The sequence below is a fragment of the Caballeronia sp. J97 genome, from assembly GCF_905220305.1.
Classification (GTDB): Bacteria; Pseudomonadota; Gammaproteobacteria; order Burkholderiales; family Burkholderiaceae; genus Caballeronia.
Window position 1 is genome coordinate 1 of the sequence record NZ_CAJMZL010000047.1, and the last position, 40,686, is coordinate 40,686.

Genomic DNA, 40,686 nt, shown 5'->3' on the forward strand with positions numbered 1-40,686 from the left:
GCAGGCCCAGCTCCGCAAGAGGAATTTCGAAATTTTGTTTAACCTTCCGGAACCGCCTTCCCTTCGCCTCGTTCTACATACTGCAACGCGGCACGATAAAAGCATCTGCCGAGCGACTACAATTAAAGGTTCACCGCACCAATTCACTCTAGTATCGATATGCGCTCGCGAATCGCAAAACGTATTCCCCCGGATGCAGACAAGCTCGTCGGCCTCTCCCTCGCGCTCTTCGCGTCCGGCAGCCGCGTCGAGGATCGCTTCTGGGAAGCTCGCCTTGACGCTCTCATCGTCAAACTCGTACGCAACGGCAATCAGACGACGCTCGACGCCGCCCTCGACCACCTGCAGCAAAATCATCCGGACGCCTATGGCGCGCTCGCCGATATGGCCGAGACGCACAGCGAGTCCTTCAAAGTCGACATCGACGGCGCGCCACACGAAGCATTGCTCGTTGCCGCGCCAGTGCTGGCGTGGACGCGCTACGCCATCCCGTCTGGAACGCTCAAAGGCGAGGCCGTCGACGCGCTGCGCACGCAAATGCAAGCGCACGTCCTCGCTGCGGACGCGCGCGTGGCCGTCGCGCCATACCTCTACAGCATCGATCAGTTGCCGCGGCACCACGTGGATACGTCGCGTCTCGCGCAACAGTTACTGCAAACGGTAATGAACGGCAGCGTCGCGCGCTTGAATCTCTCTGACTTGCCAGAAACTTCGCCGATCCTCGCCGATCCGCGATTCCTGCTGGCTTTAGTCGTTGTGCCCGCCGAAGCGGCATTCTTCCGCTGGCAGGAGGACGACAACGGCAACCGCGTAGAGCGTGGTCAGTGCCTCGAGCAGTGGACCGCGCAGGGCGGGCCGAGCTTCGCCGCCATCCTGCCCGGCTGTGAATTCGAGTGCCTGCTTCCCGATGCCTACTACTCGGCCTGCCGCGATGCCGACGAACAAGTTCGCCCCCATACCGTGCGCACCGCCGTCCGCTATCTCTTCGACACGCTCGGCGCCGCGCCGCAAGACTTGCGCGCGGTCATCGCGGGCTTCGGCGAACGGCGTATCGACGAATATCGCATCGGCTTTACGCGGCGCGGCAGTAACGATGTGATCTACGGAGTCGTGTGGCCACTCTACGGGCGCGAAAACGGGGAACTCGGGATGGACGAGGATCCGGTCGATCTCGAGGGCGCCAACGGCCCGGTCGAAGAAATCGTCGAGTTGTTGAAGAAAACCGGTGTCTCGGACGTGCGTCGCCATGCGGGACGCTTCGAACCGGAATTCTGCGACGACTGCGGCGTGCCGCTGTATGCCGATCCGCTCGGCGAAATCGTTCATGCTGAGATGCCTGAGGATGCTGATCCAGCGCAGCCACATTTCCATTAAAACTGACTAAAAGCAGTCATCTAGCGCAAAAAGAACCCCGCCTCGTGCGGGGTTTTGTGTATTTATGCCTATGCCGTTCGGATAGGAGGGCAAACCACCTCAAATTTGTAAATATAGCCACTGACGCCGTTCTACACCGGCGCCGAGTCCCGAAGCCGGGAGGCAACGGGTGTATTGACAAGAGGTAAAGCATGATAATCAACATTATTGGTTCCGACGCGGAGCGCCGGGCGGGCCTTAAAACATTGCTGCGCCGTGTTGCGCGCCACGCGCAATTCACCGAGGCGAAGGATTGGAGGCAAGCCCGTTCAGCCTTGAAACGCTCCACCCCCGACATGATCGTGATCGACTGGGCGCCCGAATCGCGCACCGGCGACTTGCAGATCCTGCTCGACGACGCGCCCGACGTGCCTGCGGCCATCATGGTCGACCGCTGCGGTGCTGCTCTGGTCTACGCTCTGATGAGCGTCGGCGCGATGGGCGTGATCCCGCGCGCCCTCGACCCGTTCCTGATACTGCGTGCACTGGAGATGGTGCTTGTAGGGGGACACTATATTCCGCCGGACGTCGTCGACCCGGAACTGACGCTCGAACTCACGACCCGCCGTGCTCGAGACAGCGCCCGGTTGCCGCACAGAATCCGCCATCATCCGACGCTGTCGCCCCGACAACAGCAAATCATGCGCTGCGTCCACATGGGCAGCACCAACAAGATGATCGCAAAGACTCTCGGCATCAGCGAAGGCACGGTGAAAATCCACCTTGCAAGTATCTTCCAGCAACTGGGCGCAACGAATCGCGCAGCCGCAGTCGCGATCTACAACGGCGTGCAAACCGCCCATCTCGAAATTCTGCGCAGCGGAGGCGACAAACCAATCCGCGTCGTGTCGGGTCAGCCAGGCGTGATTCCGCTGCGTCGGCCACGAACGCGCTATCCGTCGCTTCTCGACAGCGATGCTGCCGCATTGCCGATAGCAGCCGAGCCGGAATCAACGTTCTAGCAACAAACGAGGCGAACGGGGCCGTCCTTTGCGCACACGTTTTGCGTGCAGCGAGTAATATGCAAGGCATGGGGTTCTTCTACACACCGCTACCGCTTTGGCTAACCGTCGGCAGCTGGATCGTCGCCGCGGGACTGCTTGCGCTCGCGCTGATGCCGCGTCCGTTCGCTCGTCTGCAGGACGCTACCCTGCAGAACGTGTGGCTCGGCGTCATCGTCGCGATCTCGGTGCTGTGGGCGTGCAACGCATGGTTCGACGACGGGCCCGTCATCCATTTGTTGGGCGCGACGCTGATGGTCACGCTGTTCGACTGGCGGCTCGCGCTTATCGGTACGGCTGCGACCACAGGTCTCGCCGCGGTCGTCCTCGATGCGTCCTGGCTCTCGGTGGCGACCACCTATCTCCTCTTCGGCGCGTTGCCCGTGGCAGTGTCGACCTTGCTGCAGCGTCTGAGCAACGCGTGGTTACCGCGCAATCTCTTCACTTTCATCGCCGGGCACGGGTTCGTCACGGCCGCGGCCGCGGTGGCGGCGGCATGCGGTGCGACCATCCTGCTCGAGATGGCGCTCGCGAGCGGTCCTGTCATCGTGCCTCCGGCGTTCACGCGAGGCTCGCTGCTGCTGGGCGCCGGCGAAGCGCTCTTCACGGGCCTGCTCACCATTCTTATCACGGTGTATAAACCCGCGTGGATCACCACGTACGACGTGCGCCGCTATCGCCTCGATCGCGGTCCGCGCGTCTAGGTTTCTCAACACGTATCGGCCCGTTGCTGTCGGGAGCGTCGGATATCGGATTCCGGGCGATGGGTACGCGCGCAAAGTACGATAAGATTGAACTCCTTCCCCACACGGCGCATCTTACTTGCCCGTGTCTTCTTAGCGCCAGACTTGATGGAAAGTAACTACGCACCGCGCCGGCTCCTGCGGCTCGTCGGCCGGTTGGCGGTATGCGCATCGTTGGCATGCGCGGTGTCCGCTTTTGCCGATTTGCTCGACGAGCGCAACGAACTGATTCACCACTTCGTCACCGACTTCAAGGCCAACCCGCTCGTCGCGGATTGCGCCGCGCATGGCAACTTCATCGCCAGTACGTCTTCGGCATTCGATCACGTCGAGTTCCCGCCTGCCTCGTTCGATGCCGCGCATTCGGCGATCGAGCCATGGAACGATTCGTTCGACGAGAAAAAACAGCGAATCAAAGTGGACAACGTCGTGACCGTCGAAGGTCAAGGCATGCCGAAAGACGGCGAGCGCGATCCCACGCCGCTCAAATTCCGCTGCGGCTATGTCGGCAGCCAGATGCTCGCCTTCGGCTGGAACGATCCCGTGCCGCCACTGCGCCCGCGCGCCGAAGCGCACTCGACGCACAGCACGAAAGGCAAGCACGGCGCGAAGACCAAGGCGGCGAGCAAAACCGGCACGTCCAAGTCGACCAAGAAGACGACCAAGAAGCACTAGCCGATTTCTTTCGACCAACGAAGACTGAAGACACGATCTAAAAGGGCGTGGCCACCTGAAGCGGCCACGCCCTTTTCACATCGACGGCAAATCGTCTGCCCTCAGGCGCCGAACGACTGCAGGTGCCACAGAATGGCCTGAAGCATCGAAGCGCCGAGTGCAGCGCTGCGCGCGCCGTTCCAGCCAACGCTCTCGTCCGGCAGATTCGCGTTGTCCTTAAACGGCATTTCCAGCGTGAGCGACAGGCATTTGTACTCGTTGCCGATGTACTTCGACGCGAGTTTGAGCGCATCCGTCTGATACTTGCTCGACTCGTAACCGTGGACGTCCTGAAAGTCCGGACTCGCCTGCTTGAAGAAATCGACGAAGGCCTTCTGCTCCTTTGCCTGTCTCTCGGTGAAGCCCGGCAGCATCTCCGAGCCGGCGACGAACACGTAAGGAATGGCTTCGTCGCCGTGGATATCGAAGAACAGATCGCAGCCGGTCTCCACGATAGCCTCGCGCACCGCGAGTACCTCCGGGCTGCGCTCGGCGCTCGGCTCCATCCATTCGCGATTCAGATTCGCGCCTGCTGCATTGGTGCGCAAATTGCCAAGCACGCTGCCGTCCGGGTTCATGTTCGGCACGATATGGAAAATGGCCCGCTCGAAGAGCGCGCGCGCAACCGGATCGCCGGCCCAGTCGCCGAAGCCCGCGAGGCGCTTCACGAGCCCTTCGACGAACCATTCCGCCATCGTCTCGCCCGGATGCTGGCGCGCGATGATCCAGATTTTCTTCTTCGGTTCAGCGTCGCCGAAGTCCGGGATGCCGAGCGACAGCACCGACATCGGACGGCCCTGGACCGTGCTGCCCAGTTCGGTCAGCGTCGCGAGCGGCATCTGCTGGACCGCGCCGAGAAACTCCGAATGGCGTTCCTCGCTGTACGGCTCGAAGTACGCGTAGTAGATGCGATCGAAGTCAGGCGTGTGGTCGATCTTCATCACCTGCCCGTCGTATTCCGTCGATACGCGGAACCAGTTCACGCGGTCGTAGCTCGCGACAGCTTCATAGTCGCGCCAGCCTTCGGGAAACGCACACTGCGCCGCGTTCTCGAAGGTCATTACGAGGCGCTCGCCGCGCGCACCGGACACGCGGAAATAGAACCATTGCGCGAAGTCCGCATGGGAATCGGTCCGAATGCGCAGGCGGATGTCGGCGGGTTCGTCGGAATTGAGGACTTCGATCGCACCCGCGTCGAAGTTGCTTGAAATGGAGAGAGTCATCTGCGTTTCCTTGCGTGCTGGCCGCGCGGTTCTTATTCCGCGACGCGGCGACGAAATACGTAAGTCGTGTCGTTCGAGGCCTTTGCATCGAACTTGTAGCCTTCACTGTCGAAGCCTTTGAGCGCTTCCGGCTCGTCGATGCGGTTCTCCACCGCATAACGCGCCATCATCCCGCGCGCGCGCTTCGCGTGAAAGCTGATGATCTTGTAACGCCCGCCCTTCCAGTCCTCGAACACCGGCGAGATGACCGGCGCCGCGAGCACCTTCGGCTTGACCGACTTGAAATATTCTTCCGACGCGCAATTCACCAGCACGCGCGCGCCGCGCTGCTTCTTCAATTGCTCGTTGAGCGCCGCCGTGATGCGCTCGCCCCAGAACGCGTACAGATCCTTGCCGCGCGCATTCGGAAATTTCGTGCCCATTTCGAGCCGATACGGCTGTAGCAAATCGAGCGGCCGCAGCAGACCGTACAGCCCCGACAGCACGCGGACATGGTTCTGCGCGAAATCGAGATCGCCCGCCGACAGCGACTTCGCGGCGAAACCTTCATACACGTCGCCGTTGAACGCGAGCACCGCCTGCTTGGAATTGTGCGCCCCGAAGGTCGTCGACCAGTCCGCGTAACGCTGGAAGTTCAGCGCCGCGAGCTGGTCCGAAATGCCCATCATTCCGCCGATCTGCTGCGGCGAGAGTCCGCGCAGCCCGTCGATCAGTTCGGCGGCGTCATCGACGAATTGCGGCAGCGTGTGCTTCTTGATATGAGCGGGCGTCTCGTAGTCGAGCGATTTGGCAGGCGAGAGAACGATTATCATGGAGGCTCGCCGGCGCGCCGCCGGCGATCATTGGCATAAACCCCTGATTGTATCGAATGGACAATTCCGCCGCGCCACTGCCGTCGCCGACGCGCGTGGTGCTCGATTCGAATGTGTGGATCGACATCCTCGTGTTCGACGACCCCGCCACGCGCCCGATTCACGCAGCGCTCGAAGCCCGCACGCTCGAAGCGCTCATCGATGAACGCTGCCTCCGGGAGCTCACCCGCGTGCTCGACTACCCGCAGTTCGTGCGCATGGCCGTCGACAAGGCCGCCGCGCTCGCGAGCGTCGCGCGCCTGTCGACGCTCGTCGTGGCGGCCATCGACGAAAGCGAGCACCCGCTGCCCAAATGCAAGGACCGCGACGACCAGAAATTTCTCGAGCTCGCGCATGCATCGGGCGCCAGGTGGCTCGTCTCGAAGGATCGCGCGGTGTTGAAACTCGCCCGGCGAGTCGCGCGCGACTTCGCGTTTCGCATCGCCGAGCCGAAACCGTTCGTTCTCGAATTCGAGGCACAGGCGGCCATCGGCTGAGCGTGTCTTAAAATAGTCGCGAGCCCTATTCCACGTCCATCCGACCATGAACGCCACGCACGAATTGCCGCCGACACCCTCCGAGCTCTCCTTCCCGTCGCGTCTGCCCAATGTGGGCACGACCATCTTCACCGTGATGAGCGCGCTCGCGACGCAAAAAGGCGCGGTGAACCTCGGCCAGGGCTTCCCCGATTTCGATTGCGACACGCGCATCGTCGATGCGGTCGCGGCCGCCATGCGCGACGGCCACAATCAATATCCGCCGATGGCGGGCGTCGCGCCCTTGCGCCAGGCTATCGCGCGCAAGATCGACGCGCTCTACGGCCGCGCGTACAACGCCGACACTGAAATCACCGTGACCGCCGGCGCGACGCAGGCGCTGCTCACCGCGATTCTGTGCTGCGTGCATCCGGGCGATGAAGTCATCGTGATCGAACCGATGTACGACAGCTACGTGCCGTCGATCGAGCTCGCGGGCGGCAAGCCCGTGTTCGTGTCGCTCGAAGCACCCGACTACGCGCTGCCCTTCGACAAGATCGCCGCCGCGATCACGCCGAAGACGCGCCTTCTGATGATCAACACGCCGCACAATCCGACTGGCCGCGTGTGGCACGCGGAAGACATGAAGAAGCTCGAAGAGATCGTGCGCGACACCAACGTGCTGATCGTCTCCGACGAAGTCTACGAGCACATGGTCTACGACGGCGCGCCGCACGAAAGCGTCGCGCGTTATCCGGAGCTGGCGAAACGCAGCTTCGTGGTGTCGAGCTTCGGCAAGACGTTTCATGTGACGGGCTGGAAAGTCGGCTACGTGGCCGCGCCCGCCGCGCTGACGGCCGAATTTCGCAAGGTGCATCAGTTCAACGTGTTCACCGTGAACACGCCGATGCAGATCGGCCTCGCGCATTATCTGGAAGACCCGAGGCCCTATCTGGACCTGCCCGCGTTCTATCAGAAAAAGCGCGATTTCTTCCGCGAGGGCCTCGCGAAGACACGCTTCTCGCTCTTGCCGTCCGAAGGCACGTACTTCCAGTGCGTCGATTATTCGAACATCAGCGACATGCCCGAAGCCGAGTTCTCGCAATGGCTCACGAGCGAAATCGGCGTCGCGGCAATTCCGGTGTCGGCGTTCTATCACGAGAGCCATGAATCGGGCGTCGTGCGCTTTTGCTTCGCGAAGAAGGAAGAGACGCTCGCGCTCGCGCTCGAACGGCTCGCCAGACTCTGAGCGACGGCGCGTCTGCCGAGCCGCATCAAACCCGCGCCACGCGCGTTCCCATCCCAAAGGAGCAGGACCGCATCATGAGTCAGCACGCATACACGATTCAAACGCTCGGTATCGTCGGCAGTGGTGCGATGGGGCGCGGCATCGCGCAGATCGCGGCGCTCGGCGGGCTGAACGTGCATATCTACGACACGAACCCCAAGGCGCTCGCCGCGGCGCGCGAGTATCTGTCAGACACGCTCGCCAAGCTCACCGCCAAGGGCAAACTCAAGGAAGCCGACGCGCACGCGGCGCTCGCGCGCATCCGCGATGCGGGCGACACGAGCGAGCTTTCGGATTGCGACGCCATCGTCGAGGCGATCGTCGAGAATCTCGACATCAAGCGCGAGTTGTTCCGCGAACTCGAAGCGGTCGTCGGCGAGCACTGCATTCTGGCGTCGAACACGTCGTCGCTGTCGATCACCGCGATCGCCGCCGGATGCGCGCATCCGGATCGCGTCGCGGGCTTTCACTTCTTCAATCCCGTGCCGTTGATGCGCGTCGTCGAAGTCATCGACGGCTTGCGCGGCGACCCGCGCGCGGGCGATGCGCTGATGGACCTCGCGCGGCGCATGGGCCACACGCCGGTGCGCGCGAAGGACATGCCGGGCTTCATCGTCAATCACGCCGGGCGTGGCATGAACACGGAAGGCCTGCGCGTGGCGAGCGAAGGTGTCGCGAGCTTCGCGGATATCGACCGCATCATGCGCGAGCAGGCGGGCTTTCGCCTCGGACCATTCGAGCTGCTCGATCTCACCGCGCTCGACGTTTCACATCCTGTGATGGAATCGATCTACCACCAGTTCTATGAGGAGCCGCGCTTCAAGCCGTCGCCGATCACGGGCACGCGGCTCGCGGGCGGGCTCATCGGACGCAAGGCGGGCGCCGGATTTTATCGGTACGTCGACGGCAAGCAGGACGTACAGCCGGAGCCCGCCGCGCCGACGCGGCTGCCCACGCGCGTCTGGATCAGCCGCGCCTCGCACGCAGGACGCGAGCAAGTGCTGAAGCTGATCGCCAAATGCGATTGCTCCGTGCACATCGACGCCGGCCACACGCCCGGGCCGGATTCGCTGCTCGTCGTGACGCCGCTCGGCTTCGACGCGACCACGGCCGCGATCAACGAACACCTCGATGCGACGCGCGTCGTCGCCGTCGATACGCTCTTCCCGCTCGACACCGTCGCGCGCCGCACGATCATGACGACGCCCGCGACCTTACCGGCGATGCGCGACGCCGCGCACGCCCTCTTCGCCTTCGACGGCGTGCCCGTCTCCGTGATCCGCGATTCGACCGGCTTCGTCGCGCAACGCGTCGTGGCGACGATCGTGAACATCGGCTGCGATATCGCGCAGCAGGGCATCGCGACGCCCGAGGACATCGATCTCGCGGTGATGCTCGGCCTGGGCTATCCGCACGGCCCGCTCGCGCTCGGCAACACGCTCGGCGCGAGCACGATCCTCACGATCCTGCGCAACATTCACGCCGTGCTCGGCGACCCGCGCTACCGGCCCACGCCGTGGCTCGCGCGGCGCGCGCAGCTCGGACTTTCGCTTACCCATATCGAGGAGCTCAGATGAGCGCCGAACTACTGACAGACCGTCCCGCGGGCAGCGACACCACGCTCGTGCTCAAGTTGTCCAATCCCGGCGCGCGCAACGCGTTGCATCCGGACATGTACGCCGCCGGCATCGAGGCATTGAACACGGCGGAGCGCGACAACACCGTGCGCGCGATCGTGCTGACCGGCGCCGACAACTTCTTTTGCGCGGGCGGCAATCTGAATCGCCTGCTGGAGAACCGCGCGAAAGATCCATCGGTGCAAGGCGCAAGCATCGACATGCTGGCGGAATGGATCAGCGCGCTGCGTGCATCGACGAAACCGGTGATCGCGGCCGTCGAAGGCGCGGCGGCGGGCGCGGGCTTTTCGCTGGCGCTCGCATGCGATCTGATCGTCGCCGCCGATGACGCCCGGTTCGTCATGTCGTATGCGCGCGTCGGCCTGACGCCCGATGGCGGCGCATCGTGGTTTCTGTCACGCGCGCTGCCGCGCACGCTCGCGAGCGAAGTGCTGCTCGAAGCAAAGCCGATCGGCGCGGCGCGCCTGCATGAAGTCGGCGTCGTGAACCGGCTGACGAAGAAAGGCATCGCGCTCGATGCAGCGATCGCATGGGCCGACGATCTCGGCAGCGTGTCGCCGAAAGCGATGGCGCGCATCAAGTCGCTCATCAACGCCGCCGACGTGCAGCCGCTCGCCGCGCATCTCGACATGGAACGCGACAGTTTCGTCGACGCGCTTCATCACGGCGACGCGCTCGAGGGCATCACCGCGTTCCTCGACAAGCGCCAGCCGAACTATCGTTAAGCTCATGGCTCACTACGAATTGCCGAAGCGCCGGCGCATCTTTCTGATGCGTCACGGCGACGTCACGTATTTCGACGACAGCGGCCGCGCGATCGATCCCGAAAGCGTGCCGCTCAACGAGCGCGGACGCGAGGAAGCGAGCGCGGCGGGCCGCGAGTTCGCCGCGCAGAAAGTCCGCTTCGATCGCGTGATCGTGAGCGGACTGCCGCGCACCATGGAGACCGCGCGGCGCGTTCTCGAAGCGACGGGTCAGCAGGTCGACATCGAAACCTGGCCCGAGTGGCAGGAAATTCGCGGCGGCAAGCTCAAAGACCTCACGACATCGGACATCGAGCGCGCGTTTCTGTCAGTGTTCGATGGCCTCGTGTCCGAAGACACGCAATTTCTCGGCGGCGAGACGATCGGCGAGTTGCTCGACCGCGCGTTGCCCGCAGTGACGCGCTTGCGCGAGGATCGCTCGTGGGACACGGTGTTGCTCGTGCTGCACGGCGGCGTCAATCGCGCGCTGCTGTCGCACGCGATCAGCGCCGGCGGGCGCGCGTTCTTCGGGCATCTGTCGCAGGCGACAGGCTGCATCAACGCGCTCGATGTCGGCGACAAGCCGGCCGACTGGGTCGTGCATGCGATCAACCATTCGCCGCCCTCGCCGCTGCACGCCGACGTGCGTAACACGACGATGGAACTGCTCTACGCGCAATTCGTACGCTACAAGGCCGGCGACATGAACTGAAGCACTAGCCTGGAGGAGACGATGCAAGACAACGAGACGCAAAAGCAGTCCGATTTCTCCGCGTTCGAAGGAACGCGCCCCGTGCAGGACAAGCAGCGCTTCGACCCCGATGCGCTCGTGTCGTGGCTCACGGCCAATATCGACGGCTTCAGCGGCCCGTTGACCGTCGAGCAGTTCGCGGGCGGCCAGTCGAACCCGACGTTCAAGCTCGTCACGCCCACGCGCAGTTACGTGATGCGCGCGAAGCCCGGGCCCGCGGCGAAGCTGCTGCCGTCCGCGCATGCGATCGAGCGAGAGTATCGCGTGATGGATGCGCTCTCTTCCACCGACGTTCCCGTCGCGCGCATGCTCGCGCTTTGCGAGGACGAAAACGTGATCGGCCGCGCGTTCTATGTGATGGAGTTCGTGCAGGGACGCGTGCTGTGGGATCAATCGCTGCCCGGCATGACGCCCGCCGAGCGCGCCGCGATCTATGACGAAACGAATCGCGTGATCGCGGCGCTGCATACGGTGGATGTCGAAGCCGCCGGTCTGTCGGGCTACGGCAAGCCGGGCAACTACTTCGAGCGCCAGATCGGACGCTGGAGCAAGCAATATGTCGCATCGGAGACCGAGAAGATCGATGCGATGAATCGCCTGATCGACTGGCTGCCTCAGCACATTCCGCAAGCGCGCAACACGCGCGTCAGCGTCGTGCATGGCGATTACCGGCTCGACAATCTCATCTTTCATCCGACCGAGCCACGCGTGCTCGCCGTGCTCGACTGGGAATTGTCGACGCTCGGCGATCCGCTCGCCGACTTCGCCTATCACTGCATGGCGTGGCATGTCGATCCGTCGCAGTTTCGTGGCATCGCCGGACTCGACTGGGCCGCGCTCGGCATTCCCGACGAAGCCGACTATGTGCAGCGCTATTGCCAGCGCACGGGATTCACGATCGAAGGCGACTGGAACTTCTATCTCGCATACAACATGTTCCGCATCGCGGCGATCCTGCAAGGCATCATGAAGCGCGTCGTCGATGGCACGGCCGCGAGCGCGCAAGCCGTCGATGCGGGCAAGCGCGCGCGGCCGATGGCCGAACTCGCGTGGCAATACGCGCAAAAAGTCGGCGCATAAGTGGAGACTCACGCATGAACTTCGACTACACGCCCAAGGTGCAGGCGTTGCGCGAAACGCTGCTCGCTTTCTTCGACGCGCACATCTATCCGAACGAACGCGCCTATGCCGATGAGGTCGCCGCGAATCGCGCGGCGGGCAACGCATGGATTCCGACACGCCTGATCGAAGGCCTGAAGGAGAAAGCGCGCGCGCAAGGACTGTGGAATCTCTTTCTTCCCGCATCGGCGCGTGGCGCGGGCCTGACGAACCTCGAATACGCGCCGCTATGCGAAATCATGGGCCGTGTGCCGTGGGCGCCCGAAGTCTTCAATTGCAGCGCGCCCGACACCGGCAACATGGAAACCATCGAGCGCTACGGCACCGATGCGCAAAAGGCCCAGTGGCTCGAACCGCTGCTGCGCGGCGAAATCCGTTCGGCGTTCCTGATGACCGAGCCCGAAGTCGCGTCATCGGACGCGACCAATATCCGTTGCAGCATCAGGCGCGATGGCGACAATTACGTGATCGACGGCCACAAATGGTGGTCCTCGGGTGCGGGCGACCCGCGCTGCAAGGTGTATATCGTGATGGGCAAGACCGATCCCGATGCGCCGAAGCACGCGCAACAATCGATGATTCTCGTGCCCGCCGACGCAAGCGGCATCACGGTGCATCGGCCATTGAACGTCTTCGGTTACGACGATGCGCCGCATGGACACATGGACGTCACGCTCGACAACGTGCGCGTGCTGGCGACGAACATGCTGCTAGGCGCCGGACGCGGCTTCGAGATCGCGCAGGGCCGGCTCGGCCCAGGACGCATTCACCATTGCATGCGTCTCATCGGACTCGCTGAACGCGCGCTCGAACTGATGACGAAACGCACGCTCACGCGCATCGCGTTCGGCAAGCCGATCGCGCAGCATGGCGTGACGCAGGAGCGCATCGCCGAAGCGCGCATCATGATCGAGCAGGCGCGGCTCCTGACGCTCAAGGCCGCATACATGATGGACACCGTCGGCAACAAGGGCGCGCGCGGCGAGATCGCGATGATCAAGGTCGTCGCGCCGAACGTCGCGTGTCAGGTCATCGATTGGGCGATCCAGGCACACGGCGCGGGCGGCGTCAGCGACGACTTCCCGCTGGCGTATGCGTACGCATCGGCGCGCACGCTGCGCCTGGCCGACGGCCCCGACGAAGTGCATCGCAATGCGATCGCGAAGCTGGAGTTCGGCAAGTACGCCGAATAAGGAAGCCGCCTCGGAACGCGTGCCGCGCGATGAACGCCGCGGCGCTCATGCCTGCGCGCCCGGATTGCGCAGGCCGAAGAGCGCGGCCGAATCCACCGTGAGCACGAGCTCGCCGTTCTGATTGTGCGCCTCCCAGCGCGTCTGCACGATGCCGCGATCCGGCTTGCTCTTCGACACGCGCTTGTCGAGCACGCGCACGGTGAGCCGCACCGTATCGCCGACGCGCACGGGCTTGATCCAACGGATGTTGTCGAGACCGGGCGAGCCCATCGAGGTGGAATCGCCGACCATGTCGCGCACGAGGATGCCCATCATCGCGGAGCACGTGTTCCAGCCGCTCGCGACGAGGCCGCCGAAATGCGAAGCCTCGCCCGCCGCTTCCGACAGATGAAAAGGCTGCGGATCGTAACGCTCGGCGAATCCGACGATTTCCTCTCTCGTGAACGTGTGCGCGCTCAACTGCACGGCGCTGCCGATTTCGAAATCCTCATAGGCGTATTTCATGCGTGGCTCCTTGATGAGCTTCAATCTGCGGTCACTGAAAATGCGGGAAGCGAGGTGAAGCGTGCGAGATGATGATCGACGTCGCCGAGCGTCGTCTCGATGATCGACAGGCGCTTGAACCAGTGCGCCACGGGCATTTCATTGGTCATGCCCATGCCGCCGTGCAATTGCACCGCCTGTTGTCCGACGAAGCGCGCGGCTTGCCCGACGCGGGCCTTCGCGGCCGAGACGGCTTGCGCGCGCGCAGCGGCATCGTCGTCGCGATAGCGCGCGGCGGCGAGACAGGTAACCGAGCGCGCCTGTTCCGTGTGAATCAGCATGTCGACCATGCGATGCTGCAGCGCCTGAAAGCGCGCGATCGGCACGCCGAATTGCTGACGCTCTTTCGCGTAATCGACGGTGGCGCGATTGAGCGCGTCGAGCGCGCCGAGCGCTTCCGCGCACAACAGGAAGGTCGCGTAATCGGCGATGCGCTCGAAAGTCGCGGCGCCGGTGTCGCGGCCGCCGAGGCGCATCGCGGGCGCCTTGTCGAACGTGAGCGTCGCGGCGCGTTGACCGTCGATCGTGCGGTACCCGGTGATGCCGACATTCGCGGCATCCGTTCCGACGATGAAAAGCGCCACCTCGCCGCGCACGCGCGCCGGCACGATCCAGTAGTCGGCCTGCGCACCGTGCTGGACCATCGACTTCGTGCCTTCGAGCGTGAAGCGATCGCCTTCTCCGGTCGCGGTCGTGCGGAGATCGAAAAGATCGTAGCGCGCATGCGCCTCGTTGAACGCGACGGCCAGTCGAATTTCGCCGCGGCCCGCGCGTTCGAGCAAATCGCCGGCATGCGCGCCGAGACGCAACGCTTCGATGCCCACGGCCGTCGCCCAATACGGCTCGACGACGAGCGCGCGTCCGAGCTCTTGCATGACGACGAGCATGTCGACCGGGCCGCCATCGAAGCCACCCTGCGCTTCGGGAACCGGCAGCGCGAGCAAACCGAGCTCGGCAAATGCGCGCCAATGCTGCTCGCCGACACCCGCCTCCGATGCGACGATCTTCTGCCGCGCGTCGAACGCATATTCCTTGTCGAGATAACGACGTAGCGCATCGCGGAACTGCTGCTGTTCATCGCCGAAGGTGAAGTCCATGCGCCGCTCCTCAAAGTCCCAGAATCATCTGCGCGATGATGTTCTTTTGAATCTCGTTCGAGCCACCGTAGATCGAGGCTTTGCGATAGTTGAAGTAGTACGCCGCGAGCGGCGCGGCATCGTCGTCGCCCGTGATGCTTCGCGCGTGCGCGCCTTCGAGGTATGCGGGATCGAACGCGGCTGCCTGCGGGCCGACTGCTTCGACCATCAGTTCGGTCAGCGCCTGTTGCACTTCGGTGCCCTTGATCTTCAGCATCGATGCTTCCGGTCCTGGCCCTTTCCCGCCGGCTTCGCTCGCGACGACACGCTGAACCGTTACTTCGAGCGCCATCAGCTCGATTTCGAGCGCGGCGACTTTCGCGGCGAAAAGCGGATCGTGCAGGAGCGGCTTGGCGCCTTTGTTGCGATCGAGCGCAAGACGCTTCAGGAAAAGCAACTCGCGCTTCGATTGCCCGACGCGCGCGATGCCGGTGCGCTCGTGCCCGAGCAGATATTTCGCATAGGTCCAGCCGCGATTTTGCTCGCCGACGAGATTCGCCACCGGCACCTCGACGTCCTCGAAAAAGACCTCGTTGACTTCGTGATCCTCGTCGAGCGTGATGATCGGCCGCACGGTGATACCAGGCGTCCTCATGTCGATCAGAAGGAACGAGATGCCCTCCTGTTTCTTCGCTTCCGGATCGGTCCGCACGAGACAGAACATCATGTCGGCGTGCTGGCCGAGCGTCGTCCAGGTCTTTTGCCCGTTCACGATGTAGCGATCGCCGCGCCGCTCGGCGTGCGTGCGCAGCGACGCGAGATCGGAGCCCGAGCCAGGTTCCGAGTAGCCCTGACACCACCAGTCGGTGCCATCGAGAATGCGCGGCAGATAGCGGGACTTCTGCTCGGCGTTGCCGTACTTCATGAGCACGGGCGCGACCATCGATACGCCGAAGGGCAGCACCATCGGCGCACCCGCGCGGGCGCACTCTTCGTCCCAGATATGACGCTGTGTCACGTCCCAGCCGGGACCGCCGTATTCCTTCGGCCACGCGACCGCCGACCAGCCGCGCGCCGCGAGCAGCTTGTGCCAGCTCGCGTAGTCATCGCGGTTCAGACGCTTGTGGTTGAGAACTTTGTCGCGCAACGCGCGCGGAAGACTGGCTTCGAGCCAGGTGCGGATGCCGGCGCGAAAGGCGTCGTCGGCGGGGGTATAACCGAGGTTCATGCGCGGTGTCTCCTTCATGGCCCGGTCCAGAGCCAGAAGAGACGCCACGCGCAGCGCTTACTGCAGCGGCTCTTTCAATGCGTCCGGAACAGGCAACGGCATCACGTCGATTCCTTCTTCGAGCAAGGCATGCGTTTCCTCGGGCGTACTGACGCCGCGAATATTGCGCGCCGGCGCCTCGTTGTAATGAATGCGCCGCGCCTCCTCGGCAAACCGATCGCCCACGTTCTCGGTCTTCTCGATCAACTCGCGCATGAACTGCAGCGCGCGCGCCTGCAATGTCGCCGCTTCAGGCACGGCCTGCGCCTGTGCGGCCGCGGGCGCCGCTTCGCCTCGCGCCGACGACAGATTCAGGCGCGGTGCGGACGGCATGCGGCTCACGTCGGTTGCCGAGCAGACCGGACATGCAACCAGCTTGCGCGACAACTGCGATTCGAACTCTTCGGTCGAGGCAAACCAGCCTTCGAACCGATGTTCGTGCGAGCACTTTAAATCGAGGACCTTCATGCTGATGGGGCTTCGGTGAAGTTTATCTCAAAAACGCGTTTTATGAACGGTCGTTCGTAAAATTGGACGAATGTCCAAATTCGCCGCATCGCGAAACATTCATTCTAGCCGCTCGTATCGCCTCACGCTTTCGATGACGCAAAAACGACAAAAGCGGCTATCGAGGCCGCTTTTGCACGCATCCGTCGGGCGAACGCTCAGTCCGGGACCATCTCGCCCGGTTTCCACTCGCCGGAGCGGATCTTCTCGAGCCAGAACACGCCGATGATCGTCTTCACGTCGCTGATGCTGCCGTCCTTCACCCAGTTCATCAACTGCACTTCATCGGCAATGAAGGTTTCGAGGAACTCGCCTTCGTCGAGTTTCGCGTCGCCCGCCTTCAGGCCGCGCGCGAGGTAAATGTCGATGAACTCGGTCGAATACGAAATCACCGGATGGATGCGCGTGAGGAACGTCCATTCTCGCGCGGTGTAGCCGGTCTCTTCCTGCAACTCGCGCTTTGCGCACGTCAGCTCGTTCTCGTTGGGATCGAGCTTGCCCGCCGGGAATTCGAGCAGCACGCGGCCGACCGGGTAACGGAACTGACGTTCGAGCAGCACGCGGCCGTCGTCGAAGACCGGCAGGATCATCACCGCGCCCGGATGCTCGACGAATTCGCGCGTCGCGTGCTTGCCGTCGGGCAATTCGACGGTGTCACATTTCAACGTGAGGAATTTGCCCTCGTGCAGGGTGACGCTTTCGACCTTCTTTTCGATGAGGCCGTCGTCCTTGCCGGGAATCGAGGATTGATCTGCCATCTTGAGCCTTGTGCTTTTGAAGCAAACAAGCCGCTAACGGCGCGAAGCCGTCAGCGGCGTTTGACGAGATACTGATACGTGAAGCCCGGAAAGGCGAACACGACGAAGAGACTGAAGGTAATGGCATAGAACTGCCATTCCTGACTGAATCGGTTGCCGGCGCGCGCTTCGAGCGTGAAGCCGAGCGCGCCGACCACGAAGTAAAGAACGATGAGCTCGCCGATGCGAATCCACGCGCTCTTCTTCGCCGCCTTGCGTCCCGTCGGCGCCGGAAGCGGCAACGGGACGATGGCGAAGAGGCGCTGATTCAGGAACGGCACGTTGGCGAGTACGAGCGCCAACAGCACGATGAACCAGCCTGCCGCCGACATTACAGCGGCAGCGTATGCGAGATCGCCGTGAGGCACGCGCTCATCAACGGACCCGGCACCAGACCGAGGACCAGCACGGCGAGGCCGTTGAACGCGAGCAGCGAGCGGTTCAGGCCGCCGGCGGCGATCGGCGAAGCATCTTGCGGAGCATCGAAGTACATCAGCTTGACGACACGCAGGTAATAGAACGCGCCGACGAGCGAGGTCATCACGGCGAGGACGGCGAGCCACGTGAGACCGGCGTTCATCGTCGCTTCGAGCACGGCGAGCTTCGCGTAGAAGCCGACCGTCGGCGGGATGCCTGCGAGCGAGAACATCATGATCATCATGACGAACGCGAACACCGGACTGCGCTGGTTCAGGCCCTTGAAGTCTTCGAGCATTTCGGCTTCGAAGTCGCGGCGCGCGAGCAGCATGACCACGCCGAAGGTGCCGAGCGTCGTGACGAGATAGATGATGCTGTAGAACATCGCCGAGCTATATGCGCCCGCCGCGCCCGTCACCTTGCCGTCGACCACGCCGGCCAAAAGACCCAGCAGCACGAAGCCCATATTGGAAATGGCCGAGTAAGCCAGCATCCGCTTGATGTTCTTCTGCACGATACCCGTGATATTGCCGACGATGAGCGAGAGCGCCGCGAGAATCACGAGCATCTCTTGCCAGTCCACGGCGAGCGGCAGCAGGCCCATCACCAGGAAGCGCAGCCCCCACGCGAATGCCGCGACCTTCGGGCCGCCGCCGGTGAGCAGCGTCATCGCGGTCGGCGCGCCTTGATACACGTCGGGCACCCACATGTGGAACGGCACCGCGCCCATCTTGAACGCCACACCGGCGACGATGAAGATCACGCCGAACAGCAGCACGGCGTCGTTGATGCGGCCCGAGGCGACGGCCTTCAGCACTTCGTTCAGTTCGAGCGAGCCGGTCGCGCCGTAGATCATCGAGATGCCGTACAGCAGGAAGCCGGACGCGAGCGCGCCGAGCACGTAGTACTTCATCGCCGATTCGTTCGATTGCGGCGCGTCCTTGCGCAGTGCGATCACCGCGTACAGCGACAGCGACATCAGTTCGAGGCCGAGATACAGCGTGAGGAAGTTGTTGCCCGAGATCATCACGCACTGGCCGAGCAGCGAAAACAGGCCGAGCAGGAAGAAGTCGCCGCGGAACAGGTCGCGGTCTTCCAGATACTTCTTCGAGTAGATGATCGACACCGCATAGCCGAGGCACACCACCGCCTTCATGGCGCTCGCGAACGGATCGACGATGTACATGCGCGTGAAGAAGTAAGCCGGCGTCGGATTGAGCGCGGTCACGGCGAACCACACGCCGCAGACGATCGTCGAGACGAGCGCGATCAGATACGTCGTGCCGCGACTCTTCGGGCCGAAGACCGTGTCGTTCAACCAGGCCACGACGACCGCGGCCATCAGGACTGCGTCAGGCCAAAGGATACTCATAGAGGCGTTTTGCATGATCTTTTAGTTCCTCCGCACGACATTACTGAGCGAGCGGCAGCTTGGACTGCGCGACGTGGGAGAGCAGGTTTGCGACCGATTCGTGCATCACGTCGGTAAAGGGCTTCGGATGCAGGCCCATGTACAGCGTGAACAGCGCGAGGATGGCAAGCATCAGGAATTCGCGGCCGTTGATGTCCTTGAGCTTCGCGACGTGATCGTTCGCGACTGCGCCGAAGTACACGCGCTTGTACATCCACAGCGTGTAGGCCGCGCCGAGAATCAGCGTGAACGTCGCGAGGAAGGCGATCCAGAAGTTGTACTTCACCGCCGCGAGAATCACCATGAATTCGCCGACGAAGCCCGAGGTGCCCGGCAGGCCGCAGTTGGCCATCGCGAAGAGCATCACGAACGCCGCGAACTTCGGCATCGTGTTCACGACGCCGCCGTAATCGGCGATCTGGCGCGAGTGAACGCGGTCATACAGCACGCCGATCGAGAGGAACATCGCGCCCGACACGAAGCCGTGCGAGATCATCTGGATGATCGCGCCCTCGACCGCGAGCTGGCTCGACGCGCCGAACATGAAGAAACCGAGCGTGACGAAGCCCATGTGCGCGATCGACGAATACGCGACGAGCTTCTTCATGTCGGACTGCACCATCGCCACGAGACCGATATAGATCACGGCGATCAGCGAAAGCGTGATGACGACCGGCGCGAGGAAGTGGCTTGCGTCCGGCGCGATCGGCAGCGAGAAGCGCAGGAAACCGTACGCGCCCAGCTTCAGCATGATCGCCGCCAGCACGACCGAGCCGCCCGTCGGTGCTTCCACGTGCGCGTCAGGCAACCACGTGTGCACCGGCCACATCGGCACCTTCACGGCGAAGGCCAGGAAGAACGCGATGAAGAGCAGCACCTGCGGCGTCATGTCGAGCTTCGCGGCCTGCCACGTGGCGAGGTCGAACGTGTGCGTCTGCGTGTAGAGGTACAGCAGCGCGACCAGCATCAGCAGCGAGCCGGCCAGCGTGTACAGGAAGAACTTGAACGCCGCATACACGCGGTTCGGGCCGCCCCACACGCCGATGATGATGTACATCGGAATGAGCGTGGCTTCGAAGAACACGTAGAACAGCAGCCCGTCCGCCGTCGAGAAGACGCCGATCATGATGCCCGAGAGGATCAGGAACGCGGCCATGTACTGCGACACGCGCTCGGTGATCACTTCCCAGCCGGCGATGACGACGATCACCGTGATGAGCGCGGTCAGCACGACGAACCACATCGAGATGCCGTCGACGCCCAGGTGATACGTGATGTTGAAGCGTTCGATCCAGTTCGACTGTTCGACGAACTGCAGCGCGGCCGTCGACGTATCGAAGCCGGTGATGAGCGGAATCGTGACGATCAGCCCGAGCACCGAGCCGATCAGCGCGACCCAGCGCGCGGGCGCCGGGTTGCGATCGTTACCAACTGCGAGCACGAGCAGGCCGAAAATGATCGGCAGCCAGATCGCGACACTGAGAATCGGAAAAGAGTGCATAGGTCCCCTCGCCTTATTTGCCGCCGAGCGTCACAAACAGGGTCAAGAGCCCCAGCATGCCGATAATCATGGCGAACGCGTAGTGATAGATGTAACCGGATTGGAGGAAGCGGATCACACCGGCGAACCAGCCCATGAACCGCGCGCTGCCGTTGACGATGCCGTCGATGACGACCACATCGCCCTCTTTCCACAGACCACGGCCGATCGCGACCGCGCCCTTCGCGAACACGACCTCGTTGATCTTGTCGCAGTAGTACTTGTTGTCGAGCAGCACATAGATCGGACGGAAGGTCTTCGCGACGACCGCGGGCAGATCCGGACGCTTCATGTAGAAGAACCACGCGACGATCACGCCCAGCGCGGCGAGCCACACCGGACCCGGCGTGATGATGCCGTGCAGCGCCATCGCGGCCCAGCCGTGGAACTCTTCGGCCATTTCCTTCAGGCCTTCATGGTTCTCGCCGATGAAGATGACCTTGTCGAACACGACGCCGTGCGAGAAGAAATCGCCGTAGATCATCGGGCCGATCATGATCGCGCCGATGATGACCGACGGAATCGCGAGCAGGATCAGCGGCAGCGTGACCACCCACGGGCTCTCGTGCGGGATGTGCGGACCATGGCCGTGATCGTCGTGACCGTGCCCGTCGTCATGACCATGACCGTGCGCTTCGGCCTGGCCCATCGGCGAGTCGGGATGCTTCGGACCGCGGAAACGCTCCTCGCCGTGGAACACCATGAAATACATGCGGAACGAGTACAGCGACGTGACGAACACGCTCGCAACCACCGCGAAATATGCGAAGCCCGAGCCCGCCAGATGCGAGTACTTCACGGCTTCGATGATCGAATCCTTCGAGTAGAAGCCCGAGAAGAACGGCGTGCCGATCAGCGCGAGCGAACCGACCAGCGACGTGATCCACGTGACCGGCATGTACTTGCGCAGGCCGCCCATGTTGCGCATGTCCTGATCGTGGTGCATGCCGATGATGACGGAGCCCGCGCCGAGGAACAGCAGCGCCTTGAAGAATGCGTGCGTGCCGAGGTGGAACACGGCGACCGGGTAGGCCGAAACGCCGAGCGCGACCGTCATGTAGCCGAGCTGCGAGAGCGTCGAGTACGCGACCACGCGCTTGATGTCGTTCTGCACGACGCCGAGGAAGCCCATGAACAAGGCCGTGATCGCGCCGATGACCGTCACGAACGAGAGCGCCGCATCCGAATGTTCGAAGAGCGGCGACATGCGCGTCACCATGAAGATGCCGGCCGTCACCATGGTCGCCGCGTGAATCAGCGCGGAGATCGGCGTCGGGCCTTCCATCGAGTCGGGCAGCCACACGTGCAGCGGGAATTGCGCCGACTTGCCCATCGCGCCGATGAACAGGCAGATGCAGGCGACCGACAGCAGGCCCCATTGCGTGCCGGGGAACGTCATGGTCGCGAGCTTGTCGCCCTGCGCGAATACATCGCCGTAGTTGAGCGATCCCGAGAACGCGAGCAGCAGGCCGATGCCCAGCAGGAAGCCGAAGTCGCCCACGCGGTTCACGATGAACGCCTTCATGTTGGCGTAGATCGCGCTTTCACGCGTGAAGTAGAAGCCGATCAGCAGATACGACACGAGGCCCACCGCTTCCCAGCCGAAGAACAGCTGCAGGAAGTTGTTGCTCATGACGAGCATCAGCATCGAGAACGTGAAGAGCGAGATGTACGAGAAGAAGCGCTCGTAGCCGACTTCCTCGTCCGCCATGTAGCCGATCGTGTAGATGTGCACCATCAGCGAGACGAAGGTCACGACGACCATCATCATCGCGGTCAGCGAGTCGACCAGGAAGCCGACTTCCATTTTCAGCGAGCCGACGTTCATCCATTCGTAGATGGTCGCGTTGAAGCTCGCGCCGTGGATCACGTCGTTGAAGACGATCGCCGAAAGAATGAACGAAATGAAGACGCTGAGAATCGTGACGCTGTGCGCGCCCTTGCGCCCTACCCATTTCGCGAACAGCCCCGCGATCAGCGAGCCGGCCAGCGGCGCCAGCGGAACCGCGAGCAGGAGGTTTTCATTGAGTGTCGTGGACATAACAGCCTAGCCTGAAATTAACCTTTGAGCTGATCGAGGTCCTCGACGTTGATCGTGTCGAGGCTACGGAACAGGGTCACGAGAATCGCGAGACCGATCGCGGCTTCAGCCGCGGCCACGGTCAGCACGAAGAACACGAAGATCTGGCCGTGCACATCGCCCAGATAGTGCGAAAACGCGACGAAATTGGTGTTCACCGCGAGCAGCATCAATTCGATGGCCATCAGGATGATGATGACGTTGCGGCGGTTCAGGAAGATGCCGACGATGCTGATCGCAAAGAGGATCGCACCGAGCACGAGGTAATGGGCAAGACTCAACATATTCGATTTCTCCTTCGCGCTCAGCCCTTGTTGTCGACCGTGCCCGCGCCGATGTCGCCGGTCACGGCAGGTTCCGTCGCGGCGTCGGGCGCCTGCGTTTCCGCCTGCATCTTCACGAGGCGCACGCGGTCTTCGCGGCGCACCTTGACCTGCTGGCTGACGGTTTGCGTCTTCTTGTCCTTCTTGTCGCGGATTGTGAGCGAGATCGCCGCGATGATCGCGACCAGCAGCACGAGGCCCGCGATTTCGAACGCGAAGATGTAGTCGGTGTAGATGACCTTGCCGATCAACTGCGTGTTCGGCATCAGCGCCGCGCCCGAGACGCCCGCGCCGGCCGTTGCGTCGCGCAGCGGCGTGGTCGTCGCGCCGTAGCCATGCCACAGGATCAGCGCCGTTTCGATCACGATGATCGCGCCCACGATGCTCGCGAGCGGCACGAAGCGCTTGAAATCCTTGCGCAGGACATCGATGTTGATGTCGAGCATCATGACGACGAAGAGGAACAGCACCATCACGGCGCCGACGTACACGAGAACCAGCAGAATCGCGAGGAATTCGGCTTGCAGCAGCATCCAGATCGCGGCCGCGTTGAAGAACGCGAGCACGAGGAAGAGCGCGGACGACACCGGGTTGCGCGAGGTGATCACCTTCAGCGCCGACACGGTCAGCAGCAGCGCGAAGATATAGAACAGTACGGTTGTGAATTCCATGATTACCGGTTCATCGTTAGGCCATCATCAGGCATGGTGTGTCGGCGCTCGTGGCCTGCTCTCCCCTTGAACGGACAGAACACGACCTCGGCGCGCGCCGCAGTGTGCCAAACAGCAACAACAAAATCGCGCGGGTGCGATGCCGGACCGCATGACTCCGGCATCGAACGCATATCAACGATACGGCGCGTCAGCCGCCTTCGACGCGGCGATTTCCGTTTCGTAACGATCGCCCACCGCGAGCAGCATGTCCTTCGTGAAGTACAGGTCGCCGCGCTTTTCGCCGTGATATTCGAGGATGTGCGTCTCGACGATCGAATCGACCGGGCAGCTTTCCTCGCAGAAACCGCAGAAAATGCACTTGGTCAGATCGATGTCGTAACGCGTCGTGCGACGAGTGTTGTCCGCGCGCGTTTCCGATTCGATCGTGATCGCCATCGCCGGGCACACCGCTTCGCACAACTTGCAGGCGATACAGCGCTCTTCGCCGTTCTCATAACGGCGCAGTGCGTGCAGGCCGCGGAAACGCGGCGAGATCGGGGTCTTTTCTTCCGGGAACTGCACCGTGATCTTGCGCTGGAACGTATAACGGCCCGTCAGCGCGAGACCTTTCAGCAGCTCGGTGAGGAAGAAGGTTTTGAAGAAGTTCTGAATAGCGTTCATGATGTTTTCGTCCGCTCTTGTCTCTTACTTCCAGATGTTGAGCGGCGACATGATCCAGAAGCCGACCACGACCACCCAAATCACCGACACCGGCAGGAACACCTTCCAGCCGAGACGCATGATCTGGTCGTAGCGGTAACGCGGGAAAGTCGCACGCGCCCAGATGAAAACCGACAGCAGCAGGAAAATCTTGAAGACGAACCAGAATACGCCCGGAATGAACGACAGGAAGCCGAACGGTGCGTCCCAGCCGCCGAGGAACAGCGTCGTCGCAATCGCCGAGATCACGATCATGTTGATGTACTCGGCGAGAAAGAACAGCGCGAACGCCATGCCGGAGTAATCGATCATGTGACCCGCGACGATTTCCGATTCGCCTTCCACGACGTCGAACGGATGACGGTTCGTTTCAGCGATGCCCGAAATGAAGTACACGACGAACATCGGCAGCAGCGGCAGCCAGTTCCACGACAGGAAGTTGACGCCCCAGCCGGCGAACATGCCGCGCTGCTGCGAGTGCACGATGTCGGACATGTTCAGCGTGCCCGCGACCATCAGCACCACGACGAGCGCGAAGCCCATCGAGATTTCGTAGGACACCATCTGCGCCGCGGCGCGCATCGCGCCGAGGAACGCATACTTCGAGTTCGACGCCCAGCCAGCGAGGATGACACCGTACACGCCGATCGACGAGATCGCCATCGCGTAAAGCAGACCCGCGTTGATATCGCCGAGCACCGCCTTGGCCTGGAACGGAATCACCGCCCAGACCGCGAACGCGGGCACCACGGTCATGATCGGCGCGATCATGTAGATCCATTTGCTGGCCGCCGTCGGCTGAATGACTTCCTTGAGCAGAAGCTTCAGCACGTCTGCGATCGGTTGCAGCAGACCGGCCGGGCCGACGCGGTTCGGGCCGAGACGCACGTGCATCCAGCCGATGAGCTTGCGTTCCCAGAGAATCAGGTACGCCACGCACAGCAGGATGACCACCGAAACCACGAGGATGCGGACGATCGCCCACACCGTCGGCCATGCGACGCCCAGAAGCTGCGTGCCGCCTGCGTTGATCGTATCGAACAAGCCCATTTTTACGCCTTCTCCACTACCAGTTCACCGAACAGGCCGCCGAGTGCGGCGCCAGCCGTCGTGCCCGCCGACACGCGGACCACCGATTCCGCGAGATTCGCATCGCGGACCGCGGGCAGCGTCACCGACAAGTCGCCTTGCTTGATACGCACTGCTTCGCCGTCCTTCAGGCCGAGCTTGTCGAAGAGCGCGGTCGGCAGACCCGCCACGTTCGCATCGCGTGCGGCCGCTGTCAGATGCAGCGACGGCGCGCGGCGCACCAGCGCATCGGCGTGGTAGATCGGCACATCGGCGAGACGCTGCAGGCCGCTGCCATTCAGCGCGACGTTCGATGCGGCGCGCTTCGCCTGCACCGTCGTCTTGTTCGACAGACGCGCGCTCAGGTCGCCCGTACCGAGCGCCGCGACACGCACTTCTTCGGCGGTGTCGAACTCGAAGCCCGGCAAGCCGAGGATCGTGCCCAGCACGCGCAACACCTTCCAGCCGGGGCGCGTGTCGCCGAGCGCGCGCACGACGCCGTTGAACGACTGTGCCGTGCCTTCCGCGTTGACGAACGTGCCCGACGTTTCCGTGAACGGCGCGATCGGCAGCAGCACGTCCGCGTAGTCCATGCCGTGCTTGAACGGCGACATCACGACGACCATTTCCGCAGCCTTGAGCGCGGCGATGGCCTGCGCCGGATTGGCCGTGTCGTATTCCGGCTCGGCGTTCAGCAGCACATAGCCCTTGCGCGGCTGCTCGAACGCTTCGCGTGCGTTCAGACCGCCCTCGCCCGGCAATGCATCGACGAGATGCGCGCCGACCGAGTTCGCGCCTTCCGTGAGGAAGCCGAGCGTAGCGCCGGTATTGTCCGCGATCCACTGGGCCGCCGCCTGAATCTGTGCAAAGTCCGGATGCTGGACCGCCAGATTGCCGAGCAGCACGACGCGCTCTTCGCCCGCCGACAGCGATGCCGCGACATCCTTCGCCGCTGCCGATACATCGCGGCCCGCGAATGCGTCCGGCAGCGCGACGCCGCGCGCCTCGGCCACCGCCGCCGCGATGCCCGCGAGCTGATCGAGCCATGCGGACGGCGCCGCGACCAGGCGATGCGCGGTCGGGATCAGCGAGTCGTCGTTGCTGGCATTGAGGAAAGTGATTTTCGCGCCGTTCTTCGCTGCCTGACGCAGACGCGCGGCGAACAGCGGATGGTCGCGGCGCAGGAACGAGCCGATGACGAACGCGGTGTCGATGGTCGACAGATCCGCGATCTTCGTGCCGAGCCACGGCGCGCCGACGCCCACGGGCGCCGAGAAATCGTTCTGGCGCAGACGGAAGTCGACGTTCGGCGTACCGACGCCTTCGGCCAATGCCTTCAGCAGATGCAGTTCTTCGACCGTGCTGTGCGGCGTGGCCAGAGCGGCGATGGCGTTCGCGCCGTGATCCGCCTTGATGCCCTTCAAACCCTTGGCGACGTATTCGAGCGCGGTCTGCCAGTCGGTTTCGATCCAGTTTCCACCTTGCTTGAGCATCGGCGTGGTGAGACGCTCGTCGCCGTTCAGGCCTTCGTACGAGAAGCGGTCCTTGTCCGAGATCCAGCATTCGTTGATGGCTTCGTTCTCCATCGGCAGAACGCGCATCACACGGTTGTTCTTCACTTGCACGACGAGATTCGCGCCGACCGAATCGTGCGGGCTCACCGACTTGCGGCGCGACAGTTCCCACGTCCGCGCGCTGTAGCGGAACGGCTTGCTCGTCAACGCGCCGACCGGACACAGGTCGATCATGTTGCCCGACAGTTCCGAGTCCACCGTCTTGCCGACGAACGACGTGATTTCCGAATGCTCGCCGCGACCCAGCATGCCGAGTTCCATCACGCCGGCGACTTCCTGGCCGAAGCGCACGCAGCGCGTGCAGTGGATGCAGCGCGACATCTCTTCCATCGAGATGAGCGGACCGACGTTCTTGTGGAACACCACGCGCTTCTCTTCGTTATAGCGCGACTGCGACTTTCCGTAACCGACGGCCAGATCCTGCAACTGGCACTCGCCGCCCTGATCGCAGATCGGGCAATCGAGCGGGTGGTTGATCAGCAGGAACTCCATCACCGACTGCTGGGCCTTCACGGCCTTGTCGGAGGTGGTGCGCACGATCATGCCCGCCGACACCGGCGTGGCGCAGGCCGGAACGGCCTTCGGCATCTTCTCGACTTCGACGAGGCACATCCGGCAGTTCGCCGCGATCGACAGTTTCTTGTGATAGCAGAAGTGAGGGATGTACGTATCGACCTTGTGCGCAGCCTGGATCACCATGCTGCCTTCAGGCACCTCGACCGTCTTGCCGTCAATTTCTAGTTCAACCATGATGGATTAAGATCCTCAACCCCGGTCTCTCGACCCTTGTCGCGCATCTGACTGCGCGCCTGATTACGCGGTAAGCGCTTCGGTGCTCGCGTGATGTGCGTGCCCGCCGACGAGACAATGCTTGTGCTCGACGTGATATTCGAATTCGTTCCAGAAGTGCTTGAGCATGCCGCGCACGGGCATCGCCGCCGCATCGCCGAGCGCGCAGATCGTGCGGCCCATGATGTTCTCGGCGACCGAGTTCAGCAGATCCAGATCTTCCTTGCGCCCGAGACCGTGCTCGATGCGATGCACCACGCGATACAGCCAGCCCGTGCCCTCGCGGCACGGCGTGCACTGACCGCACGACTCTTCATAGTAGAAGTACGACAGGCGCAACAGCGAGCGCACCATGCAACGCGTTTCGTTCATCACGATGACCGCGCCCGAACCGAGCATCGAGCCGGCCTTCGCGATCGAATCGTAGTCCATGTCGGTCGCGAGCATCATCTCGCCCGGCACGACCGGCGCGGACGAGCCGCCCGGAATCACGGCCTTGACCGACTTGCCGCGCACGCCGCCCGCCAGCTCCATCAGCGTCGAGAACGGCGTGCCGAGCGGAATTTCGTAGTTGCCCGGACGATTCACGTCGCCCGACACAGAGAAAATTTTCGTGCCGCCGTTGTTCGGCTTGCCGAGCTCGAGGTAATTCTGCGGGCCGATTTCCAGCAGGAACGGCACGGCCGCGAACGTCTCGGTGTTGTTGATCGTCGTGGGCTTGCCGTACACGCCGAAGCTCGCCGGGAACGGCGGCTTGAAGCGCGGTTGACCCTTCTTGCCTTCCAGCGATTCGAGCAACGCGGTTTCCTCACCGCAGATGTACGCGCCGTAGCCATGGTGCGCATACAACTCGAACGAGAAGCCCGTGCCCAGGATGTTCGCGCCGAGATAGCCGGCCTGGCGCGCTTCTTCGAGCGCCGCCTCGAACACGCGATAGACCTCGAAAATCTCGCCGTGGATATAGTTGTAGCCGACGGTGATGCCCATCGCGTACGCGCCGATGGCCATGCCTTCGATCAGCGCGTGCGGGTTCCAGCGCAGGATGTCGCGATCCTTGAACGTGCCCGGCTCGCCTTCGTCCGAGTTGCAGACGAGATACTTCTGCCCCGGGAACTGGCGCGGCATGAAGCTCCACTTCAGACCGGTCGGGAATCCCGCACCGCCGCGGCCGCGCAGACCCGACGCCTTGACGTCGGCGATCACCTGCTCGGGCGGGATCTTTTCCTCGAGAATGCGGCGCAGTTGCTTGTAGCCGCCGCGCGCGACGTAATCTTCGAGATGCCAGTTCTCGCCGTTGAGGCCAGCGAGGATCAGTGGCTTGATGTGACGATCGTGGAGTGACGTCATTTCGAAAGTTCCTCGATCAACTGGTCGATCTTCTCGCGGCTCATGAAGCTGCACATGCGATGGTTGTTCACGAGCATCACGGGTGCGTCGCCGCAGGCGCCGAAACACTCGCCTTCCTTCAGCGTGAACTTGCCGTCCGCGGTGGTCTCGCCAAAATCGATACCGAGCTTTTGCTTCAGGTATTCGGCGGCGCTGTCCGAACCGCCGTCCGGACCGAGCTGGCAAGGCAGATTCGTGCAGAGCGTGATCTTGTGCTTACCGACCGGCTTCAGTTCGTACATCGTGTAGAACGTGGCGACTTCCTGCACCGCGACGGGCGGCATGCTCAGGTAATCGGCCACGAACTGCATGATTTCGGGCGAGAGCCAACCATGCTCTTCCTGAGCGACAGCGAGCGCCGCCATCACCGCCGATTGCTTTTGCTCGGCGGGATACTTTGCGACCGCGCGATCGATTTCTTTCAGGCCTTCAGCTGAGATCATTTTCAGACACGACTCTTTCAATTCCTACCGAACGAAAACCTGCCGCGCCCTTCGTATTGCGGCAGACCTGGCGTTCCTGCGGGTTCCTGTTATTGCTTTGGCGTTTCATGCGCGGCGGCCCGATGAGCACACCGCGCAAGCGGCGATGAAATCAGCGATCGATCTCGCCGAACACGATGTCTTGCGTACCGATGATCGTCACGGCGTCGGCGATCATGTGGCCTCGCGCCATTTCGTCGAGCGATGCGAGATGCGCATAGCCCGGCGCGCGAATCTTCAGGCGATACGGCTTGTTCGCGCCATCCGAAATCAGGTAGATGCCGAATTCGCCCTTCGGATGTTCCACTGCCGCGTACGTTTCGCCTTCCGGCACGTGAAAGCCTTCAGTGAAGAGCTTGAAATGGTGAATCAGCTCTTCCATGTTGCTCTTCATGCCGACGCGCGACGGCGGCGCAACCTTGTGATTATCGACCATCACAGGGCCCGGATTCTTGCGCAGCCACGCAATGCACTGTTGGGCGATGCGCGTCGACTGGCGCATCTCTTCGACGCGCACCAGATAGCGGTCATAGCAATCGCCATTCACGCCGACGGGGATATCGAAGTCGAGCTGATCGTACACTTCGTACGGCTGCTTCTTGCGCAAATCCCACTCGATGCCCGAACCGCGCAGCATCGCGCCGGACAGGCCCATCTGCAACGCGCGCTCCGGGCTCACCACGCCGATGCCCACAAGACGCTGCTTCCAGATGCGGTTGTCGGTGAGCAGCGTTTCGTACTCGTCGACACAGCGCGGGAAGCGGTTGAAGAAGTCCTCGATGAAGTCGAGCAACGAACCCCGACGGGTCTCGTTCATCTTGTCGAGCGCCTTCGCGTTGCGGATCTTCGATGCCTTGTATTGCGGCATCGCATCCGGCAGATCGCGATAGACACCGCCCGGACGATAGTAGGCCGCGTGCATGCGCGCGCCGGACACCGCCTCGTAGACGTCCATCAGGTCTTCGCGCTCGCGGAACGCGTACAGGAACACGGCCATCGCGCCGACGTCGAGCGCGTGCGATCCGATCCACATCAGGTGGTTCAGCACGCGCGTGATTTCGTCGAACAGCACGCGGATGTACTTCGCGCGGATCGGCACGTCGATGCCGAGCAGCTTTTCGATGGCGAGCACATAGCCGTGCTCGTTGACCATCATCGACACATAGTCGAGACGGTCCATGTACGGCACGGACTGCAGGAAAGTCTTGGTCTCGGCGAGCTTTTCAGTCGCGCGATGCAGCAGACCGATGTGCGGATCGGCGCGCTGAATCACTTCGCCGTCGAGTTCGAGCACGAGGCGCAGCACGCCGTGCGCTGCCGGGTGCTGCGGGCCGAAGTTCAGCGTGTAATTCTTGATCTCTGCCATGGCGTTCTCTTAATGTTTCAGACCGCCATAGCGATCTTCGCGAATCACGCGCGGCGTGATTTCACGCGGTTCGATCGTCACCGGCTGGTAGACCACGCGCTTCTCTTCCGGGTCGTAGCGCATTTCCACGTAACCGGAGATCGGGAAGTCCTTGCGGAACGGATGGCCGATGAAGCCGTAGTCCGTGAGAATGCGGCGCAGGTCGGGATGGCCCTCGAACACGATGCCGTAGAGGTCGAACGCTTCACGCTCGTACCAGTTCGCCGACGACCAGATATCGACCACGGAAGGCACGATGGGCACTTCGTCGTCCGGAGCGAATACGCGCACGCGCACGCGCCAGTTGTTCGTGATCGAAAGAAGATGGCTGACGGCCGCGAAACGGGGACCGTCGTAGGCGCCGTCGCCGTAGGTCGAATAATCGACGCCGGAGAGATCCATCAGTTGCTCGAAGCGCAGCGACGGGTCATCGCGCAGCTGCTTGCAGACGTCCAGATAGTTGGCCGCCTTGACGACGACCGTCACCTGACCCAGCGACTCGGTAATGCTCTGGAGACGGCCGCCAAACGCCGTCTCGAGGTTCGCTTTGAGGGTCTCGAGTTTGCTTGCCATAGTTTGGGGAGACTCAGGCCCTTACTGACGGGCGATGGTGTTGGTGCGGCGAATCTTCGCCTGCAACTGGATCACGCCGTAGACCAGGGCTTCGGCGGTCGGAGGACAACCGGGAACGTACACATCGACCGGCACGATCCGGTCGCAGCCGCGCACGACGGAATACGAATAGTGGTAGTAGCCGCCGCCGTTCGCGCACGAACCCATGGAAATGACCCAGCGCGGCTCGGCCATCTGGTCGTACACCTTACGAAGCGCAGGCGCCATCTTGTTGCACAGCGTGCCGGCCACGATCATCACGTCCGACTGGCGCGGGCTCGGACGGAACACCACGCCGAAACGGTCCAGGTCGTAACGGGCGGCGCCCGCGTGCATCATCTCGACCGCGCAGCACGCGAGACCGAACGTCATCGGCCACAGCGAGCCGGTGCGCGTCCAGTTGATGAGCTTGTCAGCCGTGGTGGTGACAAAGCCTTCCTTCAAGACCCCTTCGATACTCATTTGTTTTCCACTCCAGATGAGCAGCCAGCCAAAGCCGCCCATGAATCCGGTGATCTAACTGTCATTCCCAGTCGAGTCCGCCTTTTCTCCAGATGTAGGCGAAACCGAGCAAAAATTCGAGCAGAAAAATCATCATCGCGATGAAGCCGGGCCAGCCGATATCGCGCAGGGAAACACCCCACGGAAACAGGAACGCCGTTTCAAGGTCGAAAATGATGAAAAGAATCGCGACGAGATAGTAACGCACATCGAACTTCATACGCGCGTCTTCGAATGCTTCGAAGCCGCACTCGTACGGTGCGTTCTTTTCGGTGTCGGGCTTGTTGGGACCGAGGATCTTGCCAATACTGACCAGCGCTATACCTAAACCAAGGCCCACCACAAGAAACAAGAAGACGGGGTAATAGGGTGCGAGGTTCAAGGCTATCCTCAGTTCGGTAGATGTGGTCTGTTATTGATTGGGGCCTTCAGCCAGGACGGACCACCCGGCGTAAGAATTCACTTGGGATCGCTCACGATATCAGCACACTGTGACAAGCGCTTTGACGATGTCGATGCTGCTGTGAAAACGTAAGCGTACTCCAGAAGTGACAATGCCAGCCGAAGCGATGCATGCGGCTGGCATTGGATAACTTTGGTGCCGACGGCGAGACTCGAACTCGCACAGCTTTCGCCACTACCCCCTCAAGATAGCGTGTCTACCAATTTCACCACGTCGGCACTGTACTGCAATCCGGGAAAACTACTTCTTAATTGCCGCGAATCGCTTCAAGACTTGAATTATAACTGGGCCCTATGAATTGTTCAACGCACAAAATGCAAATTTCGCGAAAAATCTGTTCTGTCGTTATTTGGGCACGTCAGCGCCCGGCGCGGAAGATGCGACCGGTGCAGAAGCAGGCGCAGAAGCCGCCGATGCAGCCGCGGCCGGTGCCGAGGCAGGCACGGGAGCCGCACCGCCCAGCACGCCCGCGGACGTCTGCGGCTTGTAGCTTCCGAGGTAAGTCAGCGCCAGCGTCGTGACGAAGAAGACGGCGGCCAGAACCGCCGTGGTGCGCGACAGAAAGTTTGCCGAGCCCGTCGCGCCGAACAGACTGCCCGATGCGCCGCTGCCGAAGGCCGCACCCATGTCCGCACCTTTGCCGTGCTGAAGCAAAACGAGGCCGATAACGCCCAACGCCGACAACAGTTGGACGACGATAATCAATGTCTTCAAATACAGCATTTCAACTCACCCGATTCCCGATGTTTCCGTGACACGTTCGTGTCGCACTATGCTCTTTCGCCTGCCCTGCACGCTCGCCGTTCGATGCTCAATGCGTCACGGTTTGCGCTGCCCGGCAGATCGCCAGAAAATCCTTCGACTTCAGCGACGCGCCGCCGATCAGCCCGCCGTCGATGTCCTTTTGCCCGAACAACTCTTCTGCGTTCTCCGGCTTCACGCTGCCGCCGTACAACAGGGGCACGTTCGCAACCGATGCGCCCTTCTCCAGCAGCTTGTGACGCAGGAATGCGTGAACGTCCTGTGCCTGACCGGGCCGCGCGGTTTTACCGGTGCCGATCGCCCAGACCGGTTCGTACGCAACCACGATGCCGGCCGCCTGCTCTTCCGTGAGCATCAGCAACACGGCGCCGAGCTGCGTGCCGATGATCTCTTCGGTCGTGCCCGCTTCACGTTCTTCGAGCGTCTCGCCGACACAAACGATCGGCGTGATTCCCGCTTCGATCGCGCGCTGGGCCTTCGATGCGACCAGCTCCGGACTTTCGCGATGATACGCGCGTCGCTCCGAATGCCCGACGATCGCGTACGTGACGCCGAAATCCGCTGCCATTTCGGCCGCGACTTCACCGGTGAATGCACCGCCCGTATGCGCCGACACGTCTTGAATGCCCCACCGCACCACCGAGCCGCTCAAGAGCGCCTGCGATTGCGCGAGATAAGGACAGGGCACGCACACGCCGACGCTCACGCCCTTTTGCAAAGCCGATGCGCCTGCGGCGACTTCGGTCAGCAAGGTCGCGTTGTCCCCGATGCGACCGTGCATCTTCCAGTTGCCCACCACCAGTTTTGCTCGTTCTCTGGACATATGTCTCGTCAGTCGGCGGCGGCTTGCAGGAGCCGCCTGTTATAAAAATGAACCGCTTCGAACCGCAAACTGCTTGCAAAACAGGCGATTTTACTGTGTTACGACGAAGACGGTCAAACCGTCAAAAGCGGGACGCAACGTGAGGCGCCGTGCCTCACATAAAACATCACGCGTTCTCGCGCCAGTCGAGCACGATCTTGCCGACGTGCGTGCTGCTTTCCATCAACGCATGCGCGGCGGCGGCATCGTGCGCCGGGAAGACCTCGTGGATGACAGGCTTGATGCGCCCTGCCTCGATTTCAGGCCAGACACGCTCCTTCAGCTTCGCCGCGAGCTTCGCCTTGAATGCGACGGGACGCGGGCGCAGTGTCGAACCGGTGATGACGAGACGCCGGCGCAGCACGTCGTTCAGATTGATCTCCGCCTTCGCGCCGCCGAGCAGCGCGATCACGCAGATGCGCCCGCCGTCGGCCAGCGCCTTGAGCTCGCGCTGAAGATAGTCGCCGGCGACCATGTCGAGGATCACGTCGACGCCGCGATCGTTCGTCAGCGACTTCACCACTTCGACGAAATCCTCCGTCTTGTAGTTGATCGCCCGCTCCGCGCCGAGCGCCTCGCACGCGCGGCACTTTTCATCGGTGCCGGCCGTGGCGAAGACGCGAAAGCCGAGCGCTTTCGCGATTTGAATGGCCGTCACGCCGATGCCGCTCGATCCGCCCTGCACGAGCAACGTCTCTTCTTCGCCGTTCTCGCCCGCGCCCAATTGACCGCGCTCGAATACGTTGCTCCACACGGTGAAGAAGGTTTCCGGCAACGATGCAGCCTCGATATCCGACAAACCCTTCGGCACCGGCAGACATTGTTCGAGCGGCGCGACCGCATATTCGGCATATCCGCCGCCCGCGAGCAGCGCGCATACGCGATCGCCTTTTTTCAGACCGAACGGGTTGTGCCTGGGATCGAAATCGCCGTCGACGATTTCACCGGCAACCTCCAGCCCCGGCAGATCCGATGCGCCCGGCGGCGGCGCATAGGCGCCCTTGCGCTGGAACACATCGGGCCGGTTCACGCCGGACGCAGCCACCTTGATCAACACCTCGCACTTGCCCGGCGCGGGCATCGGACGTTCGCCCAGCTTCAGGACTTCGGGTGCGCCAAACTCAGTGATTTCGATGGCCTTCATATCCTCTCCCTGTGCCGACCAGCATCAGTGTGCATTCGAACCGGATGGCACTGCGCGCGCCGGAAGCATCCACGCTTCACACTGCCATCGAGTCCCGCGACGCGTCGGACAATGCATAGCATCCGAAGCGTCATACATGAAAACGGCCGGCTCGCATCAGCGGCCGGCCGTCTACACATTACCGCATTACTGCTGCGGGTGCGTGGGTTCTGCTTGCTGCGCGCCTTCGTTCAGCAGCGCCTTCGCCGACAGACGCACACGACCCTTTTCGTCCGTCTGGATGACCTTGACCTTCACGATCTGGCCTTCCTTCAGATAGTCGTTGATGTCCTTCACGCGCTCGTTGACGATCTCCGAGATATGCAGCAGACCGTCCTTGCCCGGCAGGATGTTCACGATCGCGCCGAAGTCCAGCAGCTTGAGCACGGGGCCTTCATAGACCTGACCGACTTCCACTTCCGCCGTGATGTTCTCGATGCGCTTCTTCGCGTCGGCCATGCCTTCCGCGCTCGTGCTCGCGATCGTCACGACGCCGTCGTCCGAAATGTCGATGGTCGTACCCGTCTCTTCCGTCAGCGCGCGAATGACCGAACCGCCCTTGCCGATCACGTCGCGAATCTTTTCCGGATTGATCTTGATGGTGATCATGCGCGGCGCGTAGTCCGACAGCTCCGTGTTCGTGTGCGGAACGGCGGCGGTCATCTTGCCGAGGATGTGCATGCGGCCTTCCTTCGCTTGCGCGAGCGCGACCTGCATGATTTCCTTCGTGATGCCCTGAATCTTGATGTCCATCTGCAGCGCCGTGACGCCTTGCGACGTGCCGGCCACCTTGAAGTCCATGTCGCCGAGGTGATCTTCGTCGCCGAGAATGTCGGTCAGAACCGCGAACTTGTTGCCTTCGAGGATCAGGCCCATCGCGATGCCCGCGACGTGCGCCTTCATCGGCACGCCGGCGTCCATCAGCGCGAGGCAACCGCCGCACACCGAAGCCATCGACGACGAACCGTTCGATTCCGTGATTTCCGACACGACGCGGATCGAGTAGCCGAATTCGTCGGCGCTCGGCAGGCACGCGACCAGCGCGCGCTTGGCAAGACGCCCGTGACCGATTTCACGGCGCTTCGGCGAACCGACGCGGCCGGTTTCGCCGGTCGCGAACGGCGGCATGTTGTAGTGCAGCATGAAGCGCTCGCGATATTCGCCTTCGAGCGCATCGATGCTTTGCTCGTCGCCCTTCGTGCCGAGCGTGGCGACGACCAGCGCCTGCGTTTCACCGCGCGTGAAGAGCGCCGAGCCGTGCGTGCGCGGCAGGACGCCCGTGCGAATTTCGATCGGACGAACGGTGCGGGTGTCGCGGCCATCGATACGCGGCTCGCCGTTCAGGATCTGCGAGCGGACGATCTTCGCTTCGATATCGAACAGGACGTTGCCCACGGTCGCCGCATCCGCCGCGACCGAGCCGCTCGCTGCCGCTTCTTCCGCCAGCTTCGCCGACGTCGCCGCGTAGACTTCCTTCAGCTTGGTCGAACGCGCCTGCTTGTTGCGCAACTGGTAAGCCGCTTCGAGTTCCGGCTTGGCGATTTCGGTCACGCGCGAAATGAGCGCTTCGTTCTTCGGCGCCGGCTGCCAGTCCCACTCGGGCTTGCCGCCGTCGCGCACGAGCTCGTGGATCGCGTCGATGGCGGTCTGCATCTGCTCGTGGCCGAACACGACCGCGCCGAGCATCACTTCTTCGGAAAGCTGCTGCGCCTCCGATTCCACCATCAGCACCGCGCGCTCCGTACCCGCGACGACCAGATCGAGCGCCGATTCCTTCATCTGCGGGCGCGTCGGGTTCAGCACGTACTCGTTGTTGATGTAGGCGACGCGCGCCGCGCCCACCGGACCGTTGAACGGCAGGCCCGACACGGCGAGCGCGGCGGACGCGCCGATCAGCGCCGGGATGTCGGCCGGAACGTCCGGGTTCAGCGACAGCACGTGAATCACGACTTGCACTTCGTTGTAGAAGCCTTCCGGGAACAGCGGACGCAGCGGGCGATCGATCAGGCGCGAGATGAGCGTTTCGCCTTCCGACGGACGTCCTTCGCGGCGGAAGAAACCGCCCGGGATCTTGCCGGCGGCATAGGTCTTTTCGAGGTAGTCGACGGTCAGCGGGAAGAAGTCCTGGCCCGGCTTGGCGGTTTTCGCGCCGACGACGGTCGCGAGCACGACGGTATCTTCTACATCGACGATCACCGCGCCGCTCGCCTGACGGGCGATTTCGCCCGTTTCGAGGCGGACGTTATGCTGCCCCCACTTAAATTCTTTGACGATTTTATTGAACATTTCGACTCCTTCTACGATTGCGCCGCGCCGTTGATCTGGCGCGTGCGGGAAGGTCCGGAGCCACGCTTGAGAGGTGTGTTATGCCATTCCAGCGCGATGCGCCGCGACGGACGTCGTCGCGCTGGAATGACACAAAGCTCCGCTGCGAGGCTGGACCGAGTGTCGGACCGGATGAATTCATCCGGGTAAAGCACATGAACTGCTGAAACTGCCGACGATCGGGCGATTACTAGGCACCGATTGCCGAAAACGTGATCGGGCACCACTTCACGAGCGAAACGCACAAAAACAAAGTGCCTGTATCAGCGGACTGACACAGGCACTTCATTAGAACGTTGGCCGCAAAGCCACGCTTGGCGCCACTTACTTGCGCAGACCCAGCTTCTCGATCAGCGAGCGATAACGATCTGCGTCCTTGCCCTTCAGGTAATCGAGCAGCTTGCGACGACGGCTCACCATGCGCAGCAGACCGCGGCGGCTGTGGTGATCCTTCGAGTGCGACTTGAAGTGGACGGTCAGTTCGTTGATGCGGCTCGTCAGCAGTGCGACTTGCACTTCGGGAGAGCCGGTGTCGTTTGCGCCGCGGGCGTATTCAGCGACGATGTCGGACTTCTTGATTTCTGCTACGGACATTTGCTTTTCCTATGTTTCAGACAGGCGGTCACGGAAGAAAGGCCGTGCCGTGGATTTGCACAAAATGAATCGTTTCCGGCAATGCGCCAAAAACGAAGCGCAGAGTATAGCACAGCGCAGTGTCTCGCTGAAGGACTTCCGCTCGGTGCGAACCAGGGATTCAGCGCGCCGGGCGCGCCATTCGGCACGTCGTGGGTTGCGCGGTCTTGTCGGCCGGGACGCTGAGAAGCGTGCGGAAACCGTAGCCCGAGCCCTCGTTGTCGAAACCGACGCCCTTCGTTCCCGCCTTGTCCATCTCGATCACGTATAGGGGCTGGATCACCTGATGATCGTCGGGCCGCATGGCCATCGGATGGAAACCTTCGCCGTCGAACTTCATGCCTTCCAGCGCGCGCGCCACCGCGAGCGGGTCCGCGCTTTTCGCGCGCGTCATCGCGGCGGCGAGCATTTCGACCATCAGCGGCATGCGCGCAAGCAGATAATCGTCCGCGGCGGCCGGATAGCGGGCGCGAAACGCGCGATAGTAAGCGTCCGACGCCGCGCCGCCCACGTTCGGATGCCAGTCGGCCACGGCGATCACCCGCTTCACCCCGCTATCGCCCAGCGCCGCCGGCGCGCCCAGACTGTTGCCGTAGAACGTGTAGAACTTCGTGTCTAGCCCCTGCTCGCGCGCGGCTTTCACGAGCAGCGTCAGATCGTTGCCCCAGTTTCCGGTGATCACCGCATCCGCTCCGCTCGCGCGGATTTTCGCGATGTAAGGCGCGAAATCCTTCACGCGGCCGATCGGATGAAACTCGTCGCCCGCGATCGCGATATCCGGTCGCCGCTCCTTGAGCGCGCGCTGTGCCTCGCGACTCACGTCGTGGCCGAAGCTGTAATCCTGATTCAGCAGATAGACCTTCTTGACCGCGCGATCGTCTTTCAGCGCATCGGCGAGCGCGTCCATGCGCATGCCGGCGTGCGCGTCGAAGCGGAAATGCCAGAAACTGCACGCATCGTTGGTGAGCGCGGGATCGTCGGCGGAATAGTTGAGAAACAGCACGCGGCGATCCGGTTCGCGCGCATTCTGCTTGTCGATCGCCGCGACGAGCGCCGCCGCCACCGCCGAGCTGTTGCCCTGCATGACGAAGCCGATCTTCTCGTCGATCGCCGCGCGCAGTTGCACGAGACTCGCCTCGCTGCTGCCACGGCCATCGAGCACGACGAGTTGCAGCGGATGCATGCCGTCGGCGAGCTTCACGCCGCCCTGCGCGTTCACGCGCTCGACGCCGAAACGCAGATTGCGCTCGACCATCGCGCCGGCATTCGCGAACGGGCCGGACATGCCTTCGATCAGCGCCAGCTTCACGGGTGGCAAGTCGGCGGCATGCGCCGTCATGGACAATGCGAGATACGCCGATGTCGCGATGCGCAGCCATCGCATCGCCCGCACGCTGATTCCGCTCTTCATGGGTTGCCGCCGATCCGTCGAAAGCGCGGATCATAGGCCGCACCGGGCGCACCGCGCAAGCCCGCATTGCCGACAGATCGGCGCGAATGCCGCGGGGTATCGGAGAATGCTTTGCCGCGCGCGCGTGTCAAAATCACTGGAAACGTCGAACAAACGCTGCTCGCCGCCGCGAGGAGCAAGCACGTGGAGGCTTCAATGCTGCACACACTCAACCGCATGCGCGTGTCGCTTGCATGCGCGGGCGCCGCGCTCCTTCTGTCGGCCTGCGCACAGCCGTGGCAAAACTATCAGACGGGCGCCGATGCATCGACGGTCATCGCCCGGCTCGGCCCGCCGCGCGAAGTCTACGATTTGCCCGACGGCGGCAAGCGCCTGATGTGGCCGACGCAGCCGCTCGGCGAATTCACCACCGCCGCGGATATCGACGCCTCCGGCAAGATCGTGAACGTCAGACAGGTGCTCGACGAGAACGAGTTCTACAAGGCGCAGATCGGCACCTGGACGAAGAAGGACGTACTCGTCAACTTCGGGCGGCCAGTGGAGACCTCGTATTTCCCGCTCATGAAGCGCGAGGTCTGGACCTATCGCTACATGGAAGCGAACGTCTGGTATCTGATGTACAACTTCTACTTCGACGAGCAGGGCATCTTGCGCCTGACGCAGAAAACGCCCGATCCGCTGCACGATCCGGACCGGCGCAATCTGTTCTGACTGCGTCCGCGGGACGCCCTCTCCAACAAAAAA

Annotated in this window: 40 protein-coding genes and 1 tRNA gene; 12 read left to right on the top strand and 29 right to left on the bottom strand. The window is 62.6% G+C overall.

What is annotated here, in order from left to right; translation table 11 throughout:
* The first annotated feature begins 159 nt into the window (after window positions 1–159).
* From U4Y90_RS33580 to U4Y90_RS33595, 4 genes are all read left to right on the top strand, one after another.
* Window positions 160–1,374, top strand: a complete 1,215-nt coding sequence (locus tag U4Y90_RS33580) for a DUF2863 family protein (protein WP_321801198.1) — start codon at window positions 160–162, stop codon at window positions 1,372–1,374.
* A 191-nt stretch (window positions 1,375–1,565) separates the two neighbouring features.
* Window positions 1,566–2,375 carry a response regulator transcription factor gene (locus U4Y90_RS33585; protein WP_321801199.1) on the top strand — a complete coding sequence of 270 codons (810 nt, stop codon included), beginning with the start codon at window positions 1,566–1,568 and terminating at the stop codon, window positions 2,373–2,375.
* Between the two features lie 68 nt (window positions 2,376–2,443).
* Entirely contained in the window at window positions 2,444–3,118 is a 675-nt protein-coding gene (locus U4Y90_RS33590; RefSeq protein WP_321801244.1) for an energy-coupling factor ABC transporter permease, read from the top strand.
* Window positions 3,119–3,265: 147 nt separating this feature from the next.
* Window positions 3,266–3,832 (top strand): BspC domain-containing protein, encoded by a 567-nt coding sequence (locus U4Y90_RS33595; RefSeq protein WP_321801201.1) that lies wholly within the window; start codon window positions 3,266–3,268, stop codon window positions 3,830–3,832.
* 101 nt (window positions 3,833–3,933) lie between these two features.
* Here the strand turns inward: U4Y90_RS33595 and U4Y90_RS33600 are convergent, their stop codons facing one another.
* On the bottom strand, window positions 3,934–5,094 hold the full coding sequence (locus tag U4Y90_RS33600; RefSeq protein ID WP_321801203.1) for a M14-type cytosolic carboxypeptidase: 1,161 nt from the start codon (window positions 5,092–5,094) through the stop codon (window positions 3,934–3,936).
* Window positions 5,095–5,126: 32 nt separating this feature from the next.
* On the bottom strand, window positions 5,127–5,906 hold the full coding sequence (gene yaaA / locus U4Y90_RS33605) for a peroxide stress protein YaaA (RefSeq protein WP_321801204.1): 780 nt from the start codon (window positions 5,904–5,906) through the stop codon (window positions 5,127–5,129).
* Between the two features lie 56 nt (window positions 5,907–5,962).
* Here yaaA and U4Y90_RS33610 point away from each other — a divergent pair, with 56 nt between their 5' ends.
* From U4Y90_RS33610 to U4Y90_RS33640, 7 genes are all read left to right on the top strand, one after another.
* The gene (locus tag U4Y90_RS33610; RefSeq protein WP_321801205.1) at window positions 5,963–6,442 is read left to right on the top strand and encodes a putative toxin-antitoxin system toxin component, PIN family; all 480 of its coding nucleotides are present in this window, start codon (window positions 5,963–5,965) and stop codon (window positions 6,440–6,442) included.
* 46 nt (window positions 6,443–6,488) lie between these two features.
* Window positions 6,489–7,670 (top strand): pyridoxal phosphate-dependent aminotransferase, encoded by a 1,182-nt coding sequence (locus U4Y90_RS33615; protein WP_321801206.1) that lies wholly within the window; start codon window positions 6,489–6,491, stop codon window positions 7,668–7,670.
* 74 nt (window positions 7,671–7,744) lie between these two features.
* Window positions 7,745–9,286, top strand: a complete 1,542-nt coding sequence (locus U4Y90_RS33620) for a 3-hydroxyacyl-CoA dehydrogenase (RefSeq protein WP_321801207.1) — start codon at window positions 7,745–7,747, stop codon at window positions 9,284–9,286.
* Window positions 9,283–10,071 carry an oxepin-CoA hydrolase, alternative type gene (locus U4Y90_RS33625; protein ID WP_321801208.1) on the top strand — a complete coding sequence of 263 codons (789 nt, stop codon included), beginning with the start codon at window positions 9,283–9,285 and terminating at the stop codon, window positions 10,069–10,071. The genes U4Y90_RS33620 and U4Y90_RS33625 overlap by 4 nt, the downstream gene beginning before the upstream one ends.
* A gap of 4 nt (window positions 10,072–10,075) precedes the next feature.
* Window positions 10,076–10,801 (top strand): histidine phosphatase family protein, encoded by a 726-nt coding sequence (locus U4Y90_RS33630; protein ID WP_321801210.1) that lies wholly within the window; start codon window positions 10,076–10,078, stop codon window positions 10,799–10,801.
* Between the two features lie 21 nt (window positions 10,802–10,822).
* Window positions 10,823–11,920, top strand: a complete 1,098-nt coding sequence (locus tag U4Y90_RS33635; RefSeq protein WP_321801212.1) for a phosphotransferase — start codon at window positions 10,823–10,825, stop codon at window positions 11,918–11,920.
* Window positions 11,921–11,934: 14 nt separating this feature from the next.
* Complete coding sequence (locus U4Y90_RS33640) at window positions 11,935–13,152, top strand: acyl-CoA dehydrogenase family protein (RefSeq protein ID WP_321801214.1); 1,218 nt, start codon at window positions 11,935–11,937, stop codon at window positions 13,150–13,152.
* A 45-nt stretch (window positions 13,153–13,197) separates the two neighbouring features.
* Here U4Y90_RS33640 and U4Y90_RS33645 read toward each other — a convergent pair whose 3' ends face one another.
* The 27 genes from U4Y90_RS33645 to U4Y90_RS33775 all read right to left on the bottom strand — a co-directional run bounded on the left by U4Y90_RS33645 (window position 13,198) and on the right by U4Y90_RS33775 (window position 39,942).
* Window positions 13,198–13,656 (bottom strand): MaoC family dehydratase, encoded by a 459-nt coding sequence (locus U4Y90_RS33645; protein ID WP_321801215.1) that lies wholly within the window; start codon window positions 13,654–13,656, stop codon window positions 13,198–13,200.
* A gap of 20 nt (window positions 13,657–13,676) precedes the next feature.
* Complete coding sequence (locus U4Y90_RS33650; RefSeq protein WP_321801216.1) at window positions 13,677–14,792, bottom strand: acyl-CoA dehydrogenase; 1,116 nt, start codon at window positions 14,790–14,792, stop codon at window positions 13,677–13,679.
* 10 nt (window positions 14,793–14,802) lie between these two features.
* Entirely contained in the window at window positions 14,803–15,999 is a 1,197-nt protein-coding gene (locus U4Y90_RS33655; RefSeq protein WP_321801217.1) for an acyl-CoA dehydrogenase family protein, read from the bottom strand.
* Window positions 16,000–16,056: 57 nt separating this feature from the next.
* On the bottom strand, window positions 16,057–16,506 hold the full coding sequence (locus U4Y90_RS33660; RefSeq protein WP_321801218.1) for a DUF1178 family protein: 450 nt from the start codon (window positions 16,504–16,506) through the stop codon (window positions 16,057–16,059).
* Between the two features lie 197 nt (window positions 16,507–16,703).
* Complete coding sequence (locus tag U4Y90_RS33665) at window positions 16,704–17,303, bottom strand: NUDIX hydrolase (RefSeq protein ID WP_321801220.1); 600 nt, start codon at window positions 17,301–17,303, stop codon at window positions 16,704–16,706.
* A gap of 50 nt (window positions 17,304–17,353) precedes the next feature.
* Window positions 17,354–17,674 carry a DUF2818 family protein gene (locus tag U4Y90_RS33670; protein WP_321801222.1) on the bottom strand — a complete coding sequence of 107 codons (321 nt, stop codon included), beginning with the start codon at window positions 17,672–17,674 and terminating at the stop codon, window positions 17,354–17,356.
* Window positions 17,674–19,146: an NADH-quinone oxidoreductase subunit NuoN gene (nuoN, locus tag U4Y90_RS33675; RefSeq protein WP_321801223.1), complete on the bottom strand. Its 1,473-nt coding sequence runs from the start codon at window positions 19,144–19,146 to the stop codon at window positions 17,674–17,676. The genes U4Y90_RS33670 and nuoN overlap by 1 nt, the downstream gene beginning before the upstream one ends.
* A gap of 25 nt (window positions 19,147–19,171) precedes the next feature.
* Window positions 19,172–20,671, bottom strand: coding sequence for an NADH-quinone oxidoreductase subunit M (locus U4Y90_RS33680; RefSeq protein WP_321801225.1), 1,500 nt, complete (start codon window positions 20,669–20,671; stop codon window positions 19,172–19,174).
* 13 nt (window positions 20,672–20,684) lie between these two features.
* A complete protein-coding gene (gene nuoL, locus U4Y90_RS33685; protein WP_321801226.1) occupies window positions 20,685–22,751 on the bottom strand; it encodes an NADH-quinone oxidoreductase subunit L in 2,067 nt (688 codons plus the stop codon).
* A 17-nt stretch (window positions 22,752–22,768) separates the two neighbouring features.
* Window positions 22,769–23,074 carry an NADH-quinone oxidoreductase subunit NuoK gene (gene nuoK / locus U4Y90_RS33690; RefSeq protein ID WP_007588140.1) on the bottom strand — a complete coding sequence of 102 codons (306 nt, stop codon included), beginning with the start codon at window positions 23,072–23,074 and terminating at the stop codon, window positions 22,769–22,771.
* Window positions 23,075–23,094: 20 nt separating this feature from the next.
* On the bottom strand, window positions 23,095–23,784 hold the full coding sequence (locus U4Y90_RS33695) for an NADH-quinone oxidoreductase subunit J (RefSeq protein ID WP_321801229.1): 690 nt from the start codon (window positions 23,782–23,784) through the stop codon (window positions 23,095–23,097).
* Window positions 23,785–23,958: 174 nt separating this feature from the next.
* Window positions 23,959–24,447 (bottom strand): NADH-quinone oxidoreductase subunit NuoI, encoded by a 489-nt coding sequence (gene nuoI, locus U4Y90_RS33700; RefSeq protein WP_008341734.1) that lies wholly within the window; start codon window positions 24,445–24,447, stop codon window positions 23,959–23,961.
* 24 nt (window positions 24,448–24,471) lie between these two features.
* A complete protein-coding gene (gene nuoH / locus U4Y90_RS33705) occupies window positions 24,472–25,536 on the bottom strand; it encodes an NADH-quinone oxidoreductase subunit NuoH (RefSeq protein ID WP_321801230.1) in 1,065 nt (354 codons plus the stop codon).
* A gap of 2 nt (window positions 25,537–25,538) precedes the next feature.
* Window positions 25,539–27,878 carry an NADH-quinone oxidoreductase subunit NuoG gene (gene nuoG, locus U4Y90_RS33710; RefSeq protein WP_321801231.1) on the bottom strand — a complete coding sequence of 780 codons (2,340 nt, stop codon included), beginning with the start codon at window positions 27,876–27,878 and terminating at the stop codon, window positions 25,539–25,541.
* A 63-nt stretch (window positions 27,879–27,941) separates the two neighbouring features.
* A complete protein-coding gene (gene nuoF, locus U4Y90_RS33715) occupies window positions 27,942–29,264 on the bottom strand; it encodes an NADH-quinone oxidoreductase subunit NuoF (RefSeq protein WP_321801232.1) in 1,323 nt (440 codons plus the stop codon).
* The gene (gene nuoE / locus U4Y90_RS33720) at window positions 29,261–29,746 is read right to left on the bottom strand and encodes an NADH-quinone oxidoreductase subunit NuoE (protein ID WP_321801234.1); all 486 of its coding nucleotides are present in this window, start codon (window positions 29,744–29,746) and stop codon (window positions 29,261–29,263) included. Before nuoE ends, nuoF begins: the two co-directional genes overlap by 4 nt.
* Window positions 29,747–29,897: 151 nt before the next feature.
* Complete coding sequence (locus tag U4Y90_RS33725; protein WP_321801236.1) at window positions 29,898–31,151, bottom strand: NADH-quinone oxidoreductase subunit D; 1,254 nt, start codon at window positions 31,149–31,151, stop codon at window positions 29,898–29,900.
* Window positions 31,152–31,160: 9 nt separating this feature from the next.
* Entirely contained in the window at window positions 31,161–31,763 is a 603-nt protein-coding gene (locus tag U4Y90_RS33730) for an NADH-quinone oxidoreductase subunit C (RefSeq protein WP_061162145.1), read from the bottom strand.
* 21 nt (window positions 31,764–31,784) lie between these two features.
* Window positions 31,785–32,264 (bottom strand): NuoB/complex I 20 kDa subunit family protein, encoded by a 480-nt coding sequence (locus U4Y90_RS33735; protein WP_006052903.1) that lies wholly within the window; start codon window positions 32,262–32,264, stop codon window positions 31,785–31,787.
* A 61-nt stretch (window positions 32,265–32,325) separates the two neighbouring features.
* Entirely contained in the window at window positions 32,326–32,685 is a 360-nt protein-coding gene (locus U4Y90_RS33740) for an NADH-quinone oxidoreductase subunit A (protein ID WP_041730499.1), read from the bottom strand.
* 214 nt (window positions 32,686–32,899) lie between these two features.
* A tRNA-Leu gene (locus tag U4Y90_RS33745) sits at window positions 32,900–32,984 on the bottom strand.
* Window positions 32,985–33,111: 127 nt separating this feature from the next.
* A complete protein-coding gene (gene secG, locus U4Y90_RS33750) occupies window positions 33,112–33,489 on the bottom strand; it encodes a preprotein translocase subunit SecG (protein WP_321801237.1) in 378 nt (125 codons plus the stop codon).
* Window positions 33,490–33,577: 88 nt separating this feature from the next.
* On the bottom strand, window positions 33,578–34,351 hold the full coding sequence (gene tpiA / locus U4Y90_RS33755) for a triose-phosphate isomerase (RefSeq protein ID WP_321801238.1): 774 nt from the start codon (window positions 34,349–34,351) through the stop codon (window positions 33,578–33,580).
* Between the two features lie 166 nt (window positions 34,352–34,517).
* Window positions 34,518–35,534: an NAD(P)H-quinone oxidoreductase gene (locus U4Y90_RS33760; RefSeq protein ID WP_321801240.1), complete on the bottom strand. Its 1,017-nt coding sequence runs from the start codon at window positions 35,532–35,534 to the stop codon at window positions 34,518–34,520.
* Window positions 35,535–35,720: 186 nt separating this feature from the next.
* Complete coding sequence (gene pnp / locus U4Y90_RS33765; RefSeq protein ID WP_321801241.1) at window positions 35,721–37,859, bottom strand: polyribonucleotide nucleotidyltransferase; 2,139 nt, start codon at window positions 37,857–37,859, stop codon at window positions 35,721–35,723.
* Between the two features lie 363 nt (window positions 37,860–38,222).
* Window positions 38,223–38,492, bottom strand: a complete 270-nt coding sequence (gene rpsO, locus U4Y90_RS33770; protein ID WP_008341789.1) for a 30S ribosomal protein S15 — start codon at window positions 38,490–38,492, stop codon at window positions 38,223–38,225.
* Window positions 38,493–38,652: 160 nt separating this feature from the next.
* Window positions 38,653–39,942: a branched-chain amino acid ABC transporter substrate-binding protein gene (locus U4Y90_RS33775; protein ID WP_321801242.1), complete on the bottom strand. Its 1,290-nt coding sequence runs from the start codon at window positions 39,940–39,942 to the stop codon at window positions 38,653–38,655.
* 195 nt (window positions 39,943–40,137) lie between these two features.
* On the opposite strand from U4Y90_RS33775, the gene U4Y90_RS33780 reads away from it, so the two are divergent.
* Window positions 40,138–40,653: a hypothetical protein gene (locus U4Y90_RS33780; RefSeq protein ID WP_321801243.1), complete on the top strand. Its 516-nt coding sequence runs from the start codon at window positions 40,138–40,140 to the stop codon at window positions 40,651–40,653.
* Window positions 40,654–40,686: the final 33 nt, after the last annotated feature.

Excerpts from the sequence above, each read along its gene's own strand:
- U4Y90_RS33610 (WP_321801205.1), top strand. The coding sequence starts at position 5,963 with ATGGACAATTCCGCCGCGCCACTGCCGTCGCCGACGCGCGTGGTGCTC.
- U4Y90_RS33625 (WP_321801208.1), top strand. The coding sequence starts at position 9,283 with ATGAGCGCCGAACTACTGACAGACCGTCCCGCGGGCAGCGACACCACG.
- U4Y90_RS33775 (WP_321801242.1), bottom strand. The coding sequence starts at position 39,942 with ATGAAGAGCGGAATCAGCGTGCGGGCGATGCGATGGCTGCGCATCGCG.
- nuoF (WP_321801232.1), bottom strand. The coding sequence starts at position 29,264 with ATGACGTCACTCCACGATCGTCACATCAAGCCACTGATCCTCGCTGGC.
- U4Y90_RS33760 (WP_321801240.1), bottom strand. The coding sequence starts at position 35,534 with ATGAAGGCCATCGAAATCACTGAGTTTGGCGCACCCGAAGTCCTGAAG.
- U4Y90_RS33650 (WP_321801216.1), bottom strand. The coding sequence starts at position 14,792 with ATGGACTTCACCTTCGGCGATGAACAGCAGCAGTTCCGCGATGCGCTA.
- nuoE (WP_321801234.1), bottom strand. The coding sequence starts at position 29,746 with ATGATCTCAGCTGAAGGCCTGAAAGAAATCGATCGCGCGGTCGCAAAG.
- nuoG (WP_321801231.1), bottom strand. The coding sequence starts at position 27,878 with ATGGTTGAACTAGAAATTGACGGCAAGACGGTCGAGGTGCCTGAAGGC.
- U4Y90_RS33655 (WP_321801217.1), bottom strand. The coding sequence starts at position 15,999 with ATGAACCTCGGTTATACCCCCGCCGACGACGCCTTTCGCGCCGGCATC.
- yaaA (WP_321801204.1), bottom strand. The coding sequence starts at position 5,906 with ATGATAATCGTTCTCTCGCCTGCCAAATCGCTCGACTACGAGACGCCC.
- U4Y90_RS33780 (WP_321801243.1), top strand. The coding sequence starts at position 40,138 with ATGCTGCACACACTCAACCGCATGCGCGTGTCGCTTGCATGCGCGGGC.
- U4Y90_RS33595 (WP_321801201.1), top strand. The coding sequence starts at position 3,266 with ATGGAAAGTAACTACGCACCGCGCCGGCTCCTGCGGCTCGTCGGCCGG.
- nuoH (WP_321801230.1), bottom strand. The coding sequence starts at position 25,536 with ATGGGCTTGTTCGATACGATCAACGCAGGCGGCACGCAGCTTCTGGGC.
- U4Y90_RS33730 (WP_061162145.1), bottom strand. The coding sequence starts at position 31,763 with ATGGCAAGCAAACTCGAGACCCTCAAAGCGAACCTCGAGACGGCGTTT.
- nuoK (WP_007588140.1), bottom strand. The coding sequence starts at position 23,074 with ATGTTGAGTCTTGCCCATTACCTCGTGCTCGGTGCGATCCTCTTTGCG.
- U4Y90_RS33630 (WP_321801210.1), top strand. The coding sequence starts at position 10,076 with ATGGCTCACTACGAATTGCCGAAGCGCCGGCGCATCTTTCTGATGCGT.
- tpiA (WP_321801238.1), bottom strand. The coding sequence starts at position 34,351 with ATGTCCAGAGAACGAGCAAAACTGGTGGTGGGCAACTGGAAGATGCAC.
- U4Y90_RS33665 (WP_321801220.1), bottom strand. The coding sequence starts at position 17,303 with ATGGCAGATCAATCCTCGATTCCCGGCAAGGACGACGGCCTCATCGAA.
- U4Y90_RS33670 (WP_321801222.1), bottom strand. The coding sequence starts at position 17,674 with ATGTCGGCGGCAGGCTGGTTCATCGTGCTGTTGGCGCTCGTACTCGCC.
- U4Y90_RS33635 (WP_321801212.1), top strand. The coding sequence starts at position 10,823 with ATGCAAGACAACGAGACGCAAAAGCAGTCCGATTTCTCCGCGTTCGAA.
- U4Y90_RS33620 (WP_321801207.1), top strand. The coding sequence starts at position 7,745 with ATGAGTCAGCACGCATACACGATTCAAACGCTCGGTATCGTCGGCAGT.
- U4Y90_RS33590 (WP_321801244.1), top strand. The coding sequence starts at position 2,444 with ATGGGGTTCTTCTACACACCGCTACCGCTTTGGCTAACCGTCGGCAGC.
- U4Y90_RS33645 (WP_321801215.1), bottom strand. The coding sequence starts at position 13,656 with ATGAAATACGCCTATGAGGATTTCGAAATCGGCAGCGCCGTGCAGTTG.
- nuoN (WP_321801223.1), bottom strand. The coding sequence starts at position 19,146 with ATGCAAAACGCCTCTATGAGTATCCTTTGGCCTGACGCAGTCCTGATG.
- U4Y90_RS33585 (WP_321801199.1), top strand. The coding sequence starts at position 1,566 with ATGATAATCAACATTATTGGTTCCGACGCGGAGCGCCGGGCGGGCCTT.
- secG (WP_321801237.1), bottom strand. The coding sequence starts at position 33,489 with ATGCTGTATTTGAAGACATTGATTATCGTCGTCCAACTGTTGTCGGCG.
- pnp (WP_321801241.1), bottom strand. The coding sequence starts at position 37,859 with ATGTTCAATAAAATCGTCAAAGAATTTAAGTGGGGGCAGCATAACGTC.
- U4Y90_RS33640 (WP_321801214.1), top strand. The coding sequence starts at position 11,935 with ATGAACTTCGACTACACGCCCAAGGTGCAGGCGTTGCGCGAAACGCTG.
- U4Y90_RS33580 (WP_321801198.1), top strand. The coding sequence starts at position 160 with ATGCGCTCGCGAATCGCAAAACGTATTCCCCCGGATGCAGACAAGCTC.
- U4Y90_RS33725 (WP_321801236.1), bottom strand. The coding sequence starts at position 31,151 with ATGGCAGAGATCAAGAATTACACGCTGAACTTCGGCCCGCAGCACCCG.
- U4Y90_RS33695 (WP_321801229.1), bottom strand. The coding sequence starts at position 23,784 with ATGGAATTCACAACCGTACTGTTCTATATCTTCGCGCTGCTGCTGACC.
- U4Y90_RS33660 (WP_321801218.1), bottom strand. The coding sequence starts at position 16,506 with ATGAAGGTCCTCGATTTAAAGTGCTCGCACGAACATCGGTTCGAAGGC.
- nuoI (WP_008341734.1), bottom strand. The coding sequence starts at position 24,447 with ATGAACGCTATTCAGAACTTCTTCAAAACCTTCTTCCTCACCGAGCTG.
- U4Y90_RS33680 (WP_321801225.1), bottom strand. The coding sequence starts at position 20,671 with ATGCACTCTTTTCCGATTCTCAGTGTCGCGATCTGGCTGCCGATCATT.
- U4Y90_RS33615 (WP_321801206.1), top strand. The coding sequence starts at position 6,489 with ATGAACGCCACGCACGAATTGCCGCCGACACCCTCCGAGCTCTCCTTC.
- nuoL (WP_321801226.1), bottom strand. The coding sequence starts at position 22,751 with ATGTCCACGACACTCAATGAAAACCTCCTGCTCGCGGTTCCGCTGGCG.
- rpsO (WP_008341789.1), bottom strand. The coding sequence starts at position 38,492 with ATGTCCGTAGCAGAAATCAAGAAGTCCGACATCGTCGCTGAATACGCC.
- U4Y90_RS33600 (WP_321801203.1), bottom strand. The coding sequence starts at position 5,094 with ATGACTCTCTCCATTTCAAGCAACTTCGACGCGGGTGCGATCGAAGTC.
- U4Y90_RS33735 (WP_006052903.1), bottom strand. The coding sequence starts at position 32,264 with ATGAGTATCGAAGGGGTCTTGAAGGAAGGCTTTGTCACCACCACGGCT.